Source organism: Paraurantiacibacter namhicola, from assembly GCF_001687545.1.
Classification (GTDB): Bacteria; Pseudomonadota; Alphaproteobacteria; order Sphingomonadales; family Sphingomonadaceae; genus Paraurantiacibacter; species Paraurantiacibacter namhicola.
This window is the reverse complement of record NZ_CP016545.1, coordinates 784,097-839,194: the sequence shown is the minus strand read 5'-3', so window position 1 is coordinate 839,194 and position 55,098 is coordinate 784,097. Positions and strand designations below refer to the sequence as shown.

The 55,098-nt window shown below is 65.6% G+C and carries 54 protein-coding genes and 2 tRNA genes (2 of these 56 only partly in view); 30 read left to right on the top strand and 26 right to left on the bottom strand.

The window, feature by feature from the left end:
• The 4 genes from A6F65_RS04025 to A6F65_RS04010 all read left to right on the top strand — a co-directional run.
• On the top strand, positions 1-98 hold the 3' portion of the coding sequence (locus tag A6F65_RS04025) for a ParA family protein (RefSeq protein ID WP_067786191.1). The gene continues 649 nt to the left of window position 1, outside the view; the window shows 98 of its 747 coding nt (coding positions 650-747); the start codon falls outside the window, past its left edge; the stop codon is at positions 96-98.
• 58 nt (positions 99-156) lie between these two features.
• Positions 157-828 (top strand): glutathione S-transferase family protein, encoded by a 672-nt coding sequence (locus A6F65_RS04020; RefSeq protein ID WP_067786189.1) that lies wholly within the window; start codon positions 157-159, stop codon positions 826-828.
• Between the two features lie 132 nt (positions 829-960).
• Positions 961-1,377, top strand: a complete 417-nt coding sequence (msrB, locus tag A6F65_RS04015) for a peptide-methionine (R)-S-oxide reductase MsrB (RefSeq protein WP_067789970.1) — start codon at positions 961-963, stop codon at positions 1,375-1,377.
• A gap of 105 nt (positions 1,378-1,482) precedes the next feature.
• Positions 1,483-3,702 carry a transglycosylase domain-containing protein gene (locus tag A6F65_RS04010; protein WP_067786187.1) on the top strand — a complete coding sequence of 740 codons (2,220 nt, stop codon included), beginning with the start codon at positions 1,483-1,485 and terminating at the stop codon, positions 3,700-3,702.
• Between the two features lie 75 nt (positions 3,703-3,777).
• On the opposite strand, the gene A6F65_RS04005 is transcribed toward A6F65_RS04010, so the two are convergent.
• The 3 genes from A6F65_RS04005 to hflK form a co-directional block, all read right to left on the bottom strand.
• Positions 3,778-5,253 (bottom strand): Do family serine endopeptidase, encoded by a 1,476-nt coding sequence (locus tag A6F65_RS04005; protein ID WP_067789967.1) that lies wholly within the window; start codon positions 5,251-5,253, stop codon positions 3,778-3,780.
• A gap of 171 nt (positions 5,254-5,424) precedes the next feature.
• Positions 5,425-6,270: a protease modulator HflC gene (gene hflC, locus A6F65_RS04000; RefSeq protein ID WP_067786185.1), complete on the bottom strand. Its 846-nt coding sequence runs from the start codon at positions 6,268-6,270 to the stop codon at positions 5,425-5,427.
• Between the two features lie 2 nt (positions 6,271-6,272).
• Entirely contained in the window at positions 6,273-7,472 is a 1,200-nt protein-coding gene (hflK, locus tag A6F65_RS03995) for a protease modulator HflK (protein ID WP_237164880.1), read from the bottom strand.
• Between the two features lie 93 nt (positions 7,473-7,565).
• On the opposite strand from hflK, the gene A6F65_RS03990 reads away from it, so the two are divergent.
• The 3 genes from A6F65_RS03990 to hemH are packed head-to-tail and all read left to right on the top strand — an operon-like array spanning position 7,566 to position 11,854.
• The gene (locus tag A6F65_RS03990) at positions 7,566-8,546 is read left to right on the top strand and encodes an Mrp/NBP35 family ATP-binding protein (RefSeq protein ID WP_067786183.1); all 981 of its coding nucleotides are present in this window, start codon (positions 7,566-7,568) and stop codon (positions 8,544-8,546) included.
• A gap of 3 nt (positions 8,547-8,549) precedes the next feature.
• On the top strand, positions 8,550-10,823 hold the full coding sequence (locus A6F65_RS03985) for a xanthine dehydrogenase family protein molybdopterin-binding subunit (RefSeq protein WP_067789961.1): 2,274 nt from the start codon (positions 8,550-8,552) through the stop codon (positions 10,821-10,823).
• The gene (gene hemH / locus A6F65_RS03980; RefSeq protein ID WP_067786181.1) at positions 10,820-11,854 is read left to right on the top strand and encodes a ferrochelatase; all 1,035 of its coding nucleotides are present in this window, start codon (positions 10,820-10,822) and stop codon (positions 11,852-11,854) included. Before A6F65_RS03985 ends, hemH begins: the two co-directional genes overlap by 4 nt.
• 6 nt (positions 11,855-11,860) lie before the next feature.
• On the opposite strand, the gene A6F65_RS03975 is transcribed toward hemH, so the two are convergent.
• On the bottom strand, positions 11,861-12,823 hold the full coding sequence (locus A6F65_RS03975) for a hypothetical protein (protein ID WP_067786179.1): 963 nt from the start codon (positions 12,821-12,823) through the stop codon (positions 11,861-11,863).
• 1 nt (position 12,824) lies between these two features.
• Positions 12,825-13,004: a DUF1674 domain-containing protein gene (locus tag A6F65_RS03970; protein ID WP_083989582.1), complete on the bottom strand. Its 180-nt coding sequence runs from the start codon at positions 13,002-13,004 to the stop codon at positions 12,825-12,827.
• A gap of 55 nt (positions 13,005-13,059) precedes the next feature.
• Here A6F65_RS03970 and A6F65_RS03965 point away from each other — a divergent pair, with 55 nt between their 5' ends.
• Positions 13,060-14,307, top strand: coding sequence for an RsmB/NOP family class I SAM-dependent RNA methyltransferase (locus tag A6F65_RS03965; RefSeq protein ID WP_067786177.1), 1,248 nt, complete (start codon positions 13,060-13,062; stop codon positions 14,305-14,307).
• A 14-nt stretch (positions 14,308-14,321) separates the two neighbouring features.
• Positions 14,322-15,350 (top strand): alpha/beta fold hydrolase, encoded by a 1,029-nt coding sequence (locus A6F65_RS03960; protein ID WP_067786175.1) that lies wholly within the window; start codon positions 14,322-14,324, stop codon positions 15,348-15,350.
• 17 nt (positions 15,351-15,367) lie between these two features.
• Here the strand turns inward: A6F65_RS03960 and msrA are convergent, their stop codons facing one another.
• A complete protein-coding gene (gene msrA, locus A6F65_RS03955) occupies positions 15,368-15,907 on the bottom strand; it encodes a peptide-methionine (S)-S-oxide reductase MsrA (RefSeq protein WP_067789955.1) in 540 nt (179 codons plus the stop codon).
• 110 nt (positions 15,908-16,017) lie between these two features.
• On the opposite strand from msrA, the gene A6F65_RS03950 reads away from it, so the two are divergent.
• The 4 genes from A6F65_RS03950 to A6F65_RS03935 all read left to right on the top strand — a co-directional run bounded on the left by A6F65_RS03950 (position 16,018) and on the right by A6F65_RS03935 (position 18,349).
• Complete coding sequence (locus A6F65_RS03950; protein ID WP_067786173.1) at positions 16,018-16,851, top strand: class I SAM-dependent methyltransferase; 834 nt, start codon at positions 16,018-16,020, stop codon at positions 16,849-16,851.
• Positions 16,848-17,711 carry an N-carbamoylputrescine amidase gene (gene aguB / locus A6F65_RS03945; RefSeq protein WP_067786171.1) on the top strand — a complete coding sequence of 288 codons (864 nt, stop codon included), beginning with the start codon at positions 16,848-16,850 and terminating at the stop codon, positions 17,709-17,711. Before A6F65_RS03950 ends, aguB begins: the two co-directional genes overlap by 4 nt.
• A gap of 44 nt (positions 17,712-17,755) precedes the next feature.
• Positions 17,756-18,259, top strand: a complete 504-nt coding sequence (gene folK, locus A6F65_RS03940; RefSeq protein WP_067786169.1) for a 2-amino-4-hydroxy-6-hydroxymethyldihydropteridine diphosphokinase — start codon at positions 17,756-17,758, stop codon at positions 18,257-18,259.
• Between the two features lie 14 nt (positions 18,260-18,273).
• Positions 18,274-18,349 (top strand) — tRNA-Lys (locus A6F65_RS03935).
• A gap of 13 nt (positions 18,350-18,362) precedes the next feature.
• Here A6F65_RS03935 and A6F65_RS03930 read toward each other — a convergent pair.
• From A6F65_RS03930 to A6F65_RS03900, 7 genes are all read right to left on the bottom strand, one after another.
• Positions 18,363-19,619 (bottom strand): serine hydrolase domain-containing protein, encoded by a 1,257-nt coding sequence (locus tag A6F65_RS03930; protein WP_205631913.1) that lies wholly within the window; start codon positions 19,617-19,619, stop codon positions 18,363-18,365.
• A 70-nt stretch (positions 19,620-19,689) separates the two neighbouring features.
• Positions 19,690-20,967, bottom strand: a complete 1,278-nt coding sequence (locus A6F65_RS03925; RefSeq protein WP_067786167.1) for a sugar MFS transporter — start codon at positions 20,965-20,967, stop codon at positions 19,690-19,692.
• A 163-nt stretch (positions 20,968-21,130) separates the two neighbouring features.
• Positions 21,131-21,982: a hypothetical protein gene (locus A6F65_RS03920; RefSeq protein WP_169816995.1), complete on the bottom strand. Its 852-nt coding sequence runs from the start codon at positions 21,980-21,982 to the stop codon at positions 21,131-21,133.
• 96 nt (positions 21,983-22,078) lie between these two features.
• On the bottom strand, positions 22,079-22,852 hold the full coding sequence (locus tag A6F65_RS03915) for a sulfotransferase family 2 domain-containing protein (protein WP_067786163.1): 774 nt from the start codon (positions 22,850-22,852) through the stop codon (positions 22,079-22,081).
• Positions 22,849-24,213: a flippase gene (locus A6F65_RS03910; protein ID WP_067786161.1), complete on the bottom strand. Its 1,365-nt coding sequence runs from the start codon at positions 24,211-24,213 to the stop codon at positions 22,849-22,851. Before A6F65_RS03910 ends, A6F65_RS03915 begins: the two co-directional genes overlap by 4 nt.
• 177 nt (positions 24,214-24,390) lie before the next feature.
• Positions 24,391-27,198 carry an ATP-binding protein gene (locus A6F65_RS03905; RefSeq protein ID WP_067786160.1) on the bottom strand — a complete coding sequence of 936 codons (2,808 nt, stop codon included), beginning with the start codon at positions 27,196-27,198 and terminating at the stop codon, positions 24,391-24,393.
• A gap of 5 nt (positions 27,199-27,203) precedes the next feature.
• Entirely contained in the window at positions 27,204-27,599 is a 396-nt protein-coding gene (locus tag A6F65_RS03900; protein WP_067786158.1) for a response regulator transcription factor, read from the bottom strand.
• Between the two features lie 115 nt (positions 27,600-27,714).
• Here A6F65_RS03900 and A6F65_RS03895 point away from each other — a divergent pair, with 115 nt between their 5' ends.
• Both A6F65_RS03895 and A6F65_RS03890 read left to right on the top strand, forming a co-directional pair.
• Positions 27,715-28,467: a hypothetical protein gene (locus tag A6F65_RS03895; RefSeq protein WP_067786156.1), complete on the top strand. Its 753-nt coding sequence runs from the start codon at positions 27,715-27,717 to the stop codon at positions 28,465-28,467.
• Between the two features lie 10 nt (positions 28,468-28,477).
• Positions 28,478-29,515, top strand: a complete 1,038-nt coding sequence (locus A6F65_RS03890) for a mannose-1-phosphate guanylyltransferase (protein WP_067789950.1) — start codon at positions 28,478-28,480, stop codon at positions 29,513-29,515.
• 10 nt (positions 29,516-29,525) lie between these two features.
• Here the strand turns inward: A6F65_RS03890 and A6F65_RS03885 are convergent, their stop codons facing one another.
• Entirely contained in the window at positions 29,526-32,114 is a 2,589-nt protein-coding gene (locus tag A6F65_RS03885) for an HWE histidine kinase domain-containing protein (protein ID WP_067789947.1), read from the bottom strand.
• On the bottom strand, positions 32,111-32,644 hold the full coding sequence (locus A6F65_RS03880) for a biliverdin-producing heme oxygenase (RefSeq protein WP_157093044.1): 534 nt from the start codon (positions 32,642-32,644) through the stop codon (positions 32,111-32,113). Before A6F65_RS03880 ends, A6F65_RS03885 begins: the two co-directional genes overlap by 4 nt.
• Before the next feature lie 163 nt (positions 32,645-32,807).
• Between A6F65_RS03880 and A6F65_RS03875 the strand changes: the two genes are divergently transcribed.
• Positions 32,808-33,248, top strand: coding sequence for a DUF2721 domain-containing protein (locus A6F65_RS03875; protein ID WP_067786152.1), 441 nt, complete (start codon positions 32,808-32,810; stop codon positions 33,246-33,248).
• Between the two features lie 18 nt (positions 33,249-33,266).
• On the opposite strand, the gene A6F65_RS03870 is transcribed toward A6F65_RS03875, so the two are convergent.
• The 3 genes from A6F65_RS03870 to A6F65_RS03860 are packed head-to-tail and all read right to left on the bottom strand — an operon-like array spanning position 33,267 to position 35,579.
• Positions 33,267-33,590: a polyhydroxyalkanoic acid system family protein gene (locus A6F65_RS03870; RefSeq protein ID WP_067786150.1), complete on the bottom strand. Its 324-nt coding sequence runs from the start codon at positions 33,588-33,590 to the stop codon at positions 33,267-33,269.
• Positions 33,590-34,351 (bottom strand): hypothetical protein, encoded by a 762-nt coding sequence (locus A6F65_RS03865; protein ID WP_067786148.1) that lies wholly within the window; start codon positions 34,349-34,351, stop codon positions 33,590-33,592. The genes A6F65_RS03870 and A6F65_RS03865 overlap by 1 nt, the downstream gene beginning before the upstream one ends.
• Positions 34,352-34,361: 10 nt before the next feature.
• Positions 34,362-35,579 (bottom strand): toxic anion resistance protein, encoded by a 1,218-nt coding sequence (locus A6F65_RS03860; RefSeq protein ID WP_067786146.1) that lies wholly within the window; start codon positions 35,577-35,579, stop codon positions 34,362-34,364.
• 123 nt (positions 35,580-35,702) lie between these two features.
• Between A6F65_RS03860 and A6F65_RS03855 the strand changes: the two genes are divergently transcribed.
• The 3 genes from A6F65_RS03855 to A6F65_RS03845 are packed head-to-tail and all read left to right on the top strand — an operon-like array spanning position 35,703 to position 38,513.
• Entirely contained in the window at positions 35,703-37,262 is a 1,560-nt protein-coding gene (locus A6F65_RS03855; protein ID WP_083989193.1) for a TIGR00341 family protein, read from the top strand.
• Positions 37,259-37,660: an MAPEG family protein gene (locus A6F65_RS03850; protein ID WP_335645334.1), complete on the top strand. Its 402-nt coding sequence runs from the start codon at positions 37,259-37,261 to the stop codon at positions 37,658-37,660. Before A6F65_RS03855 ends, A6F65_RS03850 begins: the two co-directional genes overlap by 4 nt.
• A gap of 4 nt (positions 37,661-37,664) precedes the next feature.
• Complete coding sequence (locus A6F65_RS03845) at positions 37,665-38,513, top strand: hypothetical protein (protein ID WP_067786144.1); 849 nt, start codon at positions 37,665-37,667, stop codon at positions 38,511-38,513.
• Between the two features lie 22 nt (positions 38,514-38,535).
• On the opposite strand, the gene A6F65_RS03840 is transcribed toward A6F65_RS03845, so the two are convergent.
• The gene (locus A6F65_RS03840; protein ID WP_067786142.1) at positions 38,536-40,266 is read right to left on the bottom strand and encodes a fatty acyl-AMP ligase; all 1,731 of its coding nucleotides are present in this window, start codon (positions 40,264-40,266) and stop codon (positions 38,536-38,538) included.
• Between the two features lie 139 nt (positions 40,267-40,405).
• Between A6F65_RS03840 and A6F65_RS03835 the strand changes: the two genes are divergently transcribed.
• The 4 genes from A6F65_RS03835 to A6F65_RS12670 are packed head-to-tail and all read left to right on the top strand — an operon-like array spanning position 40,406 to position 42,479.
• Entirely contained in the window at positions 40,406-40,978 is a 573-nt protein-coding gene (locus A6F65_RS03835) for a regulatory protein RecX (protein WP_067786140.1), read from the top strand.
• Positions 40,972-41,481, top strand: a complete 510-nt coding sequence (locus tag A6F65_RS03830; protein WP_067786138.1) for a DUF192 domain-containing protein — start codon at positions 40,972-40,974, stop codon at positions 41,479-41,481. The genes A6F65_RS03835 and A6F65_RS03830 overlap by 7 nt, the downstream gene beginning before the upstream one ends.
• A gap of 48 nt (positions 41,482-41,529) precedes the next feature.
• Positions 41,530-41,928: an NADH:ubiquinone oxidoreductase subunit NDUFA12 gene (locus tag A6F65_RS03825; RefSeq protein WP_067786136.1), complete on the top strand. Its 399-nt coding sequence runs from the start codon at positions 41,530-41,532 to the stop codon at positions 41,926-41,928.
• Positions 41,928-42,479, top strand: coding sequence for a DUF2155 domain-containing protein (locus tag A6F65_RS12670; RefSeq protein WP_205631900.1), 552 nt, complete (start codon positions 41,928-41,930; stop codon positions 42,477-42,479). Before A6F65_RS03825 ends, A6F65_RS12670 begins: the two co-directional genes overlap by 1 nt.
• Here A6F65_RS12670 and aat read toward each other — a convergent pair.
• Positions 42,368-43,123, bottom strand: coding sequence for a leucyl/phenylalanyl-tRNA--protein transferase (gene aat, locus A6F65_RS03815; protein WP_067786133.1), 756 nt, complete (start codon positions 43,121-43,123; stop codon positions 42,368-42,370). The two genes, A6F65_RS12670 and aat, sit on opposite strands and share 112 nt — an antisense overlap.
• A 73-nt stretch (positions 43,124-43,196) precedes the next feature.
• Here aat and A6F65_RS03810 point away from each other — a divergent pair.
• Positions 43,197-43,272: transfer RNA gene (locus tag A6F65_RS03810), tRNA-Trp, on the top strand.
• 141 nt (positions 43,273-43,413) lie between these two features.
• On the opposite strand, the gene A6F65_RS03805 is transcribed toward A6F65_RS03810, so the two are convergent.
• Positions 43,414-44,016: an SOS response-associated peptidase gene (locus A6F65_RS03805; protein WP_067786131.1), complete on the bottom strand. Its 603-nt coding sequence runs from the start codon at positions 44,014-44,016 to the stop codon at positions 43,414-43,416.
• Between the two features lie 90 nt (positions 44,017-44,106).
• Here A6F65_RS03805 and A6F65_RS03800 point away from each other — a divergent pair, with 90 nt between their 5' ends.
• Complete coding sequence (locus A6F65_RS03800) at positions 44,107-45,270, top strand: glycosyltransferase family 87 protein (protein WP_067786129.1); 1,164 nt, start codon at positions 44,107-44,109, stop codon at positions 45,268-45,270.
• 176 nt (positions 45,271-45,446) lie between these two features.
• Complete coding sequence (locus A6F65_RS13020; protein WP_169816994.1) at positions 45,447-45,596, top strand: hypothetical protein; 150 nt, start codon at positions 45,447-45,449, stop codon at positions 45,594-45,596.
• An 83-nt stretch (positions 45,597-45,679) separates the two neighbouring features.
• Here the strand turns inward: A6F65_RS13020 and A6F65_RS03795 are convergent, their stop codons facing one another.
• Entirely contained in the window at positions 45,680-47,194 is a 1,515-nt protein-coding gene (locus tag A6F65_RS03795) for an alanine/glycine:cation symporter family protein (RefSeq protein WP_418303121.1), read from the bottom strand.
• Positions 47,195-47,482: 288 nt separating this feature from the next.
• Here A6F65_RS03795 and secE point away from each other — a divergent pair, with 288 nt between their 5' ends.
• Both secE and nusG read left to right on the top strand, forming a co-directional pair.
• The gene (gene secE, locus A6F65_RS03790) at positions 47,483-47,716 is read left to right on the top strand and encodes a preprotein translocase subunit SecE (protein ID WP_067789938.1); all 234 of its coding nucleotides are present in this window, start codon (positions 47,483-47,485) and stop codon (positions 47,714-47,716) included.
• A 50-nt stretch (positions 47,717-47,766) separates the two neighbouring features.
• Positions 47,767-48,303, top strand: coding sequence for a transcription termination/antitermination protein NusG (gene nusG, locus A6F65_RS03785; RefSeq protein WP_067786127.1), 537 nt, complete (start codon positions 47,767-47,769; stop codon positions 48,301-48,303).
• A 63-nt stretch (positions 48,304-48,366) separates the two neighbouring features.
• On the opposite strand, the gene A6F65_RS03780 is transcribed toward nusG, so the two are convergent.
• Positions 48,367-49,482 (bottom strand): transporter family protein, encoded by a 1,116-nt coding sequence (locus tag A6F65_RS03780; protein ID WP_067786125.1) that lies wholly within the window; start codon positions 49,480-49,482, stop codon positions 48,367-48,369.
• Between the two features lie 66 nt (positions 49,483-49,548).
• On the bottom strand, positions 49,549-50,172 hold the full coding sequence (locus tag A6F65_RS03775; protein ID WP_169816993.1) for a hypothetical protein: 624 nt from the start codon (positions 50,170-50,172) through the stop codon (positions 49,549-49,551).
• A 74-nt stretch (positions 50,173-50,246) separates the two neighbouring features.
• On the opposite strand from A6F65_RS03775, the gene rplK reads away from it, so the two are divergent.
• Together rplK and rplA are read left to right on the top strand one after the other, a co-directional pair.
• Positions 50,247-50,678, top strand: coding sequence for a 50S ribosomal protein L11 (gene rplK, locus A6F65_RS03770; protein WP_067786122.1), 432 nt, complete (start codon positions 50,247-50,249; stop codon positions 50,676-50,678).
• A 2-nt stretch (positions 50,679-50,680) separates the two neighbouring features.
• Entirely contained in the window at positions 50,681-51,379 is a 699-nt protein-coding gene (gene rplA, locus A6F65_RS03765; protein ID WP_067786121.1) for a 50S ribosomal protein L1, read from the top strand.
• A 163-nt stretch (positions 51,380-51,542) separates the two neighbouring features.
• Here rplA and A6F65_RS03760 read toward each other — a convergent pair whose 3' ends face one another.
• Both A6F65_RS03760 and A6F65_RS03755 read right to left on the bottom strand, forming a co-directional pair.
• Positions 51,543-54,575 (bottom strand): DUF2339 domain-containing protein, encoded by a 3,033-nt coding sequence (locus A6F65_RS03760; protein ID WP_067786120.1) that lies wholly within the window; start codon positions 54,573-54,575, stop codon positions 51,543-51,545.
• Between the two features lie 59 nt (positions 54,576-54,634).
• Positions 54,635-55,098, bottom strand: partial view of a competence/damage-inducible protein A gene (locus A6F65_RS03755; RefSeq protein WP_205631912.1) — the 3' portion only. It continues 268 nt past the right edge of the window; 464 of the gene's 732 nt are visible here — the last part of the coding sequence; the start codon falls outside the window, past its right edge; its stop codon occupies positions 54,635-54,637.

The window sequence follows — 55,098 nt, the reverse complement described above, 5'->3', positions numbered from 1 at the left end:
CGGAATTCGCGCCGCGATCCCGCGCCGCGCAGGCGCTAAGCCAGTTGTATGACAAGACGGAGCGCAAGCTGCGCACCATGAAGCCGAAAGTGCGCTGACGCGGCGAGCGGCACGCAATTCTGGAATTGCCCCGCGCCGGGCGCTAAGGCGCACGGAATGTGGCGTCTTCACCAGCATCCCCTGTGTCCCTTCAGCCGCAAGGTCCGCCTTGCGCTGGGCGAGAAGGGCGTGGAATTCGACATGGTGAAGGTCGCGCCGTGGGACGCGCCCGACAGCTTCTACTCGCTCAACCCTGCCGGCCGCACGCCGGTGCTGCAGCACCGTGAGAAGAAGATTGTCCTCGCCGACAGCCAGGCCATTTGCGAATATCTGGAAGAGGTGAGCGACGAACGCCCGCTGATCCTGGGCACGGCGCTGGGCCGCGCGGAAATCCGTCGACTTGTCGCGCTGTTCGACGAGCAATTGTGGGGCGATGTCACCGGCCCGCTGATGCACGAGAAATACCGCAAGCGCGTGCATCTGCGGCAGGGCCCGGACAGCCGCGTGCTGCGATCCGCCATGCGGCTGCTGCATGAGCACATGGATTACATGGACTGGCTGATCGACAATCGCCGCTGGCTGGCGGGCGCGCAGCTTTCGCTCGCGGATTTCGCCGCCGCTGCCCAGCTCAGCGTCATCGATTACCTCGGCGGAATCGAATGGTCGGACCACAAGGGCGTGCACGAGTGGTACCGCGTGATGAAGAGCCGTCCGGCCTTCCGCGGCCTGCTGGCGGACAAGGTGGAAGGCCTGCCCCCGCCGCGCGGCTATAACGACCCCAACAGTTGAGGGCTGTCCTTCTGTTTCCTCGGTGCTGATCCCTCCGCTGCGCTGCGGGGCACCTGCGGGCGGCCGGTCGGCCTTGCGGTCGGCTTGCAGCCGCCCGAGGTGCGCCCCATATCGCCCGCAAAGGAGATTGCCATGACCGACAAGATGGACCTGACCGACGCCGAATGGCGCGAGCGCCTGACGCCCGAGCAGTACCACATCCTGCGGGAGAAGGGCACGGAACGCGCCTTCACCGGCCAGTACGAAGGCAACAAGCAGGCCGGCGAATACAAATGCGCCGCCTGCGGCCAGCCGCTGTTCGAAAGCGAGGACAAGTATGACAGCGGATCGGGCTGGCCCAGCTTCGTCGCGCCCGCCGATGGCGAAGCCGTGGACGAACACCGCGACATGAGCCACGGCATGGTTCGTACCGAAGTCACCTGTTCGCGCTGCGAAAGCCACCTTGGCCACCTGTTCCCCGATGGCCCGCGCGAACGCGGCGGCATGCGTTATTGCATCAACTCTGCCAGCCTCGATTTCGAGCCGGAAGAGGACGCATCCGGCGAATAATCGGGTGACCCGGGCGCTTGCTCGTTAACGCCATGTTACACTTGCGCTATGCAGGCAGCGATACGCACAGCGGCCCTTGCCGCATGGCGGACATGACGGGGCCCGATGGCACAGAAAAGAGGCGAACGACGCCGCAGGGCCGCAGGTAGCGGCAGCAGCGCGGCAAAGGTGGATAAGCCGGAGCGCGGTTTTGCTGCGCGCTGGATGCGCCGCCTGTTGGTGTGGGGCACGGCGCTGGCCCTGCTCGGCGCCATCGCCCTTGGCACATCGGTCTATTTCGCGGCGCAGAACCTGCCCAGCTATTCCGCGATGATGAGCAGCCAGAACGGCCAGACCATCGTCGTGCGCGCGCGCGACGGGTCGGAGATCGTCTCGCTCGGCCCCAGCTACGGCCAGTGGCTGTATGACGATGAAATCCCCACGGTGATGAAGGATGCCATCATCTCGGTGGAGGACCGCCGGTACCGCTCGCATTTCGGCGTCGACGTGCTTGGCCTGGGCCGCGCCATCTACAATTCGCTGACGGGCGGCGGGCGTATCCGCGCCACCTCCACCATCACGCAGCAGCTGGCGCGCAACGTCTTCCTCAATTCCAACCGCAGCATGGACCGCAAGGCGCGCGAAATGGTGCTGGCCATGGCGCTGGAATGGAAGTTCTCCAAGGAACAGATCCTGGAGCTGTACCTGAACAAGGTCTATTTCGGCGGCGGCGCTTACGGCATCGACTCCGCCAGCCGCAATTTCTACAGCCACTCCGCGCGCGACCTCTCGCTGGAAGAAGCCGCCATCATCGCCGGGCTGGTGAAGGCGCCCAGCCGATACTCCCCCACGGCCGATGCCGATGCCGCCGTCAGCCGCGGCAATGTGGTGCTGGGCCAGATGCGCAAATACGGCGCCCTGTCCCCGTCGGACAGCACGCGGATCGAGCCGGGCGTGGTCAATATCAAGCCCGATGGCGGCAGCAATTCGGTGCGCTATTTCACGGACTGGGCGCTGCCCCAGCTCGATATCCTGCTTAATACCGACAGTTTCGAACCGATCGAGGTCTGGACCACGATTGACCCTGACATGCAGGCCGCCGCAGTCCAGTCACTGCGGGCCAACACGCCGTCGGGCACGCAGGGGGCGCTGGTCAGCATAGAGGATGACGGGGCGATCCTGGCGCTGGTGGGCGGCACGAATTACGTCGAAAGCAATTACAACCGCGCGACCGATGCTGTGCGCCAGCCCGGATCTTCGTGGAAGCTGTTCGTCTATCTCGCCGCGCTGGAGGCCGGGTACCGGCCCGACAGCACGGTGAAGGATGTGCAGGTGACCATCGGCGACTGGTCCCCGCGCAATTCGGGCGGTGGCTATGCGGGTGAAATGGACCTGAGGTCCGCCTTTGCCTATTCCAAGAACACCGTCGCGGCACAGCTGGGGAACGAGGTCGGTTTCGGCACGGTCGCCAGCATGGCGCGGCGCTTCGGCATCACCACCCCGATCTCCGAATATCCCAGCATGGTGCTCGGCTCCTCCGAAACGCGGGTGATCGAGATGGTGCGCGCCTTTGCCGGCATCAGCGCGGGCGGATATTCGGTGGAGCCTTACGGCATCACCAAGGTGACCGGCACGAATGGCCGCGTCCTTTACGAGCGCGAGACGCCGCGCCGCTACCAGCTGGTGCCCGATTACGTCGCCGCCGGGATGACGGACCTGCTGCAGGCCGGCGTTTCCATCGGTACGGGCCGCGCGGCGCAGATCGGCCGACCCGTGGCAGGCAAGACCGGTACGACCAGCTCCAACAAGGATGGCTGGTTCGTCGGATTCTCAAGCGGTGTGACCACAGGCGTGTGGATGGGCCGCGACGATGCGAAGGCCGTGCCCGGCCTGCAGGGCGGGCGCGCACCGGCGCAGGCATTCTCGCAATTCATGCGCGTGGCGGTGAAGGATCGCCCGATCCGAGAATTCGACACCGATACCGGCCTGCCAGAATGGCAGATCGAGCCCGATGACGAATACCTCTACAACGACAGCGAGGATTATTATTTCATCGACGAGGACGGGAACCTGATCGAGCCGGTCGGCCCTGATCGCGGCGGCCGCAATCCGCTGGATCCCGATGCCGAGCCGCGCAGCGGCGGCGAAGGCCGCTCCCGCCCTGCACCTTCCCAACCGGAAGGCCCGCCCGCCGCGAGCGACGACTTCCTGGAACGGGCAATTGGCGGCGAACTCCCCGCGGACCAGCCGCCGCAGCGGCGCCGGCCCGCCCCGGCCGCCCCGCCGCCGCCCGCGCCAAGTACCGGGGACGGCCAGCGCAGGCCGCAGCCCGCTCAGCTACCCTAGACCAGGCTCCGAATAGAAAAGGGCCCCGAAGCGATCTGCTCCGGGGCCCATTTTCTTCCTGTCTGCGGATGGCCGTCAGCGCAGGCGAACGGCCTGCGAGAAGGTCGGCCCGCTGCGGTCGCGCATGCGAAGCAGCACGGCCTCGCGCCCGCGGCCCTGCGCATCGCGCACCGCTTCTTCAAGGTCTTCCACGCTGCCGACGCTGCGGCCGTTGACCGAATAGATCACGGTGCCGCGGCGGACCTGCTTGCGCGCGGCATCGCTGCTGGGATCGACCTGCGCCACGACAACACCCTTGGTGTCCGTTGGCAGGCCCAGCTGCGAGGCAAACTGCGGCGTCAGCGTCATCGCGCGAACGCCCAGCGTATTGGCCAGGAACTCACCCGATTCCTGCGGCATGTCCTGCTCGCCATCTTCTTCAGGGTTGAAGTTCTGCTGCGCCAGCTGCTCGTCGGTCGGACGGCGTCCCACGGTGGCCTGCAGCGTGCGGCGGTCACCGTCGCGCAGGATTTCCAGCGGGATGCGCGTGCCAGGTTCGATATTGGCGACAAGGAAGCTGAGCGTCTGGTCCGGCGTCACCGCCTCGCCATTGACGGACAGCACGACATCGCCGGCCTTGAGACCCGCCTTGTCGGCCGCTTCGCCCGGCTGGACCATCTGGATGAACTCGCCGCGGTCCTTCTCGATGCCGAGCGCATCGGCGAAGTCTTCCGTCACCGGCTGGATGCGCACGCCCAGGTAACCGCGCAGGATTTCCTCGCCCGCAATCAGCTTCTGGACGATCGGCTGCGCCGTGCCCGCCGGGATGGCGAAGCCGATACCCACGCTGCCGCCGGTGGGCGAGATGATGGCATTGTTAATGCCAACCACATTGCCGTGCATGTCGAACAGCGGGCCGCCCGAATTGCCGCGGTTGATGCTGGCATCGGTCTGCAGGAACCGGTCATAGGCGCCGCCGCCCGTGTTGCGCAGCACTGCGGAAACGATGCCGCTGGTCACCGTGCCGCCCAGCCCGAAGGGATTGCCGATGGCAATCACCCAGTCACCCGCACGCACGCTGTCGGAATCGCCGAACCTCACGAAGGGCAGCGACTTGCCCGCATCGATCTTCAGGACGGCCAGGTCGGACTGCGCATCGGCGCCCACCAGCTCGGCTTCGTATTCCGTACCATCGGGCATGCGGACGGTGATCGATTCCACCGTGCCGCGGCCATCCGCGGTCACGACGTGGTTGTTGGTGACCACATAGCCATCGGCGCTGATGATGAAGCCGCTGCCCAGCGACTGGCCTTCGCGCGTGGCGGGGCCCTGCTGGCCGAAGAACGGTGTGCCCATGCCCTGCACTTCGATCCGCTGGCGGGTGAAGATGTTGACGACGGCGGGCTGCAATTGCTCGGTCAGGTCGGCAAAGCTGGCAGGGGCACCGGCAACCGGCGTGATCTGGCCCTGGGCGTTCTGCGCTTCCTGCGCCCCGGCCGGATAACCGGTCATCAGGGTCAGGGCAGCGCCACCGGCAAGCAGGGCGGATGTTATGGAATAGGAATAGCGCACAGGCTTCACGTCCTTTGTGTCCTCTCTCTCGGATCGCGCACACCGTTCATCCGGCGCCGCGCGAAATCGCTCATTGGCGATATGTGTCGTCCCGGCGGGAATCCAAGCCTCTCCGGCCTGAACCCGCTTTGAATGGCCTGCGCGTCCGCACCGCCGATAGGGCGAAAGGCCTTACTGGCGGCCGCGGAACTGGCGCAGGTATTCGTTGTCCGGTGACAGGATGATGCTGCTTTCCCCGCCGCCTTCATCGAAGGTACGGCGATAGCTCTCCATGGCGCGCCAGAAATCGAAGAAGTTCGGATCCTGGTTGTAAGCATCGGCATAGATGCGCGCGGCTTCACCTTCGGCCTCGGCCCGAATGATCTGCGCATCGCGGCGGCCCTGGGCGCGAATGGTTTCGGCCTCTTCCTGCCGCTCGGAACGCATCCGGCGGAAGGCGGAATCGAGCGGCGTGCCTTCCGGCAAATCGGCGCTCTTGATCCGCACGTCCACGATCTGCACGCCGTAGCTGCGCGCTGCGCGGTCCAGCTGGGCGGTCACGTTCTGCATTGCCGTGCCGCGCTCTGCAGTCAGCAGGCTGGCAAAGCTGCGGCGGCCCAATTCCTGGCGCAGCGTCGATACCAGGATCGATTCCAGCTGCTGCGTGACCTGGTCCACCGTGCCTGCGGTTTCCACCATGGTGACCGGATTGACGACGCGGAAGCGGGCGTAAGCGTCCACCACCACGCGCTGCTGGTCGCTGGTGATCACCTGCTGTGCCGGCATGTCGAGGTTCATCACGCGCTTGTCGATGAACTGCACCCGCTCGTAAAACGGGATGCGCGCCACTATGCCGGCGCCGGTGTCACCGAATTCGACATCGGGGCGATACATGTTCGCCACGCGGTCCGGCTGGCCGGCGCGGATGATGACCGCCTGCTGCGTTTCGGGGACGACGATCAGCGTGGTCAGGCCGATGACGATTGCACCGAGTACGGCCAGCACGCTGGCGCGGTGGTTGTTCCAGATGTTTTCCATCGTCACTGCCCCCCGTTCGCGCTGGTGGCCGGCTGTGTCGGCGTGGCAGGCTGCGCTGCGCCCTGCGATCGGCGCTGCACTTCCGGCAGCGGCAGGTACGTGGTCACACCGCCTGCCTCCACCACGGTCTTGTCGGTCTTGGCGAGGATATATTCCATGGTCTCGTAATAGAGGCGGCGACGCGTCACTTCGGGCGCAAGCCGGTATTCGGCATAGATCTTGTTGAAGGCTGCCGCGTTACCTTCCGCGCCGGCCAGCAGCTGCTGGGCGTAACGGCGCGCCTGGTTGAGGTTCGCTTCCGCATCCTGCTGCGCTGCCAGCACGTCGTTGAAGGCCTCCACCACGGTGGGCGGCGGATCGGTCTTCTCGATATAGACGCCCTGCACCTGGATCCCGGCGCCATAGGAATCGAGGATTTCCTGCATCCGGTCGCGCACGTCCTGTTCGATCTGCGCGCGGCCTTCACCAGAAAGCACGGTGTCGAAGTCCTGCTCCGCCACGCTGGCGCGCATCGCGGCCTCTGCCGCGTTCTGCAGCGCAAGGTCGGGATTGTCGATCTGGAAGCGGAAGCCCTGCAGGTCCTTGATACTCCAGCGCACGGAATAATTCAGGTTCACCAGGTTCTGGTCGCCCGTCAGGAACAGCTTCTCGTCGATCTCGGTCTCGCGGAAGACGCTGACCGTTTCGATATCGACGTTCTGGAATGGCCATGGGAAGGTCCAGTTCAGGCCCGGCTCCAGCGTGCGGCTGTACTTGCCGAAGGTGGTAACCAGACCCTGCTCCTTGGGGCCGACCTGGTGGATGGAAGACAGCAGCAGCCAGATGCCAGCGACCAGCGCGATGCCGAACGGCAGCCAGCTCTTGCCGCCGGGGCGCTGCGGCAGGGTGAAGCCGCCGCCCGGACCGCCGCCGCCAAGCCTGCGCCGCGGGCCTTCCGGCCCCTTGTTCTTGAACAGGTCTTCGATGTTCGCGCCCTTGCGGCCGCCATCGCCGGTGGATTTGCCACCCGGCAGCCACGGGTTCTTAGGCCCGCGCGAGCCGTCTCCGCCTGCAGAGGAAGGCCCGTCTCCGGAGCCGGCTCCATCGCCGCCCCCTTCGCCGCCGCCATCACCATCGTTGCCGCCGGACTTGCCGCCCCACGGATTCTTGCGACCGGCCATGGCCAGTGCGATCTGGTCGAAAAACCCACCCAGTGTTCTCATGCCTGTTCTTATAGGTAGCAAAGCGGGGAAAAACAGGGGTCGGCACGCGAATTTTCGCTGACGGACCCCCCCGCCCCCGCTAACACCGCCTGCATGACGTCAGAGAGCGCGATCCGGGAAAGCCTGCCGACAGGCGCGGTGGGCCGTGTGCAATCGGTCCGCATGAAGGGCGCAGTGGCGATACTGGTGGTCGATGCCGCCGGACTGACCCGCCCGGATGCGGAGCGGCTGGAGACCGAAATCCGCGCAAACGTGCTGCGGGTGGACGGCGTGGACGATGTGCGCATCGCCCTGACCGCAGAGAAGCGCGAGCGGCACATCATCGCAATCGGCAGCGGCAAGGGCGGCGTCGGAAAATCGACGCTGACGGCCAATCTTGCCGTGGCGCTGGCCGCCAGCGGCATCCGCACCGGCGTGGTGGATGCGGACATCTACGGCCCCAGCCAGCCCACGCTGCTTGGTACGCAGGACGAAAAGGTCGTCGCCAGCGCGGACAAGGTGCTCACCCCAACCAGCAGCGCGTTCGGCGTGAAGACGCTCAGCATGGGGCAGCTGATCGAGCCGGGACGCGCGATTGCATGGCGCGGTCCGATGGTCGGCGGCGCACTCACGCAGCTGATGGAAGCGGACTGGGGCGATACCGAAGTGCTGCTGGTGGACCTGCCGCCCGGCACCGGTGACGTGCAGCTGACCATGCTGCAGAAATTCCGCCCATCCGGCGCAGTGGTCGTCTCCACCCCGCAGGACCTCGCCCTGATCGACGCGACGCGCGCACTGGACCTGTTCGGCCAGGCCAAGGTGCCTGTGCTGGGCCTTGTCGAGAACATGGCCGGCTATATGTGCCCGCATTGCGGCGAGCTGTCCGATCCCTTCGGCCATGGCGGCGCGGAGGCGGCAGCGCAGGCGCTGGGCCATCCCTTCCTCGGCCGTATCCCGCTTTCGATCGAAATCCGCCTTGCTTCCGATGCGGGCCAGCCGCCTGCCGCGCAGGACACTCCGCAGGGCGAGGCGTTCCGCGCCATCGCCGCGCGGATCGCCAGCGTGATCCGCACCGTACAGGCGGAGGGCGGCTAGGTGCTGCGTGTTTCGCGGCGCGGCGTGCTGGCCGGGGGCGCGCTTGGCGGCGGCCTGCTGGTGGCATGGGCCCTGCTGCCGCGAAGCTATTCCGACCCACTGCCGGCCGAAGAGGGCGAGACCGCTTTCGGCGCCTGGCTGAAGATCGGCGCGGACGGCGTGGTGACCGTGGCCGTGCCGCAGCTGGAGATGGGACAGGGGGTGACCACCCTGCTGCCGCAGATCATTGCGCGCGAGCTGGGCGCGGACTGGCGGCAGGTCGCGGTAGAACCTGCGCCTGCCAGCGGTGCCTACGCCAATCTTCCCCTCGCCGCGGAATGGGCGCCGCTGCGCCGCCGCATGGTCCCCTGGCTGGATGCCGAGCCTGACGACCTGCTGCTGAAACGCTGGGCGCAGGACGAGGCCTTTACCGCCACCGCCGATGGCACCACGCTGGCGGCCTATGAGATGCCCTGCCGCGAGGCTGCCGCCACCGCGCGCGCCATGCTGGCCATGGCGGCGGCCGAATTGTGGGACGTGGACTGGCAGGAATGCGAGGTGCTGAATGGCCTCGTCACCAATGGCGAGCGGCAGGCAGGCTTTGGCGCCCTTGCCATCAGCGCGGCGGAGCAGGATCCGCCCGACACGCCGCCATTGAGGCCCGAGGAAATCGCCGAGCTGGCAGGCAGCTTTCCCATGCCGGAAGGCGCGCAGACCGATTATCCGCGTGTCGACCTGCCGAGCAAGGTGGACGGCACGTACCAGTTTGCAGGCGACATCCGCCTGCCGGAGATGGTCCATGCCGCCATCCGCCACGGTCCGGTGGACCGGGCGGAAATCAGCAGCCTGGACGTGCCCGCGACGCGCGGCATCCGCGGCCTTCGCGGCATCGTGAAGGGCAAGCGCTGGCTGGCGGCGGCCGCGGACAATTGGTGGGCGGCGGAGCAGGCGCTCGATGCGATGGCCCCGCGCTTCCGGACGGCGAACCCAGTCAACTCCCAGCGTATGAACGAGGCGCTCGACAATGCCGTGCGGCGCGGGGAGCGGCACCGCGTGGCCGAGCGCGGCAATGGCGATGCAGGCCTCGACAAGCCGACGCTGGCGCTGCGATACGATGTCATGCCGGCGCTGCATGCTCCGCTTGAAACGGCCAGCGCCACAGCCCGCCTGCGCGATGGCAAGCTGGAGCTGTGGATGGCCGCGCAGGCCCCGGAACAGGCCCGGCAGGCGGCGGCAAAGGCGCTGGGCATGGCGCTGGAAGATGTCATCCTTTACCCCGTGGCGGCAGGCGGCAGCTTCGACCGGCGGCTGGAGCATGATCATGCCATCGAAGTTGCCCTGATTGCGCGGGAACTGGACCGCCCCGTGCAGCTGACCTGGTCGCGCTGGCAGGAGCATCTGCTCACCCGCCCGCGCCCTCCGGTGGCCGGCGTGCTGGCCGCGCGGATCGATGCCGAAGGGCGCATCGGCACGTTCCGCGCGCGGCTGGCGGCCCCGTCCAGCAGTTATGAATTCGGGCGGCGCCTGTTCGGCAACCTCACCAGCTGGGCGGCGATGGAGGATGCAGAAGGCCGCCCGGATGCCATGGTCTGCCAGGGCGCGATGCCGCCCTATGCCATCCCCAATGCCGCCGTGGATCACGCGCCAGCCCGTATCGGCCTGCCCACCGGCCGCATGCGCGGGAAGGCCGATGGCTACACCTGCTTCATGGTGGAAAGCTTCATCGACGAAGTGGCGCAGCGTTACGCGCAGGAGCCGCTGGCTTACCGCATTTCCATGCTGGGCGAGGACGTGCGGCTGGCGGAATGCCTGCAGCGCGCCGCGCGGCTGGCCGGATGGGGCGGCGGCGGCGATCGCAGCGGCGAAGGCATCGCCTGCCACCGCATGGGCAACCCGGCCACCGGCGGGCGCATCGCCGTGGTCGCAACTGCAGCCATCGGCGAAGGCGGCGTGCGCGTGACGCGGCTTTCCGCTGCGGTCGATATCGGCCGCGTCGTCAACCGCGACCTTGCCCTGCAGCAGGTGGAAGGCGGGCTGGTCTATGGCCTCGGCCTCGCGCTCGGTTCCGCCACGGAATACCAGGACGGCCTGCCCACGCAAGCTCGGCTCGGCGACCTCGGCTTGCCCACCATGGCGGACATGCCCGAAGTGCGCGTGGAACTGGTGGAAAGTGAGAGCCAGCCCTTCGATCCGGGCGAGATTGGCGTCCCCGCCGTCGCCCCCGCCATCGCCAATGCGATTTATTCTGCAACGGGCCTTCGCCTGCGCCGCCTTCCGCTGCTATCGGGCGGGCTATGACCTGGCAGGAACAGAAACTCCCGGCGGACCACCCGCCGGTAAAGAGCGGCGGCGTGGGCGTATTGCTCGTGAACCTCGGCACGCCAGACGCGCCCGATACGCCCAGTGTGCGGCGTTACCTGAAGCAATTCCTGTCCGACCGGCGGGTGGTGGAAATCCCCGCCCTCGTTTGGCAGCCGATCCTGCGCGGCATCATCCTGAACACGCGCCCGAAGAAGAGCGCGCATGCCTATAGCCAGGTGTGGACCGACAAGGGCAGCCCGCTGGCGGCCATCACCGCAGAGCAGGCGGAGAAGCTGCAGGAGCGGCTCGGCCCCGTCCGCGAGGGCGATGTGCGGGTGGACTGGGCCATGCGCTACGGCAACCCCTCCATCCCCGACCGGTTGCAGGCGATGCTGAATGCCGGCTGCGAGCGTGTGCTGTTCGCCCCGCTTTATCCGCAATATTCCGGCGCCACCACGGCCACGGCGGTGGACGATGCCGCCGATGCGCTGAAGGCGATGCGCTGGCAGCTCTCGCTTCGCACCCTGCCGCCTTACCATGACGATCCCGTGCATATCGCGGCGCTGGCCCGCGATATCGGCGCACAGCTGGACGCGCTGGATTTCGCGCCGGAGCTGCTGCTGCTGAGCTTTCACGGCATGCCGCAGCGCACGCTGGAACTGGGCGATCCCTACCACTGCCATTGCCGCAAGACCGCGCGGCTGCTGGAAGAGGCGCTGGCCCGCCCGGACCTGCGCATCCGCACCACCTTCCAAAGCCGGTTCGGGCCCGCCAAATGGCTGGAACCCGCGACCGACGACGTGCTGGAAGAAGAGGCGAAGGCCGGCACGAAGAGCATCGCCATCGCCGCACCCGGCTTTTCCGCCGACTGCCTGGAAACGCTGGAAGAATTGGCCATTCGCGGACGCGAGCAATTCATGGAGGCAGGCGGCGAGAAGTTTGCCGCGCTCAGCTGCCTGAATGCGGGCGAAACCGGTATGGACATGCTGGAAACGCTGATCCGCCGCGAATTGTCCGGCTGGATCTGACCCGGCCTATTCGGGCGAGGCGCAATCTTCTTCCCAAGTCCGCGAGTGATCGTCCGACTGGTTGAGCTGGACGCACGGTTGCTGCGTCAGGTGCAAGCCGAAGCTGTCGGTTGTCAGCAGCAGGTCGCCTTCCGCCAGGCGCTCGGCCCGCGGATTGTCGTGCAGCATTTCGAGGATGTCCCACAGCTCGGGCGGAACCTTGTTCCATGAGCGCTCGGCCAGTTCCTCGCAGCCTGCAGGCTCGTCCGGGACAGCAGCGCCGCCGGTCCGGCGAAATACGCCATCCTGCGTGTAGGTGACTTCGGCATCATACTGGGGGCAGCGGTTGTAGCCGATGCGGCCGCCATCGATCACGACGCGGCCCGGCACCTCGGTCAGGCCCATGCCGCTCATGCCGCCCTGCGGTGCAAACATCGTCAGGCCGACCATGCGCCACTGGCCTTCGATCCCGGCAAGCTCGGGCACGAAGCCGAGCCTGCGTTGCTCGGGACGCTCCAGCAGCAGCACGGTGTCGCCGGCCGTAAACCGCAAGCGGTCACCGGGCAGGACCTCGCCCTTGGGAGAGCGCGCGAAGAAGGCGAAATAGGCGTCGTCCCGCTCGGCCTTGTCGGCTTCGCAGCCGGCCAGCGTCTGCGGCCAGGGGCCCTCGCCGGACGGCTTGAAAACATCGCCGCGCATCCGGCCGGGCACGCCGGACCAGTTGCATTCCAGGTGCAGCCCGACACCGCCATCGGTGAAATTGGCAAAGGCGGCGCGTTCCGTTCCCCGGCTGCGGAACGGCACGGTGTAGCCATCGAAGCTGACCACGTCCCAATCGCCCGCGACATCGCTTGCGCTGGCAGGCCGGGGCGCAGCTTCGGCGCCGGTGGTGGCGGTTTCCGACCCATCGGGAAGCGTGCCGGGCGCACAGGCCGCGGCCATGGCTGCGGCGCCCAGCAGGATGGCGAAGCGGGAGGCGCGCGTCTTCATGTCAGGAAAAGTCGATCGCGATCCCGTCCTTCACCCAGTCGCCGTAGCGTGTGGGGCTCAGGCCCTGCGGATCGTCGCGCGCGGCTTCCGGCTTCACCGGCTCCGGCTTGGGCGGAGGGTCATCGCTCCAGTGGGCAGGCTTCTGGAAGCCTTCCGGGCGTTTGGTCGCGCGTTTGGTCATGCCATTGAAATGCGCAGGGTGGCGCATGGTTTCAAGGCGGCGTAGGGCACTGCGCATGGCCCAGCCTTCCGGAATTCACGCGCGCCGCGCCGCGCTTCGCATGCTCGATGCCGTCCTGCGCCGGGGGGAGACGCTGGAACAGGCGTTCGGCCCTGCGACGAAGGACGTGCGCCAGTTCAACGACAAGGCGCTGGCCCGCGCCATCGCCAGCGAGGCACTGCGCTGGCTGGTCGATATCGACGCCCTGATCGATTCCGCCACAAAGCAGGTGCTGCCGCCCGACGCGAAGCCGCGCATGGCGCTGCGCCTGATGCTGGCCCAATGGCTGCGGCTGGAAACGCCGCCGCATGCCGTGATCGCCACCGGACTGCCGCTGCTGACCGGCGGCCCGCGGCGGCTGGCCCACGGCGTATTCTCCACGCTGGTGAAGCAGGAAGCGGCACTGCCCGCTGCGCCCACGCTGCCGGATGATGTCGCGGCGCGCTGGGGCGAGCGGGCAGGCGATATCGCCGCTGGCCTGGCCGAACCGCCCGAGCTCGACCTGACACTGCGCGATCCGCACGCCACCACTATCTGGGCATCGAAACTGTCCGCTTTCGTCACCGCGCCGGGCCAGCTGCGCCTGCCGCGGGGCACGAATGTGGAGAAGCTGGAAGGCTTCGAGGATGGCGAATGGTGGGTTCAGGACCTCGCCGCCTCGCTGCCTGCCCACCTGCTGGGCAGGGCCCCTGAGGGTGAAGGCAATCACGCGCTGGACCTTTGCGCCGCGCCGGGCGGCAAGACGCTGCAACTGGCCGCGCAGGGCTGGAATGTCACCGCGCTCGACATCAGCAAGCGGCGGCTGGAATTGCTGCGCGAGAACCTGAAGCGCACGGGCCTGAAGGCCGGGATCGTCCGCGCCGATGCGCTGACCTGGGAGCCGAAGCACCGGTTCGACGCCATCCTGCTGGACGCGCCCTGCACCGCGACGGGCACCTGCCGCCGCCACCCGGACGTGATCCACCGCATCGGCCCGCGCCAGATCGAGGAAATGACGCAGTTGCAGGCTGCCCTGCTGGAGCGCGCTGCCGGCTGGCTGAAACCCGGCGGCAGGCTGGTCTATGCCGTCTGCTCGCTGGAGGCGGAGGAAGGCGAGGATATTGCCGCGGGCTGCTCCCTGACGCCCGACCCGATTGCCGAGGACGAGCTGCCCGCAGGCCTGGAGCCCGGGGCATGGGGCCATGTGCGCACCGACCCCGGAATGCTGCAGGACAAGGGCGGGCTGGACGGCTTCTTCATTGCGCGCTGGCGGCGCGAAGACTGAACTGAGAGGTAACGATGCGAATCCTGAAGAAAATCCTGATCGGTCTTGCCATCCTCCTCGGCCTTGGTGCCGCGATTGCGGGCGTGGGCGTTGCGACCGCACTGGACTGGGACCGAACCCACACCGAGGCGACTGCCAGCCTGCCCTTTTACGAGGCTGGGATGCCGGACGGTATTTACCAGCTGGAGGCGAACGGGCTGGTCTTCCGGACCCGCACCTTCGGAATGCAGAACGATGGGCCGGCTATCGTCATGCTGCACGGCCATCCGGAAAGTTCGATCATGTGGCAATCGCTCGCGGATCGTGCAGCGGCCGAGGGATACAGGGTGATCGCCTTCGACCAGCGTGGTTACAGCCCCGGCGCGCGGCCCGAGGGGGTCGATGCATACATGGCTGACAATCAGGTGGCCGATGTCATGGCGATGGCGGACGCTGCGGGATTTGAGGACTTCCATTTGGTGGGCCACGACTGGGGCGCCATCATCGCTTGGAGCACGGCCATGCTCCATCCCGATCGCATCTCCAGCCTCAACATCCTGTCACTGCCGCATCCCCACACGCTGACGGCCACGCTGGTCGACGATACGCCGGCCTATATCCGCCTGTTCAGCCTGCCGTGGGTGCCGGAGACGATGCTGCTGTTCAACGACCTGTCCGGATACCGCGACCTCTATACCGAGCAGTCCGAGGTCGAAACCGCCGAATATGTCGGCATCTTCTCGGAGCCGGGCGCATCGACCGCGACGCTGAACTGGTACCGCGCGATCCGCGAAAGCCTGCAGGTGCTGAGCGAACGCGAGCCGGGCATCTGCATGCCCACGGTGTTCATTTATGGTGACGAGGAATTCTGGGTAACGCCGGATTACCTCGCCCAGCAGCGCGAGCTGGTGCGCGCGCCCTATGAGGAAATCGAGCTCAAGGGCGGCCACTGGATCATGCAGATGCATCCGGAAGCGATTTCCGAAGCTGTGCTGGGCAATTTCGGCGCGCCCGCTTCGGATGCCGACGCCGCTGCCCCCGGTTGTACGGCGGCTCCGAATTAGGGGCACACGATGCCACTTCAGTCCTTGAGATACTGCTGGAAGCTCTTCCTCAGTTTCATCAGCTTGGGCGGGATGACCGCCAGGCAGTAGGGGTTCCTCTGGCCTTCGCCGTCCCAATACTCCTGGTGGTAATCCTCTGCCGGGTACCAGGTGGCCGGGCCTTCGATGGTGGTCACGGCTTCCTGCCCAGCATGGTCGGCATTCCACCGCGCGATGGCGGCTTCGGCTTCGGCGCGCTGGTCATCGTCCAGCGGAAAGATCGCGCTGCGATATTGCGTGCCCACGTCGTTGCCCTGCCGGTTCAGCTGGGTCGGATCATGCGTGCCCAGGAACACGTCGTAAATTTCAGGCAGGGTAATCGTGTCGGTATCGAAGGTGACGCGGATGCCCTCCGCATGGCCGGTACTGCCGGAACAGACCTGCTTGTACGTGGGGTTCTCCACCTCGCCGCCGATATAGCCGCTTTCCACTTCGCTTACGCCCACCACGTCGCGGAACACCGCTTCAGTGCACCAGAAGCACCCGCCTGCGATGATGGCCTGTTCCTGCTTGCCCATGTCGATCAATCTCCTTTGCCGCCCATGTGGGGAGCGTGATGCCGCTTGTCATCCCGGCGCGCATCCCTAGTCTGCGCCGTCAACGAGAATGTCCCTTGGAGAGTTTCACCATGAAAAAAGCCGCCATCATCGCCGCAGCCCTTGCCCTGGGCGTGACCGCGCCTGCGCTGGCCGATCATCACATGGCGGCACCCGGCATGTCCGCAGTCCTGGCTGCCGATGCCCGGGCCGACGACAGCGCCCGCGACCAGTACCGCAACCCTGCCGAAACCCTCAGCTTCTTCGACGTGAAGCCCGGCATGACCGTGGTCGACTACATGCCGTCCGGCGGCTGGTACACGCGCATCCTTGTGCCCTATCTGGGCGAAGGCGGGACTTATATCGGCATGAACCCCGCGATTCCGGCCGATGCGACCGGCTTCATGGCTCGCATGGCGAATTATGGCGACACGCTGCCCGGACAGGTGACCGAATGGCTGGGCGGCGCGCCCGGTGCGAAGGTCGTCGGCGTGAATGTCGGCGACGAAATGCCCGAAAGCATGGCCGGCAGCGTGGACCGCGTGCTGATCTTCCGCGAAATCCACAACATGCACCGCTTCGGCTGGCTGCAGCCCAGCCTCGCCTCCATCCGCACCATGCTGAAGGATGACGGCATGGTTGGCGTGGTCCAGCACCGCGCCCCGCATTCTGCCAGCGCTGACTATACCGACGGCAGCAAGGGCTACATGCGCGAGGCGGACGTGATCGCGCTGTTCCAGGCCAATGGTTTCGAACTTTATGCCCGCAGCGAAGTGAATGCGAACCCGGCCGATCCGGCAAACTGGCCCAATGGCGTGTGGACCCTTCCGCCGCGCCTTGGCGGGGCAACCGACGAGACACGTCCCGCGCTGGTGGAGATCGGCGAAAGCGACCGCATGACCCTGCTGTTCCGCAAGCGGCCATGACCACACTTCGCGTCGCTGCGCTGCAACTGGCGCTGGGCTCGGATAGCGAGCAGGAGAATATCGACGCTGTTTCCTCCATGGTGGAGGAAGCAGCGCAGCAGGGCGCGCAGGTGATCCTGCCGCCCGAGCTGTTTTCGGGCCCCTATTTCTGCCGCGAGGAGAAGGACGAGTTCTTCGCCCTTGCCCGCCCAACGACGGAGCATCCCAGCGTCATCGCCATGCAGGCGCTGGCGAAGCGGCTGGGCGTGGCCATCCCCACCAGCTTTTTCGAGCGCGACGGGCATCATTACTACAACACGCTCGCCATGATCGGCCCGGATGGCGAGGTCATGGGCACTTATCGCAAAAGCCACATCCCGGATGGGCCGGGTTACGAAGAGAAATTCTATTTCCGCCCCGGCAATGACGGGTTCAAGGTTTGGGACGTCTTCGGGGCCCGCATCGGCATCGGCATTTGCTGGGACCAGTGGTATCCGGAAACGGCGCGCTGCCTGGCGCTGAAAGGCGCTCAAGTCCTGTTCTACCCCACCGCTATCGGCAGCGAGCCCAAGGATGCGGACATGGACACCAGCCGCATGTGGCGCCGCGCGATGATCGGCCATGCCGTCAGCAATTGCATGCCGGTGGTGGCTGCCAACCGCATCGGCCACGAAGGCTCGCAGGAGGCCGGCAATCGCTTCTACGGGCACAGCTTCATCTGCGACGAATGGGGCGACATGCTGGCCGAATACGGCGCGCAGGAAACAGGCGTGCTGGTGTCGGAGCTGGACCTCGATGCAGCCCGCCAGCACCGCGCCAGCTGGGGTTTCTTCCGCGATCGCCGCCCGCAGCTTTACGGCCGCATTGCCGAAGACATTTGAGCCGAGACCCCCCTCCCCTTCAGGGGAGGGGCTGGGGGAGGGGCATGGCAAACAATCCGCACACCTACCTGGTCGCGCTGGGTTCGAACCAGCGCCATCCCGCCATCGGCAATCCGCGCGCCGTGGTGAGTTTCGCGGCGGATATGCTGGACGGGACGCTGGGCGAAGTCGTCGCCCGCTCCGCCGTGCTCGACAGCGCGCCGGTCGGCCCGTCACAGCGTCGCTACGCCAATGCCGCGCTGGTGATGGAAAGCGATCTCGCACCGCCGGCCCTGCTGAAAGCCCTGAACGGGGCCGAGACCATGCTGGGCCGCCAGCGCCGTGGCCAACGCTGGCGAAGCCGGTCGATCGATCTCGACATCGTGCTGTGGAGCGGCGGCATCTGGGCGAGCCCGGACCTGCAGATCCCGCACCCGCAATTCCGCCGCCGCGATTTCGTGACCGGCCCCGCCGCCGCCATTGCGCCCGACTGGCGAGATCCGGTCAGCGGCCTGAGCCTCGCGCAGCTTCATCACCGCTTGACCCGTGGCAGGCCCACCCCTAGGTGACGCGCCGGGTGTGAGGGCCGTTAGCTCAGTCGGTAGAGCAACTGACTTTTAATCAGTAGGTCGCTGGTTCGAACCCAGCACGGCTCACCACCCAGTCTTCTCTTCAGTCAGGTACGGTCCCGGCGTAATCCGGTCCATAGACGGCATCGCGCACATCATGGTGCAACGCATTGTCGAAGGGGATTTTCTGCGTGGCGAAGATCACCGCCATGTCCTGCGCCGGATCGACCCAGAACAGCATGCTGGGATATCCGTCCCAGAAGAACTCGCCCACCGTGCCGCGGTTTTCCCCTGCCGTTTGCGGAGGCGCAGTGCGAACTAAGAAGTTGATGCCGAAGCCGCCCGTGCCCTTGCCGGGTAGAAAGCCGCGCTGATCCGCCGGAATGCGCGGGTCGAGCATATCCGTGGCCATCACGCGGATGGTGCCGGGCTGCAATATGCGCACTCCCTCCAGCTCCCCCTCGCGCAGCAACATGCGGGCAAAGCGCATGTAATCGTCCACCGTGGTGACGATGCCGGACCCGCCCATGGTCAGCCTGGCCCCGGCGAAGTTCGCCTCCAGCCAAAGCTTGGGATCGTCCGGCTCGAAAGCATCGCCTTTCTGGACGTAGATCTGCGCAAGCCGCGGCAGGTCCGCCGGGTCGCGCTGCCAGCCGCTGTCTTGCATGCCAAGCGGGGTGAAGATGTTCTGCTGCACGTAATCGGCAAAGGGCATGCCGGACAGCACCTCCACCAGCCGCGCCTGCACATCCACGCCTGCCGAATAGCTCCAGCGCGTGCCGGGATCCGCGATCAGCGGCACCTGCGCCAGCTTCAGCGAAAATTCCTCCAGAGTGTTGGAAAAGGCCAGCGGGTCCAGCTGCTTCCACACCTCGTAGGCAGGCCCTCCCGCCTCGACATAGGTGAAGCCCGCCGTGTGGCGCATGGCATCGCGAATGGTCGGCGGGCGGCTGGGCGGGCGCAGGATCGGCTGCCCGTCCTCGTCCACGCCGGTGACTACCTGCAGCCCTTCGTATTCGGGCAGGTGCCAGTAGAGCGGATCGTCCAGGCCGAACTTGCCCTGCTCCCACAGCTGCATCAGCGCGACGCCCGTGACCGGCTTGGTCATGGAGAAGATCTGCACCAGCGTATCGCGGGCAAAGGGCTGCTCCCGCTCGCGCACGGCGAAGCCTGCGGCGGTGAAGCAGACCTCCTGCCCATCCTTCCAGACAAGCATGGAGGCGCCGACCGTGCAGCCCTGCGCCACAGCATTATCGAGGAAGCTGGAGATCGCAGCACAGTCCGATTGGAACCGGGCCGACTGCGAAGGGGTCTCAGCGGGAGCGGGAGCGGGGGCGGGGGTGGCGCAACCGGCCAGCATCGGCGCCAGAAGTGCGGCGCCGATGCTGCTTCCGATTGCTTTGAGCCAAAACCTCGCCATCAGCGGGCGATCAGTGCGCGGACTTCCCTTCCGCATCGCGCAGCGGCGCGGTGCGACCGGCGCTGGCTGCAAAGGCACACAGCAGCGCGTAGCAGACGGCCGGGATGACGAAGGCAACGGTGTAGCTGCTTGCATCGGAGACCGCACCGACCAGCAGCGGCACGAATGCGCCGCCAATGATGCCGGTGCACAGCATGGCCGAAGTTGCTTCCTCGCTCGCGGTCGAACGCTCCAGCGTCAGCGTGAAGATGACCGGGAACATGATCGAGTTGAACAGGCCGATGGCCAGCGCGACATAGCCGGCCGTCACGCCGCCGATGAAGAACACATACATGCACATGGCCGAAGCGATGGCAGTGAACAGCACCAGCAGCTTCGTGGCCTTGACCTTGTAAAGCAGGGCAGAGCCCAGCAGGCGGCCCACGAAAGCGCCGCCCCAGTAATAGGACACGATCTTGCCGGCATCCTGCAGGTTCATGCCCCAGGTGTTATCCGAATTGAGGAACAGCGCCATCTGCGCGCCGATCGCCACTTCAGCGCCGACGTAGAGGAAAATCGCGCCTGCACCGATCAGCGCCCATTTGGAGGAGAACGCCTCCGAAATCAGCTCACCGATATTCTTGCCGGACCCGATGACAGGAGCAGCGGAGGACACGGTTTTGCGGGCGAAGAAGAAGAATACCACCAGTGCGATCAGCAGGCCGCAAATCCAGAAATAGGCGGTGTCGATGCCGAGCAGCGCCGCATTGCGGACTTCGTCGGTCAGCTCCACGCCCTCTTCCACTTCCACGCCCTTCAGGAACAGGACAGAACCCAGGAACGGGCCAATGATGGTGCCGAAGCTGTTGAAGGTCTGCGCCAGCGTCAGGCGAAAGTGGCTCTTTTCGGGATCACCGAGAGCGGCAGCCAGCGGGTTGGCGGCCACCTGCAGCATGGTGATGCCGCTCGCCAGCACGAACAGGCCCAGCAGAACCAGGTTGTAATTGGCGATATTGGCCGCGCCCAGCATGATGAGGCAGGCGATGACCATCATGATCAGGGCCACGAGGATGGAGGGAACCGCTCGCCACTTGGCTATGACAGCGGCAGCCGGGAAGCTGATCACGCCATAAGCGATAAAGAACGCAAAGGCCGAGAGCATGGCCTGCTGGTCCGTCAGCGTGAAGATGCCCTTCACGGCGGCGACCAGCGGGTCGATCAGCGAGGTGATGAAACCCCAGGCGAAAAACAGCGTGGTCACCGCAATGAATGCGGCGAGCACGGTTGGCTTGCGTGTCTGGTCGTTCATGGAATGATATCCTTCCCCATCGCCGCGTCTTGCCGCGCGGCTATCCTTCTCGCCCTACTTGTGGCGCGAAGGGCTGTGCAGGGCAATCACTTTGTGAACGCTCCCATCGCCATGCTTGCGTATACATGGCGCTGCCGGGCCATGCCCGGGCATGCATGCGGGCCTACATGGCGGTGCAGTTCTGCCCGGCCAGGATGCGAAACACGTTTGTATTGTCGTCACCCTCATCGCGGATGTAGGTCACACCCTCGATCGTAAACATCTGGTCCTGCGTAGTGCCCATGGTTTGTATCACATCCATCGCGGGTTCCGGCAGGGGATCGCCGACAGCCGTGCCGAAGCGCGTGGTGACCTGGGCGGCATCGTCCGCATCGCGGCCATCCTCCAGCATCCACCAGCCAGTCCATGCCCCGCCGCTGAAAGACAGCTGTAGCGGGCCGAAGGCGATGAATTCCATCGAGCCGGACGAGCATTCCTCCATCCGTTCCACGGGGCCGGGATCGCCAAGGTAGCGTGACAGGATGCTGACCATATCGGGCTGCGAGAGGCCGAAGGGTATCAAATTGTCGGGCTTGCCCTGCTCCAGGATAGTCAGGCCGTCACCCGTGGCGACGATACGCGGCACACCACCGGTCAGCGGCAGGTCCATGCCCGCCTCCTCTTCCTCCGGTTCGCCGACCAGCGTGCACTGGTAATAGGCATCCCGCATGGACAGGATGCCGTAGCCGCCGCCCATCACGAAGCGGATGTCGCCGTCAGCGTAATGCGTGAAGGGGCCGTCATCGGACGAAGCAACTTTTGTGAGCCGCGCCGTGCCGCTCTCGCCCATGCGGATGGCCTGCACGTCGGCACGCTCGGAATCGGTGCTGGAGAGGATGACGATAAGGCTGTCGTGAGCATCGCTGGCGCAGACAAGCTGGTCATCGAAGGATGCCTGGGCCGGGGCGTAAATGCAGATCGCCGCAAGTGCAGCAGGCAGGCACAGGGCGCGCATCGGGTTAACCAGATTCGTCATCATATCCCCCTTGTTGGCTTCATCGGCTTCGGATCGATGGCCGCGGTTTCGGCCCCTAAGGGTGCATGATGCCTGAATATTTTGGTTGTGGCCAATTCAGCTTCGGCGCGCGGTTTCCTGCCACAGCTGGAAATCGCGTGTGTAGAGGGATTGCAGCGCCGCGCTGGTACCCGGCTCCTCGAGCAGCGGCATCAGCGACTGCTGGCGCTTGACGAGCAACATACGCCGCGCCGCTTCGCGCAAGGCGGGCACACGCTTCGCCAGCGTCCACGCCAGCGCGCTGACTGGGCCCCTTGGCCTTTCCCCCCGATTGCCTTCGGGGCGGGCCGAGAGGATAGCACTCGCCTCCGGTCCTCCGACCTGCGCCGCAATGTCGGCCATAAGGGCATCAACCTCATCGACACGGTACAGCTGCGTCGCAACGCGCTCCCCGCCGGTCTCGACAAAGTCTGCCTGCGGCTGGAAATGGATCATCTCTGCGGGGAAAAGGCCGCCCTGCAGCTGCTGCAAGCGGCCCAGCATATCCGCCAGCGCCTGCTCCAGCTCATGCTGCGACAGGGCCTCTATCGGAGCCTCGCCATACATCTCCAGGTGCTGGGCAAAGGCGGAACCGAAGCGGGCCACCGGATCGCGCAGCACGGCGTAGCACGTATAATCCTGTATCTGCGCGAACAGGCCAGGCCATGCGCTGCGCAGCGCAGCGAGCGGGACATGGGCATGATCGAGCATGCCGAGCACCTGATGCGGCCTTGCCCCGGGGGCGGAGAACTGCGGCTCTCCCTGCAGGCCCTCCAGGGCGGCGCGGATCGCTGTGCCGGCGCATTTCGGGATGTGGATGAAGGCGAAGCGATGGGTGTGCGAGACGATCATTGCCCGGCCGCCCCTGCACCGCGGGACGCCAGCCACGCAAAGGGCCCCGGCCATACGCCGGTCTGGCGGCGCAGCAGCAGGCCCAGCGAGAGGTTCCACGCAAGCATGCTGGCAGCGGTCGCCGCGGCGGCGCCTACCATTCCGTATGGCGGGATCAGGATAGCGTTCAACACGACATTCGCCACCGCACTGAAGATGCCTGCATGCAGCGTGCGCCGTTCGTGCCCCTGCATGTTCAGCAGCATGCCAACCGGCCCGAACAGGCCTGTGACAAGGTTGGCTGCCGCCAGGATCATCAGCGGCAACCAGGCAGGGATGTAGACCGTGCCCAGCACGAAGGCGATCGCCCACTTGCCCGCGACGAATGCGCCCAGGAAGGCGAGGAGCGCGCCGAGCCCGGTCAGCGTCGCACCCAGCCCCAGCAGCCTGCCCAGCGCCTCCGGCCTTGCCTTGCGGCCCAGCGCCGCAACTTCCGGCGCGAATGCGCTGCCGATTGCCAGCAGGGGAAAGCCCACCAGCTGCGCGCCCTGGAAAGCGACGCGGTAAAGTCCGACATCGTCCGGCGTCGCGATGGCCCCCAGCATGATCACATCGGCCCGCCCGTTGATGAAGGACAGGCCGGCCAGCAGTACGAAAGGCAGGACGATGGGCCATTGCGGATCGGGCGCGATGGGGTCCGCCGCGCGCGCCTCTTTCGGGAAGTAATGCCGCAGCCGGCTCCATGCGAACACCAGTGCCAGCAGCGTGGTCGCCACGTTCAGCGCCATTGCCTGCGCCGCGCTGAGCTTTGCTCCTGCCAGCAGTACGAGCCCGACGACCAGCAGCAGCATTGCAATGGGCTGCACCACGAGGCTGGGAAGCGACGACTGGATCGCCTGCCGCAGTCCCTGCAATTGCCCGCAGATCAGCGCCAGCGCCGCCCCAGCCGGGACCAGCGCCAGCGCGACGAGGTAAGTCGGACGGTCGAAAGCGGCCATCCATCCGCCGGCCGGCAGCACAAGCAGGCCGACAGCCAGCGCCAGCGCCACTGTGATGAAGGTATAGGTCCAGCCGGCCCTTACCTGCCCGGCCATGCGGCCAAAGTCGGCGTTCTCATGGTGCCGCGCGAGCTCTCGCATGGTGACGGGCGGCACGCCGAAGGTCGACACTACCGCCAGCATCGCCACCAGCGAGGTGGCAAACGCATATTGGCCATAAGCATAAGTGCCGAGATGCCGCGCCAGCACCAGCGCCACGCCCAGGCCCAGCACGCGGTGCAATATGCCCAGGCCGCCCACACCTGCCAGCCCGCGCAGGATCCGGCGTGTCACATCGCCATGCGGTCCGAACCGTTCGAGCAGGGCCGCAAGCGCCCCGGTCACGGTGCGTCGGTATCGGAGTAGAATGGGGTCGCAAAAGCGGGCATCGTGGCGCGGTCCGGATGGTTTGGGCCGGGCGGAGCCAGCCCCGCCCTGCGCGTTCCGGCATAGCGGGAAGGCAGGTCATGCCAAGCCCGCCTGCGCCGTTATGCGCCGCTTATGCGCCGGGAAGCGGGGTTTTCAGGCCGCGGCGAGCAGCGCCCGGGCGCTGCCTTCGACCTGGTCCCATTCCCCGCTGCGTCGCAGGACCTGCTCCAGTTCACCGGCCTTGCGGCCCAGTTCGTCCTGTCCGAACATGCCTGCTGTCCCGGCCAGCTTGTGCACCAGCGATGCGACCTCATCGATCACGCTGTCATCCAGGCTGCCCCGGTCGAGCAGGGCCGAAACCGCATCGATGGCTTCTGCGCGCCGCGCGGCCCAGCGGTCCTGCAAGCTGGCCGAGGCCTGCGATATCTGGTTGTCCTGCCGGATCGGCGTGGGCGGGGCGGGCTGCATGATTGCTGGGTCTTCCATGGCGGTTTCCTCCTGTACGGGCCGGGCAACGCGCCTCTCCGGCAGCCATTGGCGCAGCGTCTCGCGCAGCGCACCGATCGTCAGCGGCTTGCTGAGGTGCTGCTGCATGCCGGATTCGAGCGCCGCCTCGATATCCTCGCGATAGGCATTGGCAGTAAGGGCGATGATCGGCAGCTGCGCCTCGCCGATACCGGCCTCCCTGATCTTGCGGGTCGCGGCAAAGCCATCGCAGCGCGGCATGCGCACATCCATGAACACAAGGTCGAACTGCTGCCCGCGCTCTTCCGCCTCGAGCACCTTGGTCACCGCTTCCAGACCGTCCGTCGCCAGGACGACGCGCTGGCCTGTGCGCTCGATCATCTCGCGCATCAGGATCTGGTTCAAATCGTGGTCTTCCACCAACAGCACGAGCGCGCCGGAGCGATGCGCCCTTGTGCCCTGCACCTTGGTGGCCTCGGTGTCCTCGCGCCGGGCCGCCACGGTCAGCGGCAGTTCCAGCGTGAAGCGCGTCCCCACGCCGGCGGTGGAAGAGACGGTGATGTCGCCCTTCATCATGCGCGCCAGCTGGTGCGAAATCGCCAGGCCCAGGCCCGTGCCGCCAAAATCGCGCGTCGTGGACATGTCCTCCTGCTCGAAGGGACGGAAGATTGCCTCCAGGCGTTCGGGCGCGATGCCGGGGCCGGTATCGGTAATGGCAATGCGCATCCGGTCATCCGTGCGGCAGACCTTGATCTGCACATGTCCGCGATCAGTGAACTTCACGGCATTGCCCACAAGGTTGAGAAGGATCTGCCGCATGCGCAGCGGATCTGCCATCACCAGATCGGGCAGGTCCTCCTCGATGGTGCAGGATAGGTCGAGGCCCTTTGCCTCCGCCGTGGGACCATGCATCCGGCAGCATGTCTCTACCATCTCCGCTAGCGGCAGCACTTCCGGCTTTATCTGCACCTGTCCGGCTTCGATCTTGGAGATGTCGAGGATATCGTTCAGCAGCGCCATCATGGATTGGCCGCTCTCCACGATCAGCTCGGCATGGCGGTGCGAGCGGGCGGGAAGGTCCGCCTCGACCAGCAATTGCGCAAAGCCGAGCACGCCGTTCATCGGCGTGCGGATCTCGTGGCTCATATTGGCCAGGAATTCGCTCTTGGAACGGGCCCCGTTCTCCGCTGCGGCGCGCGCGTCCTCAAGCTGCGATTCCAGCCGTACGCGGCGGGTAACATCGCGCGCGCAGGCCACGATGTCGCCATCCTCGGCGCCATCAGCCACGCCAAGCGCGGAACAGCTGATTTCGACAAATTCGGGATCGCACGATGTGCCGGCCAGCGCGCGGCGGAAGGTCAGCGTGGCGGGGCCATGCGTGCGCTCTGCCTGCGCGGCCATGAAGGCGTCGAAATCCGCGCGCCCGTCGGGATGGACGTAATCCAGCAGCGGGCGGCCTATCGCCTCCGCCGGGTCGGCACCCAGCAGGGCAGCAAAAGCGGGGGAGGCAAAGGTTATGCGCCGTTCGCGGTCGATCCGGATCACCGCATCAGTCGCATGGTCGGTCAGCAATCGCAGCGCCGCCTCGCGTTCGGCCAGGCGCTCCATCGTCAGGCGCTGGTGCGACAGGACGGCGGCCACCGGCACGCCCAGCGCAAAGATGCTGGCCAGGAACAGCTGCAGCACGGCCATCTGCTCGAACAGCGACCCGTCGATCAGCGTGATGGGCCCCAGTCCCATGGATGTCGCGATCATGGCGATGATGGCGATCTTGGAGACGGAGAACGCCGTGCCCAGCAGTCCAAGCCGGAAGGCGTGGACCAGCACCACGTTGGCGGACAGGAACAGCAAGGGGAATTCGGTCTGCGCAAAGACGCCGATGACAGTCGCCGTGCCGATGGCAGTCAGGCCGATCCATTCCTTCGCCTTGCCGCGAGAGATTGCCGGTCGGTTGCGGATGGCATCGATGAAGATCAGCAGGATCGGCGCTGCCAGCATCATGCCCAGCGCATCTGTCAGCGCCCACATCGCCGCGTCTTCCAGCAGGCCTGTCGTCTCCCCCGGATGAAGCACGAGTGTCGCGATGATGGAGGAACAGAGCGGGGCGACGATGCAGGCCGCGAACAGCAGGCCAAGCAGGTCCTTCGTGCGTCCCATGTCCGGCACCCGCCCCACCAGCCGCCTGACGAGCATCACGGCAACGGCAATCTCGACGGCATTGGCAAGGGACAGGCCGATGGCGGTGAAGGCCTCGTCACCAACAAACAGGTTCGCGGCGATATTGGCCGGCCAGCTCAGCGCCAGCGTGGGCCAGACGGGCAGGCGCGGGACGCCCAGGATCAGGGCAACAACCACGGCATTGGGCAACCACAGCGCGGCGATCCGCCCGGCCCCGCGGGTCAGCTCTATCGAGATGACGGCAATCACGCCGAAGGCGAGCGCGACAAGGGCGGCAAGAAGCCAGCCATACCAGCGGCGGTCCTGTATTCTGGTCATCACGCTCAACCCGCCGGCATCGTGCGGCTGCCGGGATACCCCGCCAGCGCCTGCTCCACGCGCTGCGGAAGCAGGCCGGGCGCAATGGGCTTGCGCACGAAATCGTCCGCGCCGCCGCGTAATGCTTCCAGCACATAAGTCGTCTGCGGCAGGGCCGTGATGACGATAATCGGCACATGGGCATGGGCATCGTCCGCCCGCAGCGTCTCGAGCGCGGCAAGCCCGTCGACATTGGGCATGGCGATATCGGTCACGACCAGATCCGTGCCGCCAGCCGCCAGCGCCACCATCAGCGCCTCACCGTCGGCGCAGGTTTCCACCTCGTGACCGGCCAGCGCCAGGTCCATGCGCAGCAGGTCCGCCTGCAAGCCATCGTCTTCTGCCAGAACTATCCTTGCCATTCGCGTGCCCCCTAAAGCCCACCGTGCGGTTCAGTGGTTTCGCGCTAGCTTTGCAGGTGTTAAGCCTGCCCCCAGAGACAGGACCGTAACTTTACGGATTGCAGCGGGAATACGCATGGCGGCGACAGGATCAGGGTCCGGCTATACGGTACGCAAGAAGCCGCGCTGGTGGCTGATTGCGGCCATCGTGCTGTTCCACATATTGGTGCTGGCCGGCCTCGCCCGAGCACTGGCGCCGGACTTCACTGCCGGCATCGTGGAGGATGCGACCAGCCTGATCACCGTAACCGTCACCGCGCCCGAACCGCCGCCCCCGCCTCCGCCCGATGTCGAGCCGGAGCCGGACGAGGGCGCATCCGGGGAGGAAGGCCGCGAAGCCACGGCGCGCGAGGTCATGGCGCCCGAACCCAAGGTGAAGATCCCGCCCAAGCAAGCCGCCCCCAAGGCCGCCTCCACCGGCAATGCCAACCAGTCCGGCGCGCGCGACAGAGGCGATGGCACGGGCGCTGGCGGCCCGGGCGACGGGACCGGCAGCGGCAATGGCGGCAATGGCAGCGGCAATGGCATTTCGCCCATCGTCTCACGCCCTTCGCTGAAATCCGGATCGCTGAATGAGTCGCGCGATTTCCCGACCCCGCGGGGCGGTCGGCAGGTCCGCTTCGGCACCAGCATTACGGTGATGTTTACCGTTGGTGTCGATGGCAGGGCCCGCAATTGCCGCGTGACGGATCCCGGTCCAGACCCGGCAACCAATGCCGTGCTGTGCCCGCTGGTGGAACAGCGCCTGACCTTCAATCCGGCGCGCCGCGCGAATGGCGAGCCGGTGGCGGCGGAATATGGCTGGATCCAGCGGTTCGGCCGCAAGTGAGGACAAGGATTTGAGCAAGATCACACCCGTCATCCTGTGCGGAGGCAGCGGCACGCGCCTCTGGCCGCGCAGCCGCAAGGACCGGCCCAAGCCCTTCCTGCCGCTGATCGGGGACAGCACGCTGTTCCAGGCTACGCTGGAGCGCAGCGCCGATGCGGCACAATTCGGCCCGGCCATCATCGTGGCGGGCGAGGCGCATGTGCCGCTGATCGAGGAGCAGGCTGCCGGCTTTCCCGGAACCAGCATCATCGTGGAACCTGCCGCGCGCAACACCGCGGCGGCCATCGCGCTGGCAGCGGCGCGGCTGGACCCCGATGACGTGATGCTGGTCTGCCCCAGCGATCATCACATCGCCAATGTCGAAGCGTTCCGGACAAGCGCCGCGCTCGCCGCAGACCTCGCTCGCAAAGACTGGCTGGTCGCTTTCGGTATCGAGGCCACAGCGCCTGAAACCGGATATGGCTATATCCGCCGCGGTGACAGCCTGCCGGGCGGCGGATACGAGGTCGCCCGCTTCGTGGAGAAGCCCGACCTGGAAACCGCGCAGGGCTTCCTCGCCAGCGGGGATTACGCCTGGAACGGCGGTATCTTCGCATTCCGCGCCGATTTTTTCATGGAAGAGCTTTCGCGCCATCGCCCGGCTATCGCCGCAGGTGCACGCAGCTCCGTAGCGGCAGGCCGCGAGGACGGCGCGCGCTTCCATCCCGATGCGGCGAGCTTCGGCGCAATCGAGGGCGAATCCGTCGATTATGCCGTGATGGAAAACACAGACCGCGCCGCAATGGTGCCGGCCGCAATGGGCTGGAGCGATATCGGCAACTGGCACGCCCTGCGCGATGCGCGCGCTGGAGGCGACGCCGGCAATGTGGTGCGCGGCAAGGCCGACCTCGTCGATTGCAAGAACGTGCTGGTCGAAAGCGACGGACCGCGCGTCTCCGCCTTAGGGCTGCGCGATATCGCCATCGTCGTCGACGGGGACGAGGTGCTGGTCACCACGATGGACGGCGCGCAGCTGGTCGGCAAATTGCCGGGCGCTTCATTGCAATGAGGCAGCGCGCTTAATTCAGCGTCTCGTCGCCGGAATCCAGGCTCCGCGCCTTGGCAACCGCGCTTTCGAGGTCTTTGGCGCTGTAAGGTTTCTTCAGCGTGCCAAGGGCTGCGCTCTTGCTCAGCTTCTCGATCGTCTCGCCGTAACCGGTGGCGAAGAAATAGGGCACGCCCAGCTCGCTCAGGCGCGAGGCCACGGGCTCGCTCGATTCGTCCCCAAGGTTGAAGTCGAGCAGGGCGAAGTCCGGCTTTGCCCGTTCCACGGCCTTCAGCGCATCCGCGACATTGGGCGCGACCGAGATTTCTTTGAAACCGATGTCGCGCAGCGCATCCTCGGCGTCCATGGCAATGATCATGCTGTCTTCGACCACCAGCGCCACGCGCATGGGATTGCCCGATGCGCTGGAAGCGGAGGTTTCTGCTGGTTCGGCAATTGTCTCGGCAGGACGAACAACCTTGCGCCGGGTTTCGACATGGCGTGCGGGAATTAGGAAATCCGCTTCCACGCCGGACAGGGAATAGCGCACTTCAGCCTGGCCGCGCAGCTCGTGCGGGATGCTCTTCTCGATCACCGTCGTGCCGAAACCGCGCCGGGTTGGCGGCTTTACAGGCGGGCCGCCAGCTTCCCGCCAAGAGATATGGCAATCACCATATTCGTCGAGCGAAGTCCCGATTTCCAGCCTGCCGGAGCTGTCGCATAGCGCGCCATACTTGGCCGAATTGGTCATCATCTCGTGGATCACCAGCGCAATGACAGTGTAGGCTTCAGGTGCGACCTCTACATCCTCGCCCTCGATCAGGATGCGGTCGATCTTCTGCTGCAGGTAGGCCTCGCCCTCGGCGCGGATCAGCTCGTGCAAAGGTGCGGCGGACCATTCCTCGCGCGTGATGTTGTCATGCGCCATCGCCAGGGCCCGGACGCGGCCAGTGATGGTTTCGGAGAACGCATCGATATCGGTGGCATCGGCGCGGCTCTGGTTCACCAGGCCGCGGATCAGCGTCAGGATGTTGCGCACCCGGTGATTGAGCTCGCCGATCAGCAATTGCTGCTGCTGGTCCGCGCGCTTCCTTTCCTGCATCGCCTCGTCCGTCAGGCGCAGGAGCACTTCCAGCAGGCTGATGCGAACGCGTTCTGCCAGGGCGAGCTCCTCGCGCTTCCACGGCACGCTGCGGCCATCGACCGATTGCTGCCACGCCTCGAAACTCTTGCGCGGGGTCAGGCGTGCGCCATTGGGCCCATATTCGACCGGCTTTTCCGGATTACCCGCCCAAGTGACGACCTGCGACAATTCCTTGCGCCACAGCACCACATAGTCGCGCGGCCTGCGCGAGACGGGGATGATAAGCGCACCCACGGCCCGGTCTGCAAAGTCCTGCGCGGCAGGGATGAGAGAAGGTAGGCAATCGTTGGCAATCACCGTGCTGGTGGCGGACGTGTTTAGCGCACCCACGATGGCGCGGAACTCCTCCTCGTTCGGCGCACGACCGGTGGAGGAATAGACACCGTCGATGAATGCGCTTGCCCCGTCGTGCGGGATTACTGGCTCGACGACCTTGCCGAAGCTGCGCATGCTATCGACCATGTCCCCGCCGCTCGCCAGGCGCGAAATCAGCTGGTCATGCAATTGCTGCCCGCGTTCGGCGAGAATGTTGCCGAGGTTTGACAGCAGGATTTCCAGCTGCAGGGAAAACAGCTGCGAGAACAGTTCCGCACTTGTCCGCAGGCCGTAAGGCACGCGGCACGAGGAATAGTGATGACAGGCAAACAGGCCCCACAGCTTCCCGTCGACGATGATGGAGATGGATAGCGACGCGCCCACACCCATGTTCTTCAGGTATTCGATGTGGATCGGGGACACGGCGCGCAGCACGCTGTGCGACAGGTCCAGCTTCGTCCCGTCCAGGCTCTGCGGCGGCTCGATCGGAACCGGCTGTGCGTTAACATCCGCGATAATGCGGAAAGGGTTCTCTAGGTAGAGCTTGCGCGCCTGCGCGGGAATATCCGTCTTGGGATAGCGCAGCGTCAGGAAGCTATCGAGATGCCCCTCGCGCGCTTCGGCAATCACTTCGCCGCTCAGGTCCGGATGGAAGCGATAGACCATCACCCGGTCGATGGAGAGCAGGTCCTTCAACTGCTCGGCGGCCTTCTGGCACAGCGTCTCCACCGTGTTCTCGCCGCCCAGCTCCTTCATCACCGGGCGCAGGATGGCAGAGGACCGGCGAATGGCGTCGCGGTCATGCGGTTCGGCCTCGAGCACGGTGAAGCGCCCCGAACAGTGGATGGCCACGTCGAAGAACTTGTGATTGTCGAACAGGTCCAGGCCGAAACGTCGCTCTGTGAAACCGCTCTCGCGTGCAAGGGCGGCAGCTTCGCGCATGGTTTCCATCGCCTCTGGCGCGACGTGTTCGGTCAGCGCATCGCCGCTCGCCATAACGCGGTCCGTGCCGAAGATCTCGCCTGTGTTGGTGGAGGCATGCGCCACGATCCAGTCAGACGTCAGCGCCAGCAGGGCGCCGAAATCCTGCACCAGACCCAGTTCATGGATCGGTTCGCGGTCGCAGCTGGTCAGGTCGACCGAATTGTTATCTGCCTGGTTCATGCCGCCTGCTCCCGGCGCGCAGGAAGGCATTGCACGAACCAATCGAAAGCCGATTGTGCAGCCGAAATTGCCGGCGCGGCCTCCGCCTCACCAACCTCGTTTTCCAGCAAGGGGCGAAGGTGCTGCCAGAAGCGCGGCATGGCTGGATCGGATAAGAAAGCCTGCGGAACATCGTGCACGCCGGCCTTCACCAGCATGGCCAGCATCGCCCGGTTTCCGAGCGAGGATCCCGCAATCACCCATGCAACACCGATCGGATCGACATCGCCCGCGAATTGCGGCGCGCCATCAGCCACCGGCACTTCCAACCCGAGTTCCTTGAGGTCCTGCCGAGCGAGGGCAGCCGTTGCGGGCGGACGCAGCGCGAGCGGGCAATTGGCATCCAGCCATGCCTCCAGCGACGCGCGCGCCTGGTACTGGAAACCCAGGAATTCCCCGTAGTGCACCGGATCGCAAAAGCGTGCAGGATCGAATGCGCCGTCCAGCACATCGTGGGCGGCGCGTGTCGTGTCACGCAGGCGAAGGCGCAAACTTGTGCCTCGCGCAGGATCGGTCTTGCGGATATATCCCTCCAGGCGCCGGAACTTTCAAAAACGAAGCCCGTCTGAAAGCTGCAAACGCAGCAAGGGCCATTGCGTTCCAGCAAATTACAAAAGTTATCTAATTCGTCCAAGGCCTTATTTGGAAAACATAATGATCGCGCAGACTATCCAGCTGGCCCTCGCCCCCGTCTTCGTGCTGGTCGCCATCGGGAACATACTGAACCTGCTGTCCGGCCGGCTGGGACGGGTGGTGGATCGCTCGCGCCTGTTGCAGGGCCGTCACCCGGAAACAGAAGGGATGGAGCATGACATGATCGTGCGGGAAATCCGCGTGATCGCCCAACGCATCGACCTGATCGGGCAAGCGATCCGGTTGCTCGTGTCCAGCGGCCTTGCCATCGGGGTGACGGTGGTGCTGCTGTTCGTGGAAGAATTCGCCGGGTTCGACGCACCCTTCCTGGTCGCGGGCACATTCATCCTGGCAATCGTGCTTCTGATGATCGCCCTCTTCCAGGTGATGCGCGAGACGAAACTCGCCTCAGACGCGCTGCGCATCCCGGACATGTACCTGGAGCCGGAGCGAGAAATCTGATCCCGCGGTCCAGCCGGATCAGTCAGGCTTTTCGCTGTCGCGCGGAGGCGCAATCAGACGCTCGCCCTGCTGGCGGATAGCGCCTTCGACCATCGGGGCCACGAAGCTGAGAGCCAGCGGCAGTTCGATATCGAACAGTATCTGGTCATCCTCGATCTGGACGTGGCCGTTCATCGTCTGGCCCATGGCGGAAATGGCCATATCCATCCGGTCTTCGCTTGCCCAGCTGGTGGTGATGTCCGCCATGCCGCCGGGCACGGCATTGCCGATATCGTCCGAATTGTCGCGCAGCCGCTGGCGGACGATTTCCTTGTCGAGCGAATGGGGAATGGCGACCTGCATTATGTTTTCTCCGTATCGGCCACCGGGCTGTCCGGATCGCCATATTTGTAATCGAGGTAGCGTGTGCGCACGGCGAGGTCGTCCAGCGATCCTTCCGCCAATTGCCGCGTCACGTGATCTATTTCCTTGGAAATCTTGCGCAGGGAGCCGGTCAGCTGTTCGTCCGGCGTGGCCCCGGCGCGCTTTTCGCCGCGCAGGTTTCCGGGGATCTTGCGATAGCTATCCACCGTTTCCGGCAGCAATTCGCCCACCAGCTTGCGCGTCTCCGCAGCGGCGGGATGGGCGGGATCGACATGTGCCAGTTGCGCGCCAAGCTGATCCAGCTGGACGCCGATATCGTCCACCAGCTGCACGGCTGGCGGCGGCAGCGCCGGGCGCTGCGCTTCCAGCCACAGCTCCGTGCGGGCGACCAGCTTCTTGGCATCCTGCGTGCGGGTGAGGTCGACCCGCCCCGGAACCTTCATCTTCTGCGACAGCACGCCGCTGAACAGAAGGATCGCCACGAGTATCGTGACCATGATCCCCCAGAATCCGATGCCGTCCAGCACCGCGCCTGCAATGCCGACGCCAACCGCGATCGCCACGATGCCGATGGCCAGCTGCACCAGCTTCTTCGTGAAGTGCTTCGACCTGATCCGGGCAGAACCACGGCCGATCGGCTTGCCGACGACTTCCAGCCGGCGCCCACCGGCGCGCTGGTCTGCAAGCGAGCGCTTGGCCGAAGCCATGATCTCGCGCGACTGGGAGGTACTATCGGACATCCTCGCGCGCTCAGCCTTCCAGGCTTAGCAGCGAGTCTTCGCTGGCAGCGACCTGCCTGGCCGCCTGGGCCTGTCCTTCGGCGCGGGCGATATAGCCCTTGGACCGCTCGACCTCGGCACCCAGCGTTTCCACCGTCTGCTTCATGTTGGCGAGCGCCTTCACCTTGAAGTCGTCCACCTCGTCCATCGTGTCGTAGATGTTCTGGAACGCGCGCTGCAGCGTCTCCAGCGGGATGGTGGAGCTGGCGGCCTGTTCGTGGATCTTGCCGGTCTGGTCGCGCAGCATGGTGCTGGTGGAATCGATGATGCCGGCGGTGGTGTCGTTCAGCTGGGTGATCTGCTGCAGCACCAGCCGCTGGTTGGTCATGGCTTCCGCCACGGTCACTGCCGTGCGCAGTGCACCGACGGTGGTGGTGCTGGCGCGGTCCACGCCCTTCACCAGCTCGACATTGTTCTTCTTCACTAGGTCCAGCGCCAGATACCCCTGCACGCTGACGGCCATCTGCGTCAGCAGGTCCTGCCGCCGCTGGCGAACGTAGAACAGCGCGCTCTCGCGGATCGCCTTGGCCTTTGCCGGATCGGTCGCATCGAGCTCGGCGGCCTTTTCTTCCAGTCTGTCATCCAGCGTGCCGGCGATGTGAATCATCTGTTCCAGATTGCCCATCGCTTCCCACAGCTTCTGGCGCTCCACATCGATGGCGGCATTGTCCATCAATAACTCGTCCTTGCCGCTCGACAGGTGGCCGAGGATGGACTGGATGTGCGTCTGCGCGCTCTGGTACTTGCGGAAATAGCTGGTGATCTTGTTGCCGAAGGGGATGATGCCTAGGAACTTGCGCGTCTTTGACAGCTTGCCGTTCTTGCCGGGATCGAGATCTTCCACCACCACGCGCAATTCGGCCAGATTGGCGCCGACGCCGGATTCCTGGTCCATCGCGCGAACCGGGCGGTCCAGGAATCGGTTCGACATCTGCGCCGCAGCCGCGATTTCCTTACGCCCCATGTTGGTGATCTGGTCCACCTTCTGGCCAAAGTCCGGGGAATTCGCGTCCAGCTCCGCCAGTTCGGTGACGAAACTGTCCACCTTGGCATCCAGCTTGGACTTCTTTTCCTCTTCCACCGGGACGAGCCCTGCGGCCTTATCGGGCGCGACGGCGGGAACCGGATCGGGCGGCGTCAGGTCGAAATCGTTTTTCGTGGCGGTGACGGTTTCTGTATTGGTAGCCATGATCCCTCGCGATAGCTCGCCTACTGTATTAGTGTAACAAGACACGTGTTTCAACACTAACCGCTTCCCGCGGCGCCCGCCAGCATCTAGAATTGCCGCAAATCGAGGGGACAGACTTCAGCCATGGCAACCCAGCAGGCACCAGCCGCATCACCGGAATCGCAGGCCGGACTATCAGCAACGACCACCAGCACGAAGCGAAGCTTCAGCGACGTGGTGCTGCATTTCCGCGAATACTGGCACGAAACCGTCGTAGGCACGGTGGACCAGCAGGCCGTGATCGAGAAGCGGCGCGCCGAATGCACGCTATCGGCGCGTTACCTGCTGATGACGGCCATGAGCGCTGGCATCGCTATTCTGGGCCTGCTGCTGTCCAGCCCGGCCGTAGTCATCGGCGCCATGCTGCTTTCGCCACTGATGGATCCGATCATGGGGCTGGGCTTCAGTTTCGCCACGGGCGATTTCAAATGGCTGCGCCAGTCGGCGAAATCGCTCGCCATCGGCACGGTCATGGCCATTGCCTTCTGCGCCTTCGTGGTCTGGGTCAGCCCGCTGCAGACGATCACGGAGGAGATCGCATCGCGCACGAGGCCGAACCTGTTTGACCTGGCTGTGGCACTGTTTTCCGCCATCGCCGGCGCATACGCCATGATCCGCGGGCGGGACGGAACGATCGTGGGCGTGGCCATCGCCACCGCCTTGATGCCGCCGCTGGCCGTGGTCGGCTTCGGCTTTGCGACTTGGAATGCCACCGTGTTCTGGGGATCGCTGCTGCTGTTCTTCACCAACCTCATGACCATCGCTCTGACCGCTACGGTGATGGCGCGGCTGTATGGCTTTCGCACCAACCTTTCGAACAAGCAGACGCTGGCGCAGACCCTGCTGATCGTGGCGGCTTTCGTCAGCCTGGCCATTCCGCTGGGCCTGTCGCTGATCAGCATCGCCGGGGAATCCGCCGCGTCCCGCCAGGTGAGCAATGCGATTGCCGAGCAGTTCGACGAGAATACGCGGATCCAGCAGGTGGACGTCAGCTTCGCGAGCGAGCCCCTGTTGGTGACCGCCACCGTTCTGACCCCGCAATTGCAGCCCGATGCGGAGCGCCGCGCGGCCGCCATCATCGCCAAGCGGCTGGCCCGCCCGGTCGATCTGAAGCTGACGCAGGTGGAGGTCGGCTCCAGCGCCAGTGCCGCCGAGGAAGCCCAGCTTTCCGCCGCGCGCGAGAACGAGGCCAAGGCGCTGGAGCAGGAAACGAACCTGTCGCGCAGGCTGGCGCTGGTCGCCGGTGTCAGCGATGGCGAAGTGCTGGTGGACCGCGGACGGCAGCGCGCCGTCGTCACCGCCCGGCCATTGCCCGGGGCGAACCTCGCCACTTACCGCGAGCTGGAGGCCCGCGCCGCGCAGGACTTTGACGGCTGGACCATCCAGGTCCGCCCGCCCGCCGGACCGCTGCCGACAATAGAGTTCCAGGATGAAGTGCCCGATGCCGAAGCGCTTGGGCTGGTGCGCTGGGCCGGCGTGCGGGTCGGCGCGCCGATTGCGATTTCCGGCCCGGCCGATGCGGTCGCCGCGCTGGCGGAAACGCTGGGCGGTGACGGGATCGCCGTGATCGCCACACCGCGCGGAAGCGGCTATGGCCCTGTCACGATGCGCTGGGCCGCACCCGATGCCACAGGAGACCAATGACCATGCCTGCCGAAATCCTCGTCCTCGCCCTCGCCTGCGTCCTGCTGTTCGTCCATGTCCAGGTGGCGATCCACAAGAAGACCGCGCAGTACGGGGTCGACTGGAACATGGGCCCGCGTGACGAAGACACGCCGCCGCTGAATGACGTTGCCGCCCGGTTGGAGCGTGCGCGCGACAATTTCCTCGAGACATTCCCCGTCGCAATCGTGGCACTGTTCGGCGTGGTGCTGGCGGACAAGTCCGGCCCGGTTACGGAAGCAGCGGCTTGGACGTGGCTGGGCGCGCGCGCCGTCTACCTGCCGCTCTACTGGTCCGGCGTGCACAAATGGCGTACAGTGGTGTTCGGTATTTCCGCGATCGCCCTGCTCGTTCTGCTGGGCGTGCTGATATTCGGGTGACGCAATGAAGACAGCTTTCTTCGGCCTCGGCCTCGCACTGGCAGCTTCGGCGGCCCTGTACGCACCTGCCGCAGCGCAGGACGAAGGCACCTTCGCCGCGCGCATGATGCCTTATGTAGAGGCGCAGAAGCCGGACGGCTGGACGCTGCGGCTGGACCCGGCGGACCCGGCGGTGATTATCTACCGCACCCCGGAAACGGACGTGGACGGCTTCGTCAACCTCCACCGCGTGCAGGCCCTGTGCGAACGTTCTAGCGAGCGGGAATGCGATGCGATCTCCGCCGATTTCGCGCGCAAGATCTTCGAAGCGCCCAAGGAATTTACCCGCGATGACCTGCGCGTGATCGTACGCGACCAGGCCTATATCGATTACATCGATGCCGAATTGCCGCCCGAATTCGAAAAGCCGCCCATGCGGCGGGTCGGCGACGATCTCTATGCGATCCTTGCCTTCGACGGGGACGAGACGATCTCGCTTGTCCGTCCCTCGCAGCTTCCCGGCCTTTCGCTGAGCGAGGATGAGGCTTGGGACCTGGGCTTTGCCCAGAGCGTGGAGGGCAAGCCTGCTATTCCCGCGATGAAGTCGACCGGCACGCTAGGTGGCGAGGAAATCTATTACTTGACCGCGCTGGTCTATGACCTGCCGCGCTGGGGCGCGCTGGCAGAGGCGAGCGGCGCGGACTTCTACATGGCGATTCCCAGCCAGTTCGAGATCGACTTCGGGACGGCGAGCGATGCGCAGCTGCCCGCCATCGCAGCAGCTACCGCACAAAAGTGTGACGAGGCGATGCGCTGCATCAGCCCCAACGTCTATCGCTTCCGCGAAGGGCGCTGGGTGATCGCGAACAAGTAAGGCGCCGGCGAAGGCTGCCGTGTCAGGCAGCGACGCTGAACGGCTCGATCTCTCCGGACAGATACAGCTTCTTCGCCTTCGCGCGGCTCAGCTTGCCGGAGGACGTCCGCGGCAGTGTGCGCGGCGGCACCAGTTCTACCACGCAGTTCATGCCGGTGATGGAGCGGACCTTGTCGCGGATCTCGTCACGCAGGCGCACGCGGTCTTCCGGGTCGGATACGCGGCAATGCACCAGCACGGCGGGCGCTTCTTCGCCATTCTCCGTCTCCACGGCGAAGGCAGCGATATCGCCATGGTTGAAGCCGGGCAGCTGCTCCACCGCCCATTCGATATCCTGCGGCCAGTGGTTCTTGCCGTTGATGATGATCATGTCCTTGGCGCGGCCCACGATGAACAGGTAACCACCCTCGTTCACATAGCCCATGTCGCCAGTGTCCAGCCATTCATCGACCAGGCATTCCTCGGTCGCTTCGGGATTGCGGAAATAGGAATGCATCACGCTGGGCCCGCGGCACCATACCTTGCCGATCTGGTGATGGCCCTTCACCTCGCCATTTTCGGCGCGCACTTCCACGTCCATGTCGGGCAGCGGTTTGCCGCAATTGACGATGGCGCGGTATCGGGCCGGGCGGCTGAGATCACGGCGCGTGCCGGAAAGGCGCTCTTCCTCCACCAGTTCCACCTTGATGCCTTCGCCCGGCGGCATGACGGTGACGGCCAGGGTCGCTTCGGCGAGGCCATAGGACGGGGTGAAAGCGCTGGCTTTGAAACCCGCGTCGGCAAAGGCGTTGACGAAGTTCTGCATCACGTCCGGCCGGATCATGTCCGCCCCGTTGCCGGCAACGCGCCAGCGCGACAGGTCGAACCGGTCGCCGACATGGCTCTGGCTGGAAATGCGGCGCGCGCAGATGTCATAGCCGAAGGTGGGTGAATAGCTGAGCGTCGTGCCCCTGTTCTGGCTGATCAGGCTGAGCCAGGCGAGCGGGCGGCGCGCGAAGTGCTCGGTCTTCAGGTAATCCACGCTCATCTGGTTGGAGATGAGCGAGAGGAAGCAGCCGACCAGGCCCATGTCGTGGTACCACGGCAGCCAGCTGACCACGCGGTCCCCGTCACCCACTTCCATGCTGGCGGCATGGCCGAACAGATTGTGCAGCAGCGCCTCGTGCGTGACGGCGACACCGGTGGGGAAGCGGGTCGAACCGCTGGAATATTGCAGGTAGCAGATGTCGTCCGGCGATGGCGCGGCCAGCTCCGTCTCCGGCGCTTCGCGCTGGGCGAAGCTGTCCCAGTCCACGCCTTCGCAGCCCTGCCGCTCCGCCGCGGCACCGGCCATCTCGGCGATTTCGGGCGGGTAGATCAGCACCTGCGGGTCGCAGCTCTGCAGCTGGACCGAAAGCTGGTCCACATAGCTGTCCTTGCCGCCGAAGGTTGTCGGAAGCGGCAGCGGCACGGGCCATGCGCCGGCATAGACGCAGCCGCAGAACAATGCGGCGAACTCCGGTCCGGTCTCGGCGATCAGCGCCACGCGCGTGCCCTTGCCGATACCGCTTGCCACCATACGCCGCGCGGTCTGCAGCGCATCTTCGCGCAGCTGGGCATATGTCAGCACATGCTCCAGGTTTCCGCGCATATCGTGGAAATTCATGCCCTTTTCGCTCTTCGCGGCATAGTCGATCGCCTCGGCAAAGGTGGCGAAGTCCGACCGGCGACGCGGCAAGGGGCAGTCGTTCGGGGTTGGCGTGGGTTCTGTCATGTCAGGAGATGTGGACCCGTCTTTTCTCTGGCGCCGGAGTGATATGGCGCGGGTGATAGCGATCCCTCAGCTTGCCCGGGCGTGAATGCCCTTGCTGAAACGTTTCCCTTCGACACGAAGTGTGGCACGAATAAGGCCGATGGTTTCAGAAAAAACCGGCCCGGGGCGTCGCAAACGCCCGCCCAAACCGCTCGATGAAGCGAAGCTGCGCGACCTTGCGCTGCATTACGTGGCGCGCTTCGCCACCTCCTCGGCCAAGCTGGAACGCTACCTGACCCGCAAGCTGCGCGAGCGTGGTTGGGGCGGTGAGCGGGACCCGGATGTGCCCGCCTTGGTCGCCAGCCATGTGGAGGCGGGTTATATCGACGACGATGCCTATGCCCGGATGCGCGCAGGCAGCCTCACCTCTCGCGGGTACGGCGCGCGCCGCGTGGCGCAGGTGCTGCATGCGGACGGACTGGCGGAAGATGTGCGCGCCGCCCATGCGCCGGACGAACGCGCCCAGCGAGAGGCCATCCTGCGTTATGCGAAGCGCCGACGCTTCGGGCCGTTTGCAGCCGATCCCGCGGCAGCCGCCAGTGATCGCGCCTTGCGGGAAAAGCAGCTTGCGGCAATGGTCCGCGCAGGCCATTCCTTCGACCACGCGCGCGCCGCGTTGGACGCCAGGAGCGAAACCGCGCTGGAAGAATGGGTCGGAGAATACGAATGCTGAGCTTCATCACACGGCGCTTCCTTGCCGCTCCGCTGGCCGCGATGGCCCTGCTGGCCATGCCCGCCTGCAATGCCCAGGGCAGCAGCAACGCCGCGCCCGCCGAAACGCCCAGCGCGCCGCAGCGCCATCCGGTCAGCGGGCTGGAAGTGATTCCGGTGACCGTGACGGCGGACGGGCAGGAGCATGTCTTCATGGCCGAAGTCGCCCGCACGCCCGAACAGCAGGCCCAGGGCATGATGTACCGCGAGGAAATGGGGCCGATGGAAGCGATGATCTTCCCCCGCCCGCAGCCGCGCATCGCCAGCTTCTGGATGAAAAACACGCCGCTGCCGCTGGACCTGATCTTCATCGGGGCGGACGGCAAGGTCATCAATGTCGGATACGGCGAGCCCTATAGCGAGGGCCGCATCCTGTCGGACGCGCCCGCCGCCGCCGTACTGGAAGTGAATGCTGGCGTGGCGGAGCAGCTTGGCATCGGCCCGGGCGCTTCGGTCCGCTGGTAACCGCAAGCCGCTTGCCCGTGGCAGCGGCGGCGATTAAGGCGCTTGGCCATGGGAATTCTCGGTAAGATCTTCACCTGGTGGGATGGCGCCACGATCGGCACCAGCCTGTGGTCCTCGCGCAATGGCGAGCATGTCGGCACGGATGCGCAGGGCAACCGCTATTTCCGCAGCAAGAATGTGAAGGATGGCCAGCGCGAGCGGCGCTGGGTCATCTATGACGGCGCCAACGATGCCAGCCGCGTGCCGGCCGAATGGCATGGCTGGCTGCACGGCGCAGGCGAGGACGTGCCCGAAAGCTTCCTGCCCCCGCCAAAGATCTGGGAAGTGGACTACACCCCCAACGCCACCGGCACGCAGGATGCCTATCGTCCGGCCGGCGCGCTGGAGCGTGGCGGCAAGCGTGCCCGCGCGGGCGGCGATTACGAAGCCTGGTCGCCGGACGCCTGATGCGGTTTACAGCCGCCCTTGCCGCGTCTGCGGCGCTGCTGCTGGGCGCTTGCAAGGATGAAGCGCCTGCCCCCCGCGTGCAGGAGACCGAAGTCCCCGAGGACCTCGCCACCATGACCGCGCCCGCCGAAATGGCGGAGCAGGACGGCACGCCCATGGAAGAGCGCGTCGCCACGCTGGGCCTGCTGAACAAGCGCAACAATATCAGCCAGGATATCGAGCTGAAGCCGGGCGAATCGCGCCGCGTGGGCGATGTGATCGTGCGCCTGTCCGCTTGCGAACGCACCGCGCCTTACGAGACCGCGCCGGACGAGGGTGCCTTCGTGCAGGTGCTGGTCAATCAGCGTCCGCCCGATGGCGGTGATGCCGGATGGCAGCGCGTCTTTTCCGGCTGGCTGTTCAAGAACAAGCCCAGCATCAATGTGGTCGAGCATCCGGTCTACGACGTTTGGGTCAAATCCTGCGCAATGACCTTCGACGGGGAGGCCGCGCCGCCGCCATCAGCGCCCGAGCCGTCGGAAACAGCCGCATCGGATAGTACGGAAGCGTAAGCCGCCGGCAGGTCCACCGGCCCCTCGCCCGGGCCGGCATCCCGCATCGCATCGCCCAGCAGGGCAAGGTATTCCGACTGCGGCATGGCCACCGCGCCCAGCGAGGCGAGGTGATCGGTCATGAACTGGCAGTCCAGCAGCTCCGCCCCCGCGCGGCGCATCAGCACCACCAGCCATGCCAGCGCGACCTTGGAGGCATCGGTGGCGCGCGCGAACATGCTCTCGCCGCAAAACACCCGGTCGAAGGCAACGCCATAAAGGCCGCCGACCAGCTCTTCGCTCCCGTCCTCGCCGTCCAGCCAGCATTCGATGGAATGAGCATGCCCCGCCAGGTGCAGCGCGCAATAGCTCTCCACGATCCGCTCGCTGATCCAGCTTTCGGGATGGTCGGCGCGCGGCGCCGCGCAGGCCAGCATGACATCGCGAAAGGCACGGTCGATTGTGACGCGGTACGTCCCGCGCTTCAGCGTCCGCAACAGGCTGCGCGAGACATGCAGCCCGTCAAGCGGGATTGTCGCCCGCTCGCGCGGCTCCACCCAGAACACCTCATCGTCCTCCCGGCTGTCGGCCATGGGAAAGATGCCGCTGCGATACGCGAGCAGCAGGATTTCAGGCGGGATCGTGTTGGCGGGCTTGCCGTGCATGCGCGCAGCGATAGCGCGATCAATCACCGCCTTGCCAACACAATCGATGCGTCCTAGAGGCGCTTTTCCCTGCAGGGGTGTAGCTCAGTTGGTAGAGCATCGGTCTCCAAAACCGAGGGCCACGGGTTCGAATCCTGTCACCCCTGCCATTTTGTTTTCGTGATCCCGCATCCGCGGGATCGTCCTCCCGGCAATTCCCTTCGTTCGCTTCGCTCTCTGCGGGGCCGGTCCGGGCGCGCGGTCGTGCTTGCGGTTCGCTTGCCGCGAACCGGTGGCGACGTTGACGCTCTTTAGCCGGCCCAGCGCTGATCGGTGCGGTCGATGTGGAGTTCGCCTTCGAAGGGGCGGCACAGGTCGAAGGCGTCTGCGGGCGATCCCTCCTGCCAGATTTTTCGCGCCTCTGCGGTTGCAAGGATTACCGGCATGCGGTTATGGATGGCGGACATCTGCGCGTTCGCATCGGTCATCACCATGGAATAGGCCGCGCCCCACTCGTCCGTCTCGCGGTGGATGCCCGCCACGGTGAACATGTTGGCGCCCGGCATGCTCATCCAAGTCCGTGTCATCGCCCCGCGCTGCCCCTCGGCCTCGGCGAAAGCCTCAAGCGGGATCAGGCAGCGGCGCTGCTCGAAGCTCTGGCGCCAGAAGAAGGACTTCAGCTTGTCCGTGCGCGCATTGTTCACCGGCTTGGGCTTCAGCGGCTTGCCGGTCTTCTTGCTCACCTGCGCAAATGGGAAGCCCCAGGTCATGGAGGTGACTGTGCCATCCACGATCACCAGCCCCGGCGTGCCGGGATAGACGTGGCCGGGCACATTGCTGCCGGTGGCCGCAACCAGCTCGAAGAAGTTCGCGACTTCGGCGGCGCTGTTGGCCATGCGATAGAGGTTGCACATACCGCCCGTCTGGCGAAGCGGGCTGGCGCCTGTCAAATCGCGCGCGATATGCTTACGCAGCGTTAACCATGATGGCGTAGCGCGGAGACGATGAGCGACAATTCCGCCCCCCTGCGCGACGCGCGCTGGCTCGATAGCGGCCGTGTGCGCGGCTATGCGTTGCTGCTGGGCCTCGCGAGCCTGGCGCTGATGGTGAACTCCTATCTCAAGGCCATGGGCGCAGACGGCACGGACTTCCTCGCCTTCTGGGGTGCGGGCCATGTCACCGCCGCAGGCGATCCGGCGGCGGCATATAATCTGGCGATGCAGGAACGGGTGCAGACCGGTACGGGGAGCGAGGGCTGGTTCGCCTTCGTCAACCCGCCGCCATTCCTGTTTGCCACCGCGCCCTTCGGCCTGCTGCCCTTCCCGTTGGCATGGATCGCCTGGGTCGCTGCCACCTATGCCCTCTTCGCATGGGCCGGCATGCGCGCTTTCCCGAAGCTCTGGCCAATCGTACTGGTGTTTCCTGGCGCGCTGATTGCCGCGGGCCACGCCCAGAACGGCCTGCTGACCGGCGCATTGCTGGTGGCAGGTGTCGCCTTCGTAGACCGCAGGCCCCTGCTGGCCGGGGCCGCCATCGGCGCGCTGGTGATCAAGCCGCATCTTGCCTTGCTGCTGCCGTTCTGGCTGGCGGCGGGCGGGCGCTCGAGGGCCTTTATCGCGGCAGGCGTCACGGCAATATCCCTGGTGCTGGCAAGCTGGCTGGCCTTCGGCACCGACACGCTGCGCGCCTACACCGAAAGCTGGGCGGCCAGCGCTGCCATCATGCAGGGAACCGACCCGGATTTCTGGCTGCGCATGGCCACGCTTTATGGCCAGCTGCGCCTATTCGTCACTGCGGAGCTGGCCATGGCGATCCAGGCGCTGGTGACAGTCGGGCTGCTGGTGCTGACCGTGCTCTCGTGGAAGCGCTTCGGCGGCGATGCGGCGGCGAGCGGGGCCTTTGCGCTGGCGGCCACGGCGTTGGCGAGCCCGTATCTGTTCAATTACGACCTGCCCTTCCTGCTGCTGCCGGTGTTGTGGCTTGTGCGGCAGGGCCTGGACCATGGCTTCCGCCCTTACGAGAAGCTGGCCCTCGTCGTCCTGTGGCTGGCGCCTTACGCCACGCGCGCGGCTGCCCTGCCGCTGGAGATCAATTTGATGCCGCTGGCCGCTGCGGCACTTTGCATCATGGTCTGGACCCGGGGCGTGGCAGCAAGAACACAGCCTTAGAAAATCCAATCCTTGCGGGAACCCCGGCAGAAACCCTTGGCTTTTGCACGTCCGGCCATGGCCACGCCATGCGCTGCGAACAGGGCGGGAACAGCTACGGGAACCCTATCCGCGGCATAGGTGTTTATTCTGACAGACGGGACGAAGTTTCGACCCTTGTTCGAAGGAGAAAAGCAGTGTCCAGCATGAGTTTCCGCAGCAGCAAGCCCGACGGATGGACCATGCCGCGCCCGCATTCCGATGCATCGCAGCGCTACATGAAATACGGCAAGATCCAGCCGATGGAAGAGCCCGGCTTCCTGGCCCGCCTGTTCGGCCGCGCCTGAACCAGCACACAGAAACCCGAAGAAAAAGGGGCCGCGTACCAGATGGTGCGCGGCCCCTTTTCGTTTCGGTGAGACCGCCGGGGTCAGTATTCGTTCGGCTCCTCCGGCGTGTCTGCCAAATGGTCCGGTCCGGCAGTCTTGTCGCCCTTGGCCAGCTTGAACACCACGCCGCTGAGCAATGCCAGCGCCAGCAGGTTGGGCAGCGCCATCGCCGCATTGGAGATGTCGCCCATGCGCCACACCAGCGTCAGGTCCAGCGTGGAGCCGAGGTAGATCACCACGCACCACAGCACGCGCCAGATCATGTGCAGCACCTTCTCACCGCCGCGGGTGGAACCCGGGATGCGGTCATAGATGAAGGTGATCGCACGTTCGCCGTAATAACTCCACGTCAGCAGCGTGGTGAAGACGAACAGGATCAGCGCGACACTTGCGATCAGCGTGCCCAGCGGGACGCCGATGATCTCGAACGGGAAGGCCGCAGCGAAGGCGCCGCTCGTCATCGCGAAGCCTTCCAGGTCGGAATTCCACGCATGTGCCACGCTTTCACCGCCGGCGGTGAAGTCACCCTGCACGGTCAGCATGACCAGCGCTGTCATGGTGCAGATCACGATCGTGTCGATGAAGGTGCCCAGCATTGCCATGCGGCCCTGCTGCTGCGGATCGTTGGTCTGCGCAACGGCGTGGGCGATAGGGGTGGAACCCTGCCCGGCCTCGTTCGAGAACAGGCCGCGGGCCACACCGGCACGGATGGCCAGCATGATTGCCGCCCCGGCAAAGCCGCCGGTGGCCGCCTGCGGGTTGAAGGCACCGTTGAAGATCAGGCCGAAGGTCGCCGGCAGATCCCCGAAGTTCAGGATCAGGGCGATCACGGCCATCACGATATAGGCGGCGGCCATGAACGGGATGATCTTTTCCGCCACATTGCCGATCGACTTGATGCCGCCGATAATGACGATGAACACCAGGATCGCAGTCACTGCACCGCCGATCCATTCCTCGATCCCGAACAGCTCGCTCATGCCGTCGGCAATGGCGTTCGCCTGGATGGAATTGCCGGTAACCAGCGCGGAAAACAGCGTGCCGAGGCAGAAGACGATGGCGAGCCAGGTCCATTTCTTGCCCAGGCCCATCATGATGTACGTCATCGGGCCGCCGCGATAGACGCCGTCCGATGTCTTCTCGCGGTAACGAATGGCCAGCGAGCCTTCGGCAAAGGCCAGCGCCATGCCGACCAGCGCGGTGACCCACATCCAGAAGATCGCGCCCGGTCCGCCCAGCGCGATGGCTGTCGCCACGCCCGCAAGGTTACCCGTGCCGACCTGACCGGAAAGCGCGGTGGAAAGCGCCGCGAAAGGCGAAATCTCGCCGTCGCCATCGCTCTTGCGCCCGGCAAACAGGCCCTTGAACGCGCTGCCCAGCTTGACGATGGGATAGAAGCGCAGGCCGATCATGATCCACATGCCGATGCCCAGCAGCACCAGCGTCATGGGCGGAATCGGTTGCCCGCCGATGGAGAGCCACGGCAGCGCCTCCCCGTTCCACGTCCCGCCCCAGATGAAGTCCGAAATATTGGTGACGCGATCGATCAGCGTCATTTCCTCAGCAGCCACAGGCTGTTCCCCTCAGATACGTCCCGTAAAGTGCGGCACGCTAAAGCCAGCGGCGCGGAACGCAAAGCCCTATTTACCCCCACCCGCTGCGCTCCTACTGCGCGCCCAGTCTCACCCTTGCGCCCTGCCCTGCGCGGCGCTACATAGCGCACCGCTTCCAGCACATCGGAGCCCTACCCTGCCCCTCCCGGACTTGTCCGGGGCGGCGCGGAGGCCTACCTGATGGTCACGCCGGAAGCGGCACACATTACGCAAGGCGAGCGACGAGCGATCATGGCCGAAGAAAAGCAGGCGGCAACCCCCGCCCCCAAGCAGAAGACCAGCCCCGGCGAATTCATTCGCCAGGTGCGCGCCGAAGGCAGCAAGGTCGTCTGGCCCACGCGGCAAGAAACCATCACCACGTCCATCTTCGTGGCGATCATGGTGCTGATCCTGTCGCTGTTCTTCCTCGGCATCGATTCCCTGTTCGGCGCCGTCGTCAAATGGCTGCTGACGCTGGCCCAATAGGCCCGCCCCGCACGCCGCATATCCCGACTTTAGCGAAAGACTGATTCCCCATGGCCCGCTGGTACATCATCCACGCCTATTCCGGTTTCGAGAACAAGGTGCGCGATTCGATCCTGTCCGAAGCCGAACGGCTCGGCCTGTCCGACGGTGTGGAGGAAGTGGAAGTTCCCACCGAAACCGTGACCGAGATCAAGCGCGGCAAGAAGGTGCAGTCCGAACGCAAGTTCATGCCAGGCTACGTGCTGGCCAAGCTGAACCTGACCGACGACGTGTACCACCTCGTCAAGAACACGCCGAAGGTCACCGGCTTCCTGGGCAGCGGCAACAAGCCGCAGCCGATCAGTGAGAAAGAGGCCGCACGCTATTTCGGCGGCGTGGAAGAAGCCAAGGCCGCGCCCAAGAAGGACATCCACGTCGATTACGAGATCGGCGACCAGGTCAAGGTGCTGGAAGGCCCCTTCGCCAGCTTCAACGGCGAAGTGGAAGAGCTCGATTTCGACAAGGCGAAGGTCAAGGTCTCCGTCTCCATCTTCGGCCGCGCCACGCCGGTGGAACTGGATTTCGACCAGGTCGAACTGGTCAAGTAAGCCGCAGCTTCAAGAAAACCGAAAAGGGCCCGCCGGAGACGATCCGCGCGGGCCCTTTTCTTTTCAGCGGAACGCCTTGGTCAGCGACAGCGCCATCCGCCATTGGTCAGGCGCCTGGATGCCGTTCAAATCCTGGTAGAGCGGGACGCCCGCTTCCAGCCCGATCTGTGGCCGGTCCGGACCGCCAAACGGCAGTGCATAATTGATGCCGATGTCGGCGTAGATTCGCTCTCCGCCGTAATTTGCCTGCCTATCTGCCGGGGCCGAATGGTTATGCGGGCCATTGTAATGGCCAGTAACCGGCCCTTCGCTTTCGAAGCTCAGCCGCCCCGTCAGGCTGACGTCGCGCGCCGCGCGCCAGCTCGCCCAGCCGCGCAGGGCAAAACGGTCACCAAAGGCGAAGCCGCTGGCATTCTCCTCCTCGAGCCGCCAGCGATAGCTTGCCTGCAGCCCCCACCCCATCTCGCCGGACTGGCCAGAGACGGTCAGCGACGGCTCAAGGTCCCATGAACCGCTGCCGGGCTGCATGCCGTAGTGAACGAAGGTGCCGTCATGGTTCTGCAAGTCAACGCGGCCCGTCGGTACCCAGACACCCAGGGTGGCATGCGCCTTCAGCGCAGGAGAATGAGCCAAGCGATAGCTTGCGGACACGAGCGTATCGGAGAACCCTTCGGCGGCATGCGTCATTGTCTCGCCGAACGCGGGCGAGTGACCATGATGACCGGCCATTCCGCCATGCATGCCTCCCCCATGCATCCCGCCGCCCGTATTCGCCGGGTCGATCCCCAGCATGGTCATTTCGTGCCGCATCCAGTGCGGCATGACCATCAGCGTCAGTCTGTCATCGGGGGCATACATCAGGTCCAGCATGACCATTTCCATGGTCATCGAACTGGTGCGCGATGCGTATCCGGCAGCCAGGATCTCGGCGTCGGAGATCTCCTTCGTGCCGCGCACATTGGTGCCGCCCGAGCGGGTGCGGGCATAGCGCAGGCCAATCATGACCTCGCCCCCGTCATGCGTGTGTTCATTCATCAGCCCGGCGGCCGGGTGAAGGCTGACCGGCGTGACGACGATCTCGTCACCTTCGATGGTTACGGCTTCGTCCTGCGCGATCGCAGGTTGCGAGCAAAGGGTAATGGCGAGCAGCGCGCTGCCCGCACGAAATGCGGTAGTCATGGGAAATTCCCGTCCTGATATGAGGTTCGTGCGTCCGAAACGGCCCGCGCGAATTCGCAGGCCGTGTCAGGCGCGGGCAGGCGGGGCGCGGCCCGGCGGTCTCAGGCGCAGCGCGATACGCGGTGCCTCGGCTGCCTGCCATGATGCCAGCGCAACTGCCGCTGGCTGCGGAAGATCGCTAAGTTCGGGCGGAGCGGCCGCAAGCGCCTGGGCCCCGGCCACAGCAAATGCGCACAGACCGTCCATCACCTGCGGGGCTGCGGGATGGAGCGGCTGGTCGGGCCCGTCATGCTCCGCTATCGGGGCATGGCCCATCGCCCCATGATCCATGGCCCCGTGATCCATGTCTGTGTGCGCGCCCTGATTGGAAGCGCGGTCGGGTACGGGGCCTGCCTGCGGTGAGCAGATCCGCAGCTGCAACACGCCGTGCTCCGTCACGTCCAGCATCCAGCCTGCAGGAACCAGCGCACGCATGGCCAGCGCAGCCAGAAGCAGCGGCAGGATGGCAGGCCATGACCGGAAGCGATGCATCGCCGCGCCGCATAGCCGGGCCAGCCTTTCGTGCAACAGCCATGCGGTGAAGTGCAGGCCGGACCGGCACGCCCGGCACGCTTGCATTCCCGCGCATCCGCCGCTATCCGCGCGCCTTCCCAGCGACAGTTCGGGAATCACCTGCGGGAGGTGTGCCATCCGGCCCACCGCCTGACCGCTTAACATGAACCCTCGCCGCAGCGCGCGGGTGACAGTGTGAAAAGGAGGCCACCATGGCCAAGAAGATCGAAGGTTACATCAACCTTCAGGTGCCTGCGGGCGCCGCTAACCCCTCCCCGCCGATCGGCCCTGCCCTGGGCCAGCGCGGCGTGAACATCATGGAATTCTGCAAGGCGTTCAATGCCGCCACGCAGGACATGGAAAAGAACGCCCCGATCCCGACCAAGATCACGGTCTATGCGGATCGCAGCTTCACCTTCGTGACCAAGAGCCCGCCCGCGAGCTTCCTCATCAAGAAGGCCATGAAGATCAAGTCGGGCTCCAAGGAGCCGGGCAAGGACATCATCGGTTCGATCAAGACCAGCCAGCTGGCTGAAATTGCCGAAATGAAGATGAAGGACCTGAACGCCAACGACATCGACCAGGCTGTCAAGATCATCGGCGGTTCCGCCCGTTCGATGGGCATCGAAGTGGTGGAGGGCTGATCATGGCTACGCAGACGAAGAAGCAGAACGTGCTGGCCGAGAAGGTCGACAGCGAAAAGCTGTACGGCGTGACCGAAGCGCTCTCCATCCTAAAGGAACTGGGCAGCAAGAAGTTCGACGAGACCGTCGAAGTTGCCATGAACCTGGGCGTCGATCCGCGCCATGCGGACCAGATGGTTCGCGGCATGGTCTCGCTGCCGGGTGGCACGGGCAAGGACATCAAGGTCGCCGTGTTCGCCAAGGGCGACAATGCCGACAAGGCGCTGGCCGCCGGTGCCGACAAGGTCGGCGCGGAAGACCTGATGGAAGACATGCAGGCAGGCAACCTCGATTATGACCGCGTGATCGCCACGCCGGACATGATGGGCGTCGTCGGCCGTCTTGGTAAGGTGCTGGGCCCCAAGGGCCTGATGCCGAACCCCAAGCTGGGCACCGTCACCCCGAACGTGGAACAGGCCGTGAAGGACGCCAAGGGAGGCCAGGTCGAGTTCCGCGTCGAGAAGATGGGCATCATCCACTCCGGCATCGGCAAGCTGAGCTTCGACGACGCCAAGCTGGAAGAGAACTTCAAGGCCTTCACCAGCGCGATCGTGAAAGCGAAGCCGACCGGCGCGAAGGGCAAGTACGTCAAGAAGGTGACTGTCACCTCCACGATGGGCCCGGGCCTGAAGATCGACATCGCCGAGATCGAAGGGGCTTAATTCGGCAGGCCTCAGGCGCCGGCGGGCCCGTGCGGGCCCTTAGGCTTTCGCGCTAACCGCGCGGCGGCCGGTCGGCCTGGCGATCCCTGCGGGATCGGACTGAGACTTTCCTACAGCCTTACGAACGGAAAAGGGGCCGGGGGTGCGAACCTCCGGCCCTTTTCTATGTGGCGGTGTTGTCCGCATCGGGCGTGCGGGATTTCAGCTGACGGGAATAGACCCAGCCTATGCCGATCAGGCTGAATCCCAGCGCAAGGAAGCTGGCAATGCGAAGCAGGCCTTCCAGCCCGGCGGCATCCACCAGGAACACCTTGGCCACTGCCAGCAGCATCAGCACCAGCGAACCGATGCGCCAGCTGCGCTGGTCCGTCCGCGAGCCCCAGGCGAGGAAGCCGAGCGCCAGCACGATACCCAGCAGCGACCGCAGCAGGTCCTCCGTCTGGCCCATCGGCTGCGCGGTCAGGATGCTGCCCGAAAAGGCATGCCGCAGCTCCGACAGGGCATAAGCGCAGATCAGCACCATCGCCGCGACCCGGCGTGCGAGCGCCACGCGGCGATCCTCCCCGCCGTCCTTCCCCGCGGCAAGGAAATGCACGCCAAGCCCGGCGATACCGTAGGATACGAGCAGCAGGTTAAGCACGGGCAGCGCGCCCGTCGCCTGCGCGTCCCACAGCGGATTGTGCAGCACCATGGAGAACCACGCGAAATGCGCCATGCCCGCCGCTGCAAGGCCGTATCCCGCCCATCGCAGCCCATCCGCCTTGCCCAGGCGCGCCGACACTAGCCGCGCCAGCCCCAGACCGCCGATGACCAGCAGCGCCTGCCATGCTGTGCGCTCCGCCAGCCCGTATTGCACGAATTGCTCCAGCGTTCCGATCGCGAAGAGTTGCTTGAACAGCACATGCGCGGCGATAATGACCGCCGCCGCCGCAAATGCGATCGACCAGATTGCCCGCCGCTTGCCAGCCTGCCGCGCGGCGACAAAAGCGCCCGCCGCAGCAAAGGGCAGGAGGCGTTGGAGCGTGTCCGTCAGCGCGGGCAGGTCCGTCACGAACATGGCCATGCCCAGAGCCGCCTCGCCCCCGGTGCCAAGCCAGGTGAAGATAGGGCCCACCGTCCAGAGCCCGGCAATGGCCATCGCGCCAAGCCACAGGCCCCGCCGCCCGGCCAGCCAATGGATTGCGGCCATTGCGCCCAGCGCCGTGAGGAGCGGCAGGACCTCGGGCGGAGCGATCTGCGCGATAACGCCGTACAGGGTTGCCGCCAGGAACAGCTCTGCCGCAAAGCGCCGCTTGCCAGCGCGGTCCCACAGGGCAAGCGCGGCAAATGGCAGTGCCGTCATCATCCAACGCAGCATTGCGAGCAGCAGCGATGCTGCGCCCTCGTCCATTCCGAACCGGACCACACCGAACAGGCGTGCGGTCTCCTCCAGCCGGAAGTCCGTCCCAAGCAGCACCATTAGCCCTGCCAGCGCGGCGACCCAGCCGAAGATCGCGGCGTTTCCATCCTGCCGCCTGGCCGCGACGAGCGCCAGGCCAACGCCCACCAGTGCCGGGGCGAAGGGCTTCGCCCATTCCGGCAGCAGCAGATAGCCTGCCATGGCTGCCAGCACGCCGGTGCCGGCAATCGGCGCGTCGATGATCTTGGTGGCAGAGGTACGATCCCACATCCGCCAGGCGGCGAGAGCAGGGAAGGCTGCAAGCGCTGCCGTCATCAGGCCAAGTCTTGCATAGGGCTCGAAATCACCATCCGGCCCGAATTGCGCCCATCCCGCCATGGCCAGGAGGACTGCGCCCACGCAGAGCTGCGCGATATCGAGCTGGCGGGCACGGTCCTGCCAGATCAGCGCCAGCGGCACAGTTAGGAAGACCAGTGCGCCGCCCGCGCCCACTATCGCGAAATGGGTGGCAACCGGGTCCGGCCAGATAAGCAACAGCATCAGCGCGGTAGCGGCTGCAATGGCCGATCCTGCGCGCAGCTGCTCCAGTTTCCAGCCAAGCGCCGCAAGACCGGCAGCGAGCAGGAAATAGAGGCCCCAAGTCAGCAGGTCATAGCCGGCGGAGGCGACCAGTATGGCCAGCTGGAGAGCGCCCAACGCGGCAGTGACCAGCCGCGGCCACAGCCACTTGCCCTCGAACGGTAAGGCGGCCGGAATGATTGCGCCCAGCGCCACAATGTACAGCCCGATGGCGAGCATATCTCCGCGCATGACCGGCCCAGCGGCCAGCATGACGGCACCCCAGCCGAAGCCGGTGAAGATGGCGGCGAAGCCGAGCCAGCGCATGCCAGTCCTGCGCCCAGTCAACGCCAGCGCGGCAGTCAGCAGCGCGAGATAAAAGGCGAGGACGGGGACATTCGCATCGTCGCTCGCCACCAGCAGCGGCGTCGCGAAACCGCCTAGCAGGCCCAGGATGGCGGCAGGCAGGCCGAAGCGGAAAGTCAGCCCGACCGCTAGCCCTGTGACGAGCGCAAGCCCGGCAAAGCTCGCGGCCGGGCCAATCAGGCCATAGCGCGCGCCGGCAAGGTAAAAGGCGGCATAAAGCGTCGCGAGGCCCGCGCCCGCCAGCGCCTGCCCGACGCGCGGATCGGAGACGCGGTGCGCCATGCGGTGCGCTGCTTCCGCTGCGCCAAGCAGGCCGATCCCGAACACGAAGCTCAGCGCGACACGCACCGGCTCCGTCACCAAGCCGTTCTCGATCGAATACAGCACCAGGAATATCCCGGCGACAGCCAGCGCGATCCCGCCCGCCCAGATCGGCAGGCGACGCCCGAAGATTTCCTCGAAATCGAATTCCGGCGCTTTGTAAGCCGACCGGGGTGCCGCTTCGTCCGCCTCTTCGATGCCGGCATCAAGTTCGGTATCGAAGTCGGTGTCGAAGTCGGGTCGCGGCTGCTCGACCGGCGCGGATATGGCGCTCTCGGACGTGTCAGGGGGATCGAAAGCCGCAGGCCGCGTCAGCTGCTCCGACGGAGCAGGCGCCAGGGGCTCATCGGCAGGTAGCACGGGGTCTTCGCCTGGCCCTGGAGCGGCGTCGACCGGGTCCGCCTCGGGAGCGCGCTGCGCGCCGGAAAGAAGCATGCGGAAGCGGGCATCGCCCTGCTCCTCCAGCTTCGCGAGGCGCTCCTCCAGCTGGCGCATGCGGAGCCAAAGACCCAGCCCTGCAGCCGTCACCACGATCAGAATTAGGCCTGTCATCCGTCCCCCGCCGCCAGACTAGCGCGCGATTGCAGGGCCGCAAGGAAAACCGCTGCGCCTCAGATCCCGCCCGGGGTCACTGCGTAGCCTTCGGCTTCCAGCTGGCCGGTGAGGTCGGCGGCGCAGGCTTCCAGCGCGGTTTTCTCGGTCGAACGGATCACGAAGTTCGCCCCCACCGTGCCTTCGCGGAAAAATGGGTAGCTGCCGATCTGGCATCGTTCGTGCGCCTTTTCGCAGGCGCGCAAAATATCGGAGACTTCGCTTTCGGGGATCCAGCCGCCCAACGTCTGCGACTGGAGCGGAGCGCCGCCTTCCAGCTTACCTGTCAGCCCGTCCAGCATCTGGGCGGTGATGTGCGGGACACCGGCCATCAGGTAGATATTTTCTACCTGGATCCCTGGCGCGCCTGAGATGCGGTTCGGGATCAGTCCGGCCCCTTCCGGTGCACGCGCCATGCGCAGGCGCGCCTCGGTCAGCTCCAGCCCGCGCCCGGTGTAATAGGCTTCCAGCGTCTTGCGCGCTT

Excerpts from the sequence above, each read along its gene's own strand:
- A6F65_RS04020 (WP_067786189.1), top strand. The coding sequence starts at position 157 with ATGTGGCGTCTTCACCAGCATCCCCTGTGTCCCTTCAGCCGCAAGGTC.
- msrB (WP_067789970.1), top strand. The coding sequence starts at position 961 with ATGACCGACAAGATGGACCTGACCGACGCCGAATGGCGCGAGCGCCTG.
- A6F65_RS04010 (WP_067786187.1), top strand. The coding sequence starts at position 1,483 with ATGGCACAGAAAAGAGGCGAACGACGCCGCAGGGCCGCAGGTAGCGGC.
- hflC (WP_067786185.1), bottom strand. The coding sequence starts at position 6,270 with ATGGAAAACATCTGGAACAACCACCGCGCCAGCGTGCTGGCCGTACTC.
- hflK (WP_237164880.1), bottom strand. The coding sequence starts at position 7,472 with ATGAGAACACTGGGTGGGTTTTTCGACCAGATCGCACTGGCCATGGCC.
- A6F65_RS03990 (WP_067786183.1), top strand. The coding sequence starts at position 7,566 with ATGACGTCAGAGAGCGCGATCCGGGAAAGCCTGCCGACAGGCGCGGTG.
- hemH (WP_067786181.1), top strand. The coding sequence starts at position 10,820 with ATGACCTGGCAGGAACAGAAACTCCCGGCGGACCACCCGCCGGTAAAG.
- A6F65_RS03975 (WP_067786179.1), bottom strand. The coding sequence starts at position 12,823 with ATGAAGACGCGCGCCTCCCGCTTCGCCATCCTGCTGGGCGCCGCAGCC.
- A6F65_RS03970 (WP_083989582.1), bottom strand. The coding sequence starts at position 13,004 with ATGACCAAACGCGCGACCAAACGCCCGGAAGGCTTCCAGAAGCCTGCC.
- A6F65_RS03965 (WP_067786177.1), top strand. The coding sequence starts at position 13,060 with ATGGCCCAGCCTTCCGGAATTCACGCGCGCCGCGCCGCGCTTCGCATG.
- A6F65_RS03960 (WP_067786175.1), top strand. The coding sequence starts at position 14,322 with ATGCGAATCCTGAAGAAAATCCTGATCGGTCTTGCCATCCTCCTCGGC.
- msrA (WP_067789955.1), bottom strand. The coding sequence starts at position 15,907 with ATGGGCAAGCAGGAACAGGCCATCATCGCAGGCGGGTGCTTCTGGTGC.
- A6F65_RS03950 (WP_067786173.1), top strand. The coding sequence starts at position 16,018 with ATGAAAAAAGCCGCCATCATCGCCGCAGCCCTTGCCCTGGGCGTGACC.
- aguB (WP_067786171.1), top strand. The coding sequence starts at position 16,848 with ATGACCACACTTCGCGTCGCTGCGCTGCAACTGGCGCTGGGCTCGGAT.
- folK (WP_067786169.1), top strand. The coding sequence starts at position 17,756 with ATGGCAAACAATCCGCACACCTACCTGGTCGCGCTGGGTTCGAACCAG.
- A6F65_RS03930 (WP_205631913.1), bottom strand. The coding sequence starts at position 19,619 with ATGCTGGCCGGTTGCGCCACCCCCGCCCCCGCTCCCGCTCCCGCTGAG.
- A6F65_RS03925 (WP_067786167.1), bottom strand. The coding sequence starts at position 20,967 with ATGAACGACCAGACACGCAAGCCAACCGTGCTCGCCGCATTCATTGCG.
- A6F65_RS03920 (WP_169816995.1), bottom strand. The coding sequence starts at position 21,982 with ATGACGAATCTGGTTAACCCGATGCGCGCCCTGTGCCTGCCTGCTGCA.
- A6F65_RS03915 (WP_067786163.1), bottom strand. The coding sequence starts at position 22,852 with ATGATCGTCTCGCACACCCATCGCTTCGCCTTCATCCACATCCCGAAA.
- A6F65_RS03905 (WP_067786160.1), bottom strand. The coding sequence starts at position 27,198 with ATGACCAGAATACAGGACCGCCGCTGGTATGGCTGGCTTCTTGCCGCC.
- A6F65_RS03900 (WP_067786158.1), bottom strand. The coding sequence starts at position 27,599 with ATGGCAAGGATAGTTCTGGCAGAAGACGATGGCTTGCAGGCGGACCTG.
- A6F65_RS03895 (WP_067786156.1), top strand. The coding sequence starts at position 27,715 with ATGGCGGCGACAGGATCAGGGTCCGGCTATACGGTACGCAAGAAGCCG.
- A6F65_RS03885 (WP_067789947.1), bottom strand. The coding sequence starts at position 32,114 with ATGAACCAGGCAGATAACAATTCGGTCGACCTGACCAGCTGCGACCGC.
- A6F65_RS03875 (WP_067786152.1), top strand. The coding sequence starts at position 32,808 with ATGATCGCGCAGACTATCCAGCTGGCCCTCGCCCCCGTCTTCGTGCTG.
- A6F65_RS03870 (WP_067786150.1), bottom strand. The coding sequence starts at position 33,590 with ATGCAGGTCGCCATTCCCCATTCGCTCGACAAGGAAATCGTCCGCCAG.
- A6F65_RS03865 (WP_067786148.1), bottom strand. The coding sequence starts at position 34,351 with ATGTCCGATAGTACCTCCCAGTCGCGCGAGATCATGGCTTCGGCCAAG.
- A6F65_RS03860 (WP_067786146.1), bottom strand. The coding sequence starts at position 35,579 with ATGGCTACCAATACAGAAACCGTCACCGCCACGAAAAACGATTTCGAC.
- A6F65_RS03855 (WP_083989193.1), top strand. The coding sequence starts at position 35,703 with ATGGCAACCCAGCAGGCACCAGCCGCATCACCGGAATCGCAGGCCGGA.
- A6F65_RS03850 (WP_335645334.1), top strand. The coding sequence starts at position 37,259 with ATGACCATGCCTGCCGAAATCCTCGTCCTCGCCCTCGCCTGCGTCCTG.
- A6F65_RS03845 (WP_067786144.1), top strand. The coding sequence starts at position 37,665 with ATGAAGACAGCTTTCTTCGGCCTCGGCCTCGCACTGGCAGCTTCGGCG.
- A6F65_RS03840 (WP_067786142.1), bottom strand. The coding sequence starts at position 40,266 with ATGACAGAACCCACGCCAACCCCGAACGACTGCCCCTTGCCGCGTCGC.
- A6F65_RS03835 (WP_067786140.1), top strand. The coding sequence starts at position 40,406 with ATGGTTTCAGAAAAAACCGGCCCGGGGCGTCGCAAACGCCCGCCCAAA.
- A6F65_RS03830 (WP_067786138.1), top strand. The coding sequence starts at position 40,972 with ATGCTGAGCTTCATCACACGGCGCTTCCTTGCCGCTCCGCTGGCCGCG.
- A6F65_RS03825 (WP_067786136.1), top strand. The coding sequence starts at position 41,530 with ATGGGAATTCTCGGTAAGATCTTCACCTGGTGGGATGGCGCCACGATC.
- A6F65_RS12670 (WP_205631900.1), top strand. The coding sequence starts at position 41,928 with ATGCGGTTTACAGCCGCCCTTGCCGCGTCTGCGGCGCTGCTGCTGGGC.
- aat (WP_067786133.1), bottom strand. The coding sequence starts at position 43,123 with ATGCACGGCAAGCCCGCCAACACGATCCCGCCTGAAATCCTGCTGCTC.
- A6F65_RS03805 (WP_067786131.1), bottom strand. The coding sequence starts at position 44,016 with ATGTGCAACCTCTATCGCATGGCCAACAGCGCCGCCGAAGTCGCGAAC.
- A6F65_RS03800 (WP_067786129.1), top strand. The coding sequence starts at position 44,107 with ATGAGCGACAATTCCGCCCCCCTGCGCGACGCGCGCTGGCTCGATAGC.
- A6F65_RS03795 (WP_418303121.1), bottom strand. The coding sequence starts at position 47,194 with ATGACGCTGATCGATCGCGTCACCAATATTTCGGACTTCATCTGGGGC.
- secE (WP_067789938.1), top strand. The coding sequence starts at position 47,483 with ATGGCCGAAGAAAAGCAGGCGGCAACCCCCGCCCCCAAGCAGAAGACC.
- nusG (WP_067786127.1), top strand. The coding sequence starts at position 47,767 with ATGGCCCGCTGGTACATCATCCACGCCTATTCCGGTTTCGAGAACAAG.
- A6F65_RS03780 (WP_067786125.1), bottom strand. The coding sequence starts at position 49,482 with ATGACTACCGCATTTCGTGCGGGCAGCGCGCTGCTCGCCATTACCCTT.
- A6F65_RS03775 (WP_169816993.1), bottom strand. The coding sequence starts at position 50,172 with ATGGCACACCTCCCGCAGGTGATTCCCGAACTGTCGCTGGGAAGGCGC.
- rplK (WP_067786122.1), top strand. The coding sequence starts at position 50,247 with ATGGCCAAGAAGATCGAAGGTTACATCAACCTTCAGGTGCCTGCGGGC.
- rplA (WP_067786121.1), top strand. The coding sequence starts at position 50,681 with ATGGCTACGCAGACGAAGAAGCAGAACGTGCTGGCCGAGAAGGTCGAC.
- A6F65_RS03760 (WP_067786120.1), bottom strand. The coding sequence starts at position 54,575 with ATGACAGGCCTAATTCTGATCGTGGTGACGGCTGCAGGGCTGGGTCTT.